The sequence below is a fragment of the Rhodanobacter sp. FW021-MT20 genome, from assembly GCF_041107475.1.
Taxonomy (GTDB): Bacteria; Pseudomonadota; Gammaproteobacteria; order Xanthomonadales; family Rhodanobacteraceae; genus Rhodanobacter_A; species Rhodanobacter_A glycinis.
In genome coordinates this window covers 115344-173014 of the sequence record NZ_JBGBPX010000002.1, presented here as the reverse complement: position 1 = coordinate 173014, position 57671 = coordinate 115344, and the positions used below count along the sequence as shown (strand labels likewise).

The following is a 57671-nucleotide window of genomic DNA, read 5'->3' as shown; positions in this document are numbered from 1 at the left end:
GTGTTCGCGGTGATCGCGTTGATCGACCTGCTGTACCAGTTCTGGGTGCACACCGAGCAGGTGGGCAAGCTGGGCTGGTTCGATCGCGTGTTCTGCTCGCCGTCGAACCATCGTGCGCATCACGCGGTGAACGAGCGTTACCTGGACCGCAACTACGGCGGCATCCTTATCGTGTGGGATCGTCTGTTCGGCACCTTCATCGAGGAAGACGACACCGATCCACCGGTGTACGGCACGCGTTCGCCGCTGCAAAGCTGGAACCCGTTATGGGCGAACGCCGAGGTGTACTGGGCGCTGGCGAAGGATGCCGCGCACGCGAAACGCTGGCGCGACAAGCTGCAGGTGTGGCTGCGTCCACCGGGCTGGCGTCCGGCCGACGTGGCTGAGCGTTTCCCCAAGCCGGCATTCGACATCGCGCATGCCGCGTTCGACCCGCCGCTGTCGCGCATGCTGCGCGCGTATTGCCTGCTCCAGTTCGCGTTGCTGCTGCTGATGGGCGTGCACTTCCTGGGGCTGGCGCCAAAACTGGCGTGGCCGATGGCGCTGGCTTATGCGTTGTGGCTGGTGTTCGGCCTGTATGTGCTGGGTGCGTTGCTGGAAGGTCGACGCAGCGCCTTGTGGCTGGAGGCGGTGCGCGTGCTGGCCGCCGCGGTGGTGCCGCTGGCCAGCGGACGCTGGTTCGGCGTGGCCCATCTGGACGAGCGCATCGGCGTGGCCATGCTGGTGGTGTTCGGCTTCAGCGCACTGGTGTTGCCATGGCTGGGCGGACGCGGCTGGCTGCATGCGCCGCCGCCTTCGTCATCGCAAGGTGCGTTGCCGGGCTGATTTCGCGTTCCCCAACCCACGCATGCAGAAGCCCGCTGGTGGCAATGCCATGCGTTGCATGCCCGAGAGGCCTGGCGCATCGCCCGCAAGCGAGCTTCCGCGGTGGCAATGAAAGCTGCTTCGGTCAGGATCCCACGCACAACTCCACGGCGTGCATGCGCAGGCGACGGTCCAGGCGCAGGCCACCCACAAATCGATGGCGACACCGAGCCCGTCGCGGCGACGATGTCGATCTTTTTTGCGCGACGCGATGCTTGTCGCGAACATCTGCATGGGTGCACCGCAGCATGGTCTTTGAGCGGCCGGTTCGGAATATCGGCGCGCATTCGTTATGCTCGGCGTTTGTTTTTGCGGGGAGAAGCCTATGACTTTCCTGAGCCGGGCGTTGCGCCACAAGTCCGTCGAGCAGTTGCAATCGGAGGCTGGCCAACGCGGTGACTTCAGGCGCGTACTGGGCTTGTGGCAGCTCACCGCCATCGGTATCGGCGCGATCATCGGCGTCGGCGTGTTCGTGCTGGCCGGCCAGCAGGCCGCGGCCAACGCCGGCCCCGCGGTGGTGCTGTCGTTCCTGATCGCCGGTGTCGGCAGTGCCTGCGCGGCGCTGTCCTATGCGGAATTTTCGGGGATGATCCCGGTCACCGGCAGCGCCTATACCTATGGGTATGCGGTGCTGGGCGAACTGGTGGCATGGATCATCGGCTGGGATCTGCTGCTGGAATACGCCTTGATCGTGGCGGTGGTGGCGATCGGCTGGTCCGGCTACGTGCAGGCCTTGCTGTTGCAGCTCACCGGACTTTCGCTGCCCGCATGGGCACAAGGTGCGCCGGGTTCGGGCGACGGCCACGTGTTCAACGTGATCGCTGCGGGCATTTCGTTGCTGATCGCGTGGATGCTGACGGTGAAAACCGAATGGGGCGCGCGTGCGAATACCGCGATCGTGGCGATCAAGGTGATCGGCGTGGTCCTGGTGATCGGCGTCGGCGCGTTCTATGTCGACACGGCCAACTGGCACCCGTTCATTCCCGCCGCGACCAGCGGTGCGGATGGCGAAACGCATTTCGGCTGGAGCGGCGTGCTGACCGCTTCCAGCGTGGTGTTCTTCGCGGTATTCGGTTACGACACGCTGACCACGGCCGCCGAGGAATCGCGCAATCCGCAGCGCGACCTGCCGCGCGCCGTGCTGCTGTCGCTGGTGGTGTCGATGGTGCTGTACCTCGCGGTGTCGATGGTGCTCACCGGCATGGTGCCATATCCCGAATTGAACAGCCCGGCCCCGGTGGATGCGGCGTTCAAGGCGCTGCACCTCAACTGGGTGCGTGGCGTGATCAATGTCGCGGCGATTGCCGGCATCACCAGCGTGCTGTTCGCTTTCATGCTGGGTGCGGCGCGCATCTGGTTCGCATTGGCACGCGATGGCCTGCTGCCGACATGGTTCGCCAAGATCCATCCGAAGTACGGCACGCCGCATCGGCCGACCATGATCCTCGGTGTGTTCATCGCGGTGGTCGCCGGCCTGCTGCCGATCGGCGAGGTGGCCGAGCTGGTCAACATCGGCACGCTGTCGGCCTTCATCGTGATCTGCACGGCAGTATTGATCCTGCGTGTGCGCAAGCCGCAGATCAAGCGCGCCTTCCGCACTCCGGCGATCTGGATCATCTCGCCGCTGGGCGTGCTGTTCTCGCTGCTGCTGATCTTCGGCGTGCCGTGGATGGGCGTTCATGGCTGGCACCGCATCGGCGGCCTGCCGGCGATCACCTTCGAGCGCTTCGTGATCTGGATGGTGCTGGGTTGCGTGATCTACTTCTGCTACGGCATACGGCACAGCAAGGTGGATGATTGATAGCGTCCAGTTCGTTTGCATGCCTGTAGCAAGCATGCGTCGAACGCACGCCAAACGCCCCGAGGTGTCCACTCACTCGGGGCGTTTGGCGTATTGAAAGCCGCTGGGCATCATATCGTTGAGCCGAAGACTCGGAGCCGGCGGTTCCGGTAATAGTCGTCCGAATCCGCGTGTCGGAGATGCGGAACGATCGTGGTTGGCATCGGGCTTCGCCGGGTCTGCCGTCTTCTGGGCCGGTTGCGCTACCCTGCCGGACAGTGCAGCACGACAAGGGCGGGGAGCATGGTGAACGGGCAAGCGCGGCGCAGCCTCGGGCTGGATGTACTGCGGGTGGCCGCCACCGCCTGTGTGCTGTTATCGCATTTCGGTCTGTTCGCCGCGGTGCACTGGCACCTTCCCCATGCGGATCTGATGTTCGTCGCCGGCCCCTTCGGGCTTGCCGGGTTCTTCGTGCTGAGCGGCTATCTGATCGGCGGCATGCTCCTGCGCATCGTCGAGGCTGGCCCAGGCTTTCGAGCCTGGCGTGGCTTCACCCTGCGCCGTCTGCTGCGCGTGCTGCCGACGTACTTGCTGTGGCTGATCGTGCTGGCGCTGGTGGATCCGCCCACGCATCCGATGGCTGCGGGCATGTTCATGCATTACTTCACGCTGACACAGAATTTCGCCTGGCCGATGTCGGGCGACAATTGGTTTGGCGTGTCCTGGTCGCTGGCGATCGAGGTGTGGTTCTACCTGGCCTTTGGCGCGCTGTCATTGGCGGCTGCAGCGCGTTGGGGCATGCGTGGCCTGTACGCGGTGCTGGTGGGGTTCCTCGTGCTGCCGTTGCTGGCGCGCGCTTGCATGCCGACAGGACTGCCATGGGATGCATGGGTGCGCAAGATCGCGCTGTTGCGGCTGGATGCGATTGCCAGCGGTGTGGTCATGGCGGTGGCCGTGCGGCGCATGCCATGGCTGGATCGTCACCGGATCGCGCTGGGTCTGGCTGGCGCGGCCGTGCTGGTGGGCGTGTTGCTCTGGTGGACGCTGATCGTGCGCGGGTTTGAGTTGCGCGGCTGGTTTGCGCGCACCTTCGTGTTCGACGCGCTGCAGTTGGGCGTGGCACTGCTGGTGCCGATGTTGCTGGGATTGCGCCATGCGTCGGCGCGGGTCTGTGCCTGCTGGGCGTGGTTGAGTGATGCAACGTATGCGATTTATCTGGTGCACCTGAGCATGCTGCTGTGGGCATTTCAGCTGGTACAGCAAGGCATCATTCCATTCCTGCCGGCACTGGCCTTGGCCCTGGTCGCCACCATGCTGTGGGCAGCGTTCTCGCTGCACGTCATCGAGCGGCCGATCCGTCGCTGGCGCCTCAAGTGGGCGACGACGGGACGTGCCGTCGCGGGTGCCCAAGCGTAGAGCCGGTCGCGGTCGCGCCGACCCGAGCGTTCCTCAATTCGACATGGATCGTTTGGAGATTGCGCGTGGACGCAAGACCCTGCGATGCGTCGACATGACCTCTGGCAGGGTGAGCGGCGTGACCTTCGATCTACCATCGTCCGGTCACTGTCGGCCGTCGCCTCGCGGTGCCCGATGCATTTCTTGCCGGTAACGCGGACGCCCGCGTGAACTGGCGTCAGTCCGGAGTCTTCGCGTGAAAATCCCTGCCTTTCGTTCCAGTCTGATCGCCGTTGCGGTGATCGGGGCCTTGTCGTTGTCTGCGGCATCGTTCGCGCAGGATGCCTCGCGCCCGGCGCCGGTGGACCAGCCGTATCCGGGCACGCTGGCGGTCAAGGTCGATCTCACCGATGCGGCGAAGCGGATCTTCCGCGTGCACGAGACGATTCCGGTGAAATCCGGCCCGTTCACGCTGCTGTATCCGGAGTGGATCCCCGGCGAGCATGCGCCATCCGGCCCGATCCAGAACGTCGCCGGCCTGATCATCACCGCCAACGGCAAGCAGTTGCCGTGGCGGCGCGACCTGCGCGACATGTTCGCGATCAACCTTGACGTACCCGCGGGCGTGAGCCAGCTCGACGTGTCGTTCCAGTTCCTGTCGCCGGCACCGGGGCAGGGCAGCCTGTTCGGCGCCAGCGCCTCGTCCACGCCGAATTTCGTGGACGTGGAATTCAACCAGGTGGCCTTCTATCCGGCCGGGCATTATTCCAGCCAGATCCACATCCAGCCGACCGTGGAATTGCCGCAAGGCTGGAAGTTCGGCACGGCGCTGCAGGTGGAAAGCCAGGCCGGCAACGCCATCACCTTCAAGCCGGTGACCTTCAACAACTTCGTCGATTCGCCGCTGATCGCCGGCACGCATTTCGACCGCGTCGACCTGGCGCCCGGCGCCAGGGTACCGGTGCATCTGAACGTGGTGGGCGACGCGGCCGACGACGTGAAGCTGACCACCAAGCAGCTTGACGAACAGCGCTCGATGGTGAAGCAGACCGGCCTGCTGTTCGGCTCGCACCATTACGACCACTACGACTTCCTGCTCACGCTGTCCGACCACACCGGCCACTTCGGTCTGGAGCATCACCAGTCCAGCGATGATCGCCTGCCGGCCGACTTCTTCACCAACGACGACATGCACACGCTGGCGGCGAGCCTGATGACGCACGAGTACGTGCATTCGTGGAACGGCAAGTTCCGCCGTCCGGCCGATTTGTGGACGCCCAATTTCAACGTGAAGGAACAGGACGATCTGCTGTGGGTGTACGAGGGCCTCACCGATTACTGGTGCAGTGTGCTCACCGCACGCTCGGGCCTGTGGACGCCGGCGCAATACCGCGATGTCATGGCCAACATGGACGCGTCGATGAGCGCGCGCACCGGTCGCGCCTGGCGTTCGCTGCAGGACACCGCCGACGCCGCGCCGCTGACCTATTACGGCGGTGGCGGCTGGGCCAACTGGCGCCGCGGCACCGATTTCTATCCGGAAGGCCAGTTGCTGTGGCTGGACGTGGATACCAAGATCCGCGAACTCAGCGGCGGCAAGCATTCGCTGGATGATTTCGCGCGTGCCTTCTACGGCATGGACAACGGCAGCTACGTCACCAAGACCTATACCTTCGACGACGTGATCCACACGCTCAACCAGGTGCAGCCGTTCGACTGGGCAACGTTCCTGCGGGCGCGACTGGATTACACCGGTCCGAACCTGCCGGAGAAGGGCATCGACCGTGGTGGCTGGAAGCTGGTCTACACCGACAAGCCGAATGCCGCGACCAAGGCGATGGAAAGCATCCGCCACGGCGCCAACATGGCCTATTCGATCGGCCTGTCCGCTTCCAGCAGCGGCAGCATCTACGACGTGCAGTGGAATGGCCCGGCGTTCAAGGCCGGCCTGGTGCCGGGGCTGACCATCGTGGCGGTGGACGGCAAGGACTTCTCGTCCGAGCGTCTGAAGGATGCGGTGAAGGCGGCCAAGACCGGCAGCGCACCGATCACCCTGCTGGTGAAGAACATCGACGTCTACAACACGGTGACGATCGACTACCACGGTGGCCTGCGCTATCCGCACCTGGTACGCGCCGGCGGCAAGGACCTGATCGGGGCCATCGTGGCGCCGCTGAAGAAATGAACTTCGGCGGCCGGTGCGCCAGCCGCCGGCTCGTCCTGTACATGACCTCTGGCAGGGGAGCCCGCGCTCAGGCGCGGGCTAGCATCGGACCCTTGTCTGCCGTCGCAATCTTTTGCGATGGGTTCGTTGTCAGGAGAGTCCCTTGAAAGCCACGCCACTTCTTGCCGCCCTGGTCGCCGCCGGGTTCGGTCTCGTTGCCCTTCCCAGCCACGCCGACGTGCCGGCACCGCAGAACACGCCGTACACCCCCGGTGCGCTGCAGATCCACGTCGACGCCACCGATCTCGCCCATCGCATCTTCCGCGTGCATGAAGTGGTGCCGGCCGTGCCCGGCCCGCTGACCCTGCTTTATCCGCAGTGGATTCCCGGGCACCACTCGCCCACCGGTCCGATCGACAAGCTGGCCGGCCTGGTGGTGAAGGCCAACGGCAAGACGCTGACCTGGAAGCGCGATCCGTACAACGTCTACGCTTTCCAGATCGACGTGCCGCAGGGCGCCAGCTCGGTTGAAGTGGACTTCCAGTTCCTGTCGCCGCAGAGCACCCGCGAAGGCCGCGTGGTGATGACGCCGGAAATGCTCAATCTGCAGTGGAACACGGTGTCGCTGTATCCGGCCGGCTACTACGCCAAGCAGGTGCAGACGCAGCCCAGCGTCACCTTCCCGGCCGGCTGGCAGGCCGGCACCGCGCTGGACGTGGCTTCGCGCGACGGCAACACCGTGCACTACAAGCCGATCAACTACGACGACCTGGTCGACTCGCCGATCTATGCCGGCAAGTACTTCAAGCGCATCGATCTGGACCCGGGCGCCAAGGCGCCGGTGCACATGGACATCGTCGCCGACGCAGCGAAGGACCTGGAAGTCACGCCCGAACAGGTCAAGCTGTTCCGCAACATGGTGCAGCAGATGTACAAGCTGTATGGCGCCCACCATTACAACCATTACGACTTCCTGGTCTCGCTCAGCGACAAGATGAGCGGCAACGGCCTGGAGCACCATCGTTCCAGCGAGGACGGTACCTCGCCCGATTTCTTCACCGCGTGGAAGAAGAACGCGCTGAGCCGCGACCTGTTCTCACACGAGTTCAACCACTCCTGGGACGGCAAGTATCGCCGCGGTGCCGACCTGGCCACGCCGAACTTCAACGTGCCGATGGGCGACACCCTGTTGTGGGTGTACGAGGGCCAGACCCAGTTCTGGGGCCACGTGATCGCGGCCCGTTCCGGCTTGTGGGACACCGAGCAGGCGCACGACATGTGGGCCTACGTGGCGGCCACCTACGACAAGGGCCGCCCGGGCCTGGCCAGCTGGCGCAACGTGCAGGACACCACCAACGATCCGACCATCGCCCAGCGCGCGCCGCTGCCGTACCGCAACTACCAGTCCAGTGAGGACTACTACTCGGCTGGCCAGATGATCTGGCTGGACGTGGACGGCAAGCTGCGCGAGCTCAGCCACGGCAAGAAGTCCATCGACGACTTCGCCAAGGCGTTCTTCGGCATGGACAACGGCTCGTGGACGGTCAACCCGTACACCTTCGACGACGTGGTCAAGACGCTCAACGGCATCGCCCCGTTCGACTGGGCGCCCTACCTGCGCAGCCGCCTGGATGGCCACGGCCCGCTGATCGGCGGCATCGAGTCGCATGGCTGGAAGCTGGTCTACACCGACAAGCCATCCGACGCGATCAAGGCCATCGAGGCGCGTCGCCACTCCGCCAACCTCACCTACTCGCTGGGCGTGTCGGTGGGCAAGGGCGGCCAGATCGGCGACGTGCTGTGGGACGGCCCCGCGTTCAAGGCCGGCCTGTCGCCGGGCATGAGCATCGTGGCGGTGAACGGCCACGACTACAGCAGCGACGACCTGCGTGATGCGGTCACCGCCGCGGCGAAGGACAAGAGCCAGCCGATCGAGCTGCTGGTGAAGAACTTCGACGAGTACAAGACCATCCGCATCGACTACCACGATGGCCTGAAGTACCCGCACCTGGTCCGCGACACCCGCAAGCCCGACACCCTGGGCCCGTTGCTCAAGGCCCTCTGATCGCCCGAGCTTGTCTCCCTCTCCCTTCGGGGAGAGGGTTGGGGTGAGGGGCCGCCTGCGACAGCGCTTCGCACGCACAAAAAATCAAACGGGATCGCCCACATGGGCGATCCCCTTCAACTTCGCTATACTGCGCCTCCGCCGTCCGTGAACCCCCCGGGTTCACCCATCGTGACGGCGGTCGCCGCACCATGCGCCCGTAGCTCAGCCGGATAGAGTAGTGGCTTCCGAAGCCATTGGTCGGGGGTTCGAATCCCTCCGGGCGCACCATCTTGGAATCCGGCAGAATCCGGATTGGACAAATCACCATAAAGTGTCACTTTTGACACTTTATGCCGTCTCGGGCTCTGACACGAATTGCCATTTTTTCGTTATGGCTCGGTCCATTAGGACTGTCCGGCTGTCTACGATGCGAATAGCTTTCCACGCCCCAGACAAGTGCCGGCCTTGTCGACGCGGCTTGAATCCCAAACAGGGCTTCAGACTAGGGAATCGTTACTCAATGTGCTGCACATCGCGGTTTCCTCCGTCGATCAGGGAGGCTGTAATGTGCTCCCGCGCCGTATCATGCCCTGCGACGGTTGGGAGCCAGCAAGGTGGATGATCCATGACGAACAGCGATTCCATGGCGGCACTGCAGACTGAAATCACCCGACTGGTCTCACTGCTAGAGGCGAACGGCATTGACTGGCGATTGCCATCCCCGCCGAAGCCTGTGCGCTCCATCCCGCCAGAAGTCGAATCGTCATCACTTGGCACCATGGAAAAAGTGGCATTGTTCCGCCGCCTGTTTCGAGGGCGCACCGATGTCTATCCCGTTCGATGGGCCAGCAAATCCACGGGGAAATCCGGGTATTCACCCGCATGCGCAAATGAATGGCGCGCAGGTGTTTGCGAAAAACCGCGTATCAAGTGCTCGGATTGCCGTCATCGACAACTGCTTCCGCTGCTGGACAACGTGCTCTATGACCATCTTGCAGGCAAGCATACGGTCGGCGTCTACCCCTTGATGCCCAACGAGACATGCCACTTCCTGGCTGCCGATTTTGACGAGGCGGAATGGAAGGACGACATCCTGGCCTTTGCACAGTCCTGCGAGGATCTGGGCGTTCCTGTTGCGCTGGAGGTTTCGCGGTCTGGCAACGGCGCACATGCCTGGGTGTTTTTCGCTGGCCCTGTACCGGCGCGCGACGCACGGCGGCTCGGGTCGGCCATCATCAGCCATGCATGTGCGCGAACCCGGCAACTGAGGCTTACCTCCTACGATCGGCTATTTCCCAACCAGGACACGATGCCCAAGGGTGGTTTCGGCAACCTGATCGCCCTGCCGCTGCAGAAAGAATCGCGAGACCGTGGCTGCAGCGTCTTCGTTGATCGCACGTTCCAGCCGTACCCCGACCAGTGGGCTTTCCTGGCTTCCATTAGCCCTATGCCCGCGCATGACATCGAGCCGATCATTCTTCGCGCGACCGGCGGCGTGCATCCACTGGATGTGACGTTTATCGACGAGGAAGACCACAAGGAGCCTTGGAGGCGATCGGCGATACCGACCGGCAAGCTGGCAGGGCCGCTGCCGGCGGCCAAGCTGACAGTCACCTTGGCCAACCTCGTCTACTTCGAGAAGGCGCAACTCCCGCAATCGCTGGCCAACCGCCTGATCCGCCTCGCAGCCTTCCAGAACCCCGAGTTCTACAAGGCGCAGGCCATGCGGTTTGCCGTGTGGGACAAGCCGCGTGTCATTGGCTGTGCGGAGAATTATCCAAATCACATTGCGTTGCCGCGTGGCTGTCTGGATGCAGCCATGGAGCTGCTCGCATTCAACGGGATCCAATGCGATCTGCAGGATGAGCGCTTTGAGGGCGAGCCGATCGAGCTGGCTTTCGCGGGTACGCTGCGTGCCGACCAGGAAGCTGCCGCCGCTGCCATGCTGCAACACGATACCGGCGTGTTGTGCGCGCCCACGGCCTTCGGCAAAACCGTCACCGCAGCTGCCATGATCGCCCAGCGAGGTGTCAACACGTTGGTGCTGGTGCATCGCACCGAGCTACTCAAGCAATGGCAGGAACGCCTGCAACTCTTTCTCGGTGTTGGCAAGGGGGTGGTCGGCACCATCGGCGGCGGAAAGCCCAAGCCCACAGGCAAGATCGATGTCGCTGTGATCCAGTCACTGGCGAGGCGCGATGAGGTCAACGCGCTGGTCGAAAACTATGGACAGGTCATCGTTGATGAATGTCACCACGTCGGCGCTTTGTCGTTCGATATGACCCTGAAACGGGTTAAGGCTAAGTACGTACTCGGACTGACCGCCACACCCGTTCGACGGGATGGTCAGCAACCGATCGTCTTCATGCAATGTGGCCCGATGCGTCACGTCGCCACCCAGCCGGCAACGGCGCCGCACGATCTGGAAGTCGTTCCATGTTTGCTCGACAAGCCCATCGACCTCCCTCAAGAGGCAGGCATACAAGATGTGTTTCGCCATCTTGCCAACGACGTTAATAGGACGGCAGCGATTGCGCAGGCTGTCCAGAATGCATTCGTTCAAGGTCGCAAAGTGCTCGTACTGACCGAGCGTACCGATCACCTCGATGCCGTTGCCACGGCCCTGCTAGGTCGGGTGCCGAAGCCTTTCATTCTGCACGGGCGGATGTCGAAGAAACAGCGCGCCACGGCGATCATGGAACTCGCTGGGTTACCAGCAGATGCGCCGCGTGTTCTGCTCGCCACTGGCAAGCTGGTGGGCGAAGGGTTCGATCATCCGCCGCTCGACACGCTGGTACTGGCCATGCCGATATCGTGGAAAGGTACGCTGCAGCAGTACGCTGGCCGGCTACACCGCGAACACGCCAGCAAGGCCGACGTGCGCGTCATCGATTTCGTGGATACGGGTCATCCGGCCTTGCTCCGCATGTGGGACAGGCGTCAGCGTGGGTACCGAGCAATGGGTTATCGGATGACCGCTTCACTCCTCTGACAGGGATGTCCCCCCCCTGGGAGGCATAACTTGCTGGGTGGCTACGTACCGATGCAAGGCAGAAGAATCCCATGCAACCCATGCCCCATATGGCTTGGAAGCTCATGGAGCTCTGGGTGAATTCGCACGCGTGACACGATATGCCTGAAAGTTTCAGGCATATCGTGTCAACGGGGCCGTCATCCAGACACTATTTGACGGTTATTTCTGCCACTTTATGGCAATTTGTCCAGGATTCGCCCAGAACCCCCGGAAAATCTTGGGTTTCTTGTTGCTTGTGATCCGTCTGTGACCGAGTCCTTCTTGGACAATCCGCTCCCGTCAGGTTCGGATGCGCCGCATGCGACTGACCCACGTCGCGAGGGGCGAGGTCCTTCTCGCCAGCGTTGCCTTGAGACTGCACATGACCGCAGCTATTTCTTCGCACGTTTCCGTGTCTTGCCGGGCAGCGGGCCGACATAGCCGACCAGGTCCTGCCGGAGTTCGTTGATCTCGCTCAGCCGTTCCATGACGGCATCGCTTTCATCGATGACCAGGGCGACGATAAGGCTGATCAGGCTCGACATCGCGCTGTAGCTGTGCCACATCTCGCTCGCCGGGATCATCAGCGAGTGGGGCGTGAGCTCACGCGCCCAGTGGCATTCGACATCGGTGATCAGCACCAGCGGAATCCCGCGCCGTGCTACATGCTCGGCCACGTCGCGGAACTGCTTGAAGTAGCGGCGCTGGTCGATCAGGACCACGCAGCTGTTTTTCGTCGAGTCCAGCAGCATGTCGACGTAGGCTCCGTCCGAGCCATCGTTGAAGGCCACGTGCGGGCGCACCTGTTGCAACAACTTCGCCAGGCCAAGGCCAAGGAAGGTGCTGTGCTGGAAACTTGCCACCGAGACCCGGTCGGCCGACACCAGCAACTGGATGATCGCTTTCCATTCCTTGCTGCGGGCCAGCTCGTGCACGCTGTCCAGCGCGCGGGTCTCCGCCAGCAGGTGCGAGGTGATCGGATCGCTGTCCCTGGGTTGCTTCGGCTGCGAGTAGAAATGCCGCCAGCTGCTGTCGACCCGGAACGCCTCTTTCAACTCGTTCAGGCCTTCGTAACCCAGGGTTCGCACAAAACGCCCGATAGTCATCGGGCTCACGCCGACACGCTTGCTCAGTGATGCGCCCGTTTCGAAAGGCAGGTCGGCGATGTTGTGAATCAGGTAGGTGGCGACCTTCTGCTCGGAGGCGGTGAAGCGCTCCCAGTGATCCATGAGTTTTTGCTTTAAATCCTTGGCCATCGAAGTCAGCTCATTGCGAAACCGTGGTGGTCAGATCTGGATTATCGCGCTTTTCCTTGCGCTTCACGCGAACACCGACGATGAACAGCAACGCCGCGGCGAAACCGGCGACGCAACCGATCACCAGGAAGAAGTCACCGTGGGACAGCACGCTCCATAACGTGCCTAGCGCGCCGGCGAGCAGGTTTCCGAAAAAGCCGGCGAAGAACCAGAGCGCGATGCACGTTGCACCGAAGCCTTCCGGCGCCATGCGACCGAACAGGCCCAGACCCACCGGTAGTATGTACAGCTCGCCCAGCGTCATCAGCACGAACCACCCCACCAGCCACGTCCAATGGGCGCGCATGCCTTGTGCCTCGCTCCACGCGGCGACGGCGGCGAGCAGCAGATAGGACAAGCCGACGATGGCCGCGCCGAATGCCATCTTGTGCAGCGATGGCGTGTCCACGCCATGCTTCGCCAAACGCGTCCAGCGTGCCACCAGCCACGGCGTGGCCGCGAAGACCACCAGCGGATCCAGTGCCTGGAACCAGGCCATCGGAATGCTCCAGCCGGCGGTGACCTGCCGGTTCACGCCCACTTCCGCCCACAGTGCAATGGTGTTGCCCACCTGCTCGTATGCACCGCGAAACACCACGACGATGGCGGCAATGCCGGCAAGAAAGACAAGTCGTCGCCGTACGGATTGATCCAGTGGCATACGCGATGTCTGGGTCTTTGCCGTGGGTGGAGACTCCTGCGGCAGATGCCGGCTTCCGGCGAGATAGATCACCAGCGACGCCAGCATGCCGATACCGGCGGCGGTGAAGCCCCAGTGCCAGCCATAGGCTTCCCCCAGGAAGCCGCACACCAGTGGTGCCAGAAACGCCCCCAGGTTCACACCTACGTAATAGACGTTGTAGGCGCTCTTGCTGCGCGGATCACCCTCGCGGTACAGCCCCTTGATCTGGCTGGCCAGGCTGGGCAGGAACAGGCCGTTGCCCAGAGCGATGGTGACCAGGGCGGGATAGAACAGCGCCTCGGAGGCCATCATGAAATGGCCCAGCGCCATGGTGGATGCGCCAATGATCACCGCTCGCCGCTTGCCCAGCCAGCGGTCCGTCGCCATGCCGCCGAACACCGGGGTGAAATAGACGAAGGCCGCGTAGGCCCCATATACCATCGAGGCGTATTCCTGGCCGAAATCCAGCCGCATGGTCATGTAGTAGACCAGCAGCGCGCGCATGCCGAAGAAGGAGAACATCTCCCACATCTCGGTCAGGAACAGCACGCTCAGGCCGAGCGGATGGCCGAGGAATTGACGCTCGCGTGCCGTGGGTCGGGTCGTGTCCGAATGCTTCATGCGGCGATGGTATGCGATCCGCCCCAGACCGCGTCCGGGCACCACACGTGCCCGTCGCGGTAGCTGACCCCGGGCTCACGGTCGGCCTGAATGAACATCGGACCGTCCAGGTCGACCACAGAACATAACGATCCCAGCACGAAGGCCGGCCCCATCGACAGCGACGAGCCGCCCATGTTGCCGACCATCAGCCGGAAGCCGAGCGCGCTGGCCTCGCGGGCTAGCGTGAGGCCAGCGGTGAGGCCGCCGCACTTGTCCAGCTTGATGTTGATCACCTGCACGCGACCTTCGAGCCCATGCAGGTCGGTGCGGTCCTGCACGCTCTCGTCGGCGGCCAGCGGGATGGGATAGTTCAGCCCGTCAAACCAGCTCTCGTTGCCGATCGGGAACGGTTGTTCGACCACAGCCACGCGGGCTTCCACAAAGGTGGGCAGCATGCGCGTCAACGACTCGCGCGTTAGGCCCTGGTTGGCGTCCACCATCAACCATGCGTCGGGGCAGGCGGCGCGTACGGCGCGCACGCGCTCGACATTGAGTGGGTCATTGGTGAGCTTGAGCTTGAGTGCGCGAGCATTGACGAAACTGCGCGCAGTGGCGCCGACCACCTCGGGCTCATCGGCGCTGAGCGTGTAGGTGGTCAGCAGTGATTCGGGTCGGCGCAGGCCGGCAAGCTGCCAGACGGAAGTATTCGCGCGGCTGGCCTCCAGTTCCCACAATGCGCAGTCCACGGCATTGCGTGCGCCACCGGCTGGTAGTAGCTCCAGCAACTGCTCGCGCGTGATGCCTTGCTCGATGGTGTCGCGCAGCTGCTCGACTTGCTGCAGCATCGTGCTTGGCGTGTCGTGACGGTAATAGACGCCAAGCCCCTCGCCGCGGCCGCTGCATTCGCCGTCGCGCAAGGTCACCACCAGCGCGTCGCAGGCGGTGAAGGTGTAGCCGGTGATATGGAATGGCTGCTTGAGCGGCAGCTTTTCGATGTGCGCGCTCAGCTTGAGCGCTGGATGACGGCGGTTTGTCATCATCATTCCTTGTCAGAAGTGCGTGTTGAAGCTCACCAGTCCGAAGACCAGGATGAACCAGCCGAGATAGAGCGCAGCGAGCGCGAGCAGTGTCTCGCCTAGCCGCACACGCAGGCTGCGTGATCCCAGGCGCCAGCTGTTGATTGCATGCAACACGACAGCAAGTGCGCCGAGCAGCGCAACCACGCCGAAGACGTACAGCGCCGTCATCCATGGCGCAGCAGTGCCTTGCAGTAGCAGCGTCGGATGCGTGCCGATGGTTGCGGCCAGCACGAGCCAGCCTGTCAGATCGACGAACAGCGCCAGCGCGCCCAGCCGCGAGAACAGGCGGCTGCGACGCAGGGCCGGTAGCAGTTCCAGCGTGGCCCGGTAATGGTGACGCTGCCAACAGCCCAGGCCCCACGTCGCCAGTGTTGTCAGCAGGATTAGCAGGGACAGCCCCGCGAGCGGCATTGCGGTGCCCTTGCTACGTGCAGCGGAAACACGCTGGAACACCATGACGGGGGCGATGTAGGTAGTGGTCCAGTAACGGATGTGGCCGTCTGCGTCCGCGACGAAGCTCAGCCGATCCCTGCCGTTCATTTCGCGGTACTTCAGCGGTGCGACTTCGCGCCAGCGCAACGGTTCACCGGCGTCGTTGCTGAGCATGGGCGACACCGTCAAGGTGCCATCCGACGATGCGGCGACATGGAACTGCGAAAGCAGATTGAACAGACGCATTGCGCTGTCGTTGCGTCGTGACGTCTGGTACCAGCCGGCTACCTTGGTCGCGTCGGCGCTTGCGCTCAGCGGTGCCGGCGCCTGCACGGGCAACGGGGTCGGGAAGTAGCGATCAAGAAAGGCGTGGAAGATCGCCCGTCGCAGCGTCAGGGTGCCGCCGGCCGTGGGATTGCCGGCACTGTTGAATGAGAGGAACAGGCCCACGTCCTTATCCAGCAGCAGGTGCAGGTCGCTGTGGAACAACATGGTGTCGCCGGCGTGACCGATGATGCGCAGGCCGTTGCGGTTTTCCTGGTAGAAACCCAGGTCGAAGCCGGGCATGCCGGGCGCGGGTGCGTATTGCTGGCTGTGCATCAGCCTGACGGTGGCAGGTTGCAGGATTTGCGCGTCGCCGTAGCGACCATCCTGCAGCTGGGCGATCATGAATTTCGCCATGTCCGTCGCCGTCGTGCTCATCGCGCCGGCCGGCGGGGGATCGATCAGTTCGAACGGTTGTGGTTTGCCGTCGGAAGCGCGCAGATAACCCTTGGACATCAGCGGCGCCAGCGCCGGCGGCAGGGGTTGCGCGAAGGTTGAATGGCTCATTCCCAGTGGCTGCAGGATGTGCTGTTCGATGTACTGCGCGAAGGGTTCGCCAGAAGCCCGCTGCACGATGTAGCCGGCCAGTCCGCAGCCATAGTTGGAATAGGCCACGATCTTGCCGGGCGGAAAGATGCGTGTCGGCAGCCGATCCTTCAGGTAGCGCTGAAGGTTCAGGTCCTTGGGTGACGCCGGCATCAGGCCACGGGTAACGTCTTCGAAGCCTGCGGTATGCGTCATCAGCTCGCGCAAGGTGATCGGCTTGCCGTGCCAGGCCGGGATGTGGAAGTCGAGATAGTCATTGACGTCGCGATCCAGGCTCAACTTGCCTTGTTCCACCAGCTGCATCACCGCCGTCCAGGTGAACAGCTTGGAGGTGGAGCCGGGCCGGAACAGCGTGGCGTCCGGCGATACCGGCGTGCGGGTGGCCAGGTCGGCATAGCCGTAACCACGGGCGAACAGCACCTTGCCGTCCTTCACCACGACCACCACGCCACCGGCGATGTCGTCGCGACGAAGTGCGTACGGCATCAGGCCATCGAAGAAGGACCCGAGATCTTGCTGCGTCATTGCCGGAGCATCTGCCGCCGGCCTATTCGTGGACGCGTTGACAGCGGGCGAGGGTGGCAATGCAGTCGACTGTGCCATCGCCACACTCAGGCCGACGCTGGCGACCAAGGCGACCAGGCCTCTCAATGCTCGGTTCATGCGTGAATTCCCTTGGTGCCTGGCAGGAGCTTGCTCGTCATTTCGTTCAATGCCTCTCAGCTTTCCGTGGCAGGAGCGACTTGTAGGAGCGGCTTCAGCCACGATGCTTTTGGCATGGCGCCCGAAAAGCCTGAAAAGCATCGCGGCTGAAGCCGCTCCTACAGGGCTGTGCGTCCGGCTTCAGCAAGCGGCGACTCAGAAATCGACGCTGACCGTCACACCGACCGTGCGCGGCGTTTGCACCGTGGCATTGAACGGGCTGCCCACGGGGTTCAGCGTCTCCGGCCATACCGAGGTGATGCCGTGCCGGTTGGCCAGGTTCTTGGCGTAGACCTTGACGCTCCAGTCGCCGAGATTCACGCCCGCATACAGATCGATATTGTTGTAGGCAGGCAGGTAGACGCGCGGTGCGGGAATCTGGTTGAACTCCCCGGCGCGCCGGCCGACGTAGCTGAAGTTGCCGCCCACGAAGCCGGACCAACTGCCCATCGGGAAGTTGTAGTCGGCACCCAGGTTGGCACTCCACTTCGGCACGTACGGCAGGGGATTGCCCTTGAGGCCGTAAACACTGCCTGTCGGATTGTCCTTGGCGAGGCTGGCGTCCGTGTAGGAGGCGTTTGACCACAGAGTGAGGCCACGCAGCGGATGAAGCCGCCAGCTTGCCTCGAAGCCTTGGTTAATGGCCTTGCCGCCGTTGCTGAGGAAGCCGATGCCGCCGACGACGGACGTCAGCTGAACCTTGGACCAGTCGATGTAGAAGGCATCAACGTCGAGGCTCATGCGCCCGTCGAGCATCATCGTCTTCAGGCCCAGCTCGTAGTTGACCAGCTTGTCCGGCTCAAAGGTCAGTGGTGCACCCAATCCGGGCGAGACACCGACGTTGGCGCCGCCGGGGCGGAAGCCGGAGGCCACGCGCACATAAGCCATGACGTTGTCGGTGAACTTGTAGCTGGGATTGACGAGATAAGTGACCGGGTGATCGCTGCTGCGCGAAGTGAAGTCCGTGTCGCCGATGAGCAGACCCGTGCTGGTTTGCGAATACGTGGTGCGGTCGTTGCTGTAACGGGCGCCGACCAGCACGCTCAGCTTGGACGTGGGGTGCCAGGTCAGGTCGCCATAGCCGGCCCATTCCGTGAACAGTGCCGGTCCCACGGAGACATGAGCGATGGTCGGCAAGGCGATCGGCGTCCCGGTAGTGGCGTCGAAGGTCGCCATGTCCTGCTGGTCCACGGTGCGTTCGTGGGTGAAGAACAGGCCGGTGCGCCATTCCCAAGTCTGGTCTTCGGGCGACTGCAGGCGGAGTTCCTGCGTGACCTTGTTCAGCGCAATCGGCTGGACCTCCGCATAACCGCCGTTTGACAGGCCAAACATCGGGTTCAGCAGCGGGCCGTAAAGAGCAGTGTTGTCGACGTTTTCATTCAGTCGCAAGGTGCCGTAACTGCTGGTGGAAACCAGCTTGGCCCAGCCGAAGTCGGCCTTGACCGACAAGTCGTAGAGGCGGTACTTCACCTTGAACAGGCCGGTGCCGGCGGCGCGCGCCTGCTTGTTCCAGCCGTAGACCGGCTGCAGCGTGGCCGGATCGAGGTCGATGCCACCATTGGCCACGCCATTGCTGCTCAGGTTCTGCGCCAGCGCTGAGAAGCGTACCGAGACCTTGTCGTTAGGAGTCCACAGCACTTGCGCGCGCCCTCCGCGAACCTCGGCCTTGTTCACTTCCGATTGGCCGGTGCTGACGTTGTCGATGTAACCCGGATCGGTGCGGGCATACGCGTTGACGCGCAAACCGAGCGTGTCGGCCACCAGCGGGATGTTCACCATCGCATGCGAGCCAAAACCGCTGCCGCCGCCGGACACGCTGTTGACGTCGACATCGGCATGCGCGCTGGCCTGAGTCGTATCCGGGGGTGTCGTGACGAACTTGATCAGGCCGCCCAGCGTGTTTGATCCATAGAGCGTGCCTTGCGGTCCGTGCAGCACTTCGATGCGCTGCACGTCGCTGGGATCGATGTCCGGCGTCAGCATGCTGCCGGCCGCGTAAATGGTGCTGGAACCGTACGGTGTGTCGTCAATGTATGTGCCCACGGTTGCGTTGGGCTGGTGGCTTCCCGAGGTGATGCCGCGAAGGACCAGCTGGGTCCAACCCTCGCCCGAGGAGATGGCGTTCAGGCCGGGAACCTGGGCCACGTAGTCGGCAAAGCTGGTGGCGCTCTGGCGGGAAAGCTGATCCTGCGTCAGCACCGACACGGCCATGGGGACGTACTGCAACGGCTCGCTGCGCTTGTCGGCCGTCACGATGATGGTGCTGAGCCGCGTCACTTCCCTTTGGGTGGCCTGGGTTTTGGCGGTAGCAGGAATATGGCCACGCGCCTGCGTGTCGGTCTTGCCAGCCATCGGTGGAACCGTTTGTTCCTGACCGCTGTCCTTGGCCATTAGTCCCAGCGGACAGGCCATGGCCACGGCAACGGCCAGGCAGATGTAACGGCGTGCATACGGCGATAGATACATGTCCATGACGCTCCCCCACGAGAAACGGATAGCCCGTAGCTGCATTGGTAGCATGCTACCAGTTAAAAGGTCAATGATTGATTGATACCAATTTGCCATCGTGCAGATCGGGAATGTTCGGGGCGGAAGTGGGTTGCGCCTGGCGCGGACGTTTTTCCTTCCTGCGGGAGACGCCTCACATGCACGGTCCGTTTGAAGCCGGTGCTTCGATACCGTGAAGCACAGACTCATCATGGCCAGTCCGTTACGATGGGCGCTGGCCATCAGAAGCCCTGCCATGAACAAGCAATCTTTTCGCGACGTCGTCGTGCCCAGTGCCATTGGCGTTTTCATGTTGCTCACGCTGGGCATGGATATCGCCGTTCCGCTTGGCTACACGGTCTGGTGTCTTTATTTCATCGCGGTGGGGGCCACGCTGTTCCAGACGCGGCCCGGCATGCCCTTTTACGTGGCGATCGCGGCGACGGTGCTGCTCTATCTGGGGTTTGAGTTGTCCCCGCACGGGATCAACGACAAGATTTCCCTGGTCAGCCGCGGCATAGGCATGGTCTCGGCATGGGCGGTGGCCTTTGTGTCGTGGCAGGCGCTGCGGAACCGGCGCGATTCGGAGCGTCTGATCTGGCTGCAGCGCTGCCGCAATGCCTTGTCCGATGTGTTGCGGGGCGACCAGAGTCCGGAGTCGCTCGCGGTGAATGCGGTGTCCTCGTTGTGCCGCAGCCTGCAGGCGCAATGCGGAGCGTTGTATCTGCTGCAGGGGGACCATCTGGTGCTGGCGGGCGGACTTGCGTTGAGCGAGCGCCAGCCGCGCAAGCTGGATCGGCATTCCGGACTGCTTGGCGCGGCGCTGCAAGCTGGTGTGACGCGCCAGGTCGGGGCGTTGCCGGCCGATCATCTCCCGGTGGTCTCGTCGCTTGGACGCAGCGCGCCGGCGGAGCTGTTGTTGATGCCAATCACCGTCGATGGCATGGTCAGCGGCGTGATCGAGCTGGGCCGACTGGCGCCCCGGGATGTGTACGGCGCCGACCAGACGTTGCTGGAACAGACCGGCGAATTGATCGGCATCGCCCTGCAGACGGCCCTGTTCCGCAGGCGCCAGAACGAGCTGCTGGAGGAGACCCAGCAGCAGAGCGAAGAGCTGCAGACCCAGCAGGAAGAATTGCGGGTGGCCAACGAAGAGCTGGAAGAGCAGAGCCGCGCATTGCAGCACTCGCAGGCTTCGCTGGAGTCGCAGCAGGCCGAGCTCGAGCAGACCAACGTGCAGCTGGAGGAGCGCACGCAGGAACTGGAGCGGCAGAAGCAGTCGCTGGTCAAGGTGCAGTCGGACCTGGTCAGGAACGCGCAGTCGCTGGAAGCGACCAGCCGCTACAAGTCCGAATTCCTGGCCAACATGTCGCACGAGTTGCGCACGCCGCTCAACAGCTCGCTGATCCTGGCCAAGCTGCTGGCCGACAACAAGTCCGGCACGCTGACCGACGAGCAGGTCAAGTACGCGCAGGCCATCCATTCCTCCAACAACGACCTGCTGGCGCTGATCAACGACATCCTCGACCTGTCCAAGATCGAGGCCGGACACGTGGAGTTGAACATCGAGCCGGTCTCGCTCGGAACGATCTTCCAGCGCGTGCACGATACGTTCGAGCCGCTGATCAGCCAGAAGCGCCTGCGCTTCGTGCTGGGCAGTCCACCGGAACTGGCCGCGCCGATGCAGGGCGATACGCAGCGTATCCTGCAAATTCTCAAGAACCTGCTGGCGAACGCGATCAAGTTCACCAACGCGGGCGAGATCTCGCTGCGGGTGGAGTCGGCCGCGCGCGATCGCGTGCGCTTCATCGTCTGCGACAGCGGCATCGGCATTCCGCGCGACCAGCAGGCGGTGATCTTCGAGGCTTTCCGCCAGGCCGATGGCGGCACCAGCCGGCGCTTCGGTGGCACCGGCCTGGGTCTTTCCATTTCGCGTGAGCTGGCCCAGCGCATGGGCGGCGACATCAGTGTCGACAGCGAGCCGGGGCGGGGCAGTTGTTTCACCCTGGAATTGCCGCTGCACGGTACGGTGGCGACGCCTGCGCCGAAAGCGGTGTCGCCGCCACTCGTGCCCGTTCCCATGCCGGCGCCGGCGGAGCCTGCGGTCAGCCCGGCGGCCCCTCATGCCACCCCGGACACGGCACCGCCTTCGTCCGGGCAGGAGGTCGAGGACGACAGCGCGTCGCGGCAGCGCCCCGGCCGCCTGATTCTTGCGGTGGAGGACGACTCGACCTTTGCGCAAGCCCTGGTCGAGCTGGCGCACGAGCTGGATTTCGATTGCGTGGTGGCCTCCACGGCGGAGGATGCGCTGCGACTGGCACCGGAGCTTTCGCCCAGCGGCATCCTGCTGGACATCGGCCTGCCGGATGCCTCGGGCCTGAGCGTGCTCGAACGCCTCAAGCGCGACCCGGCGACCCGGCACATCCCCGTGCACGTCGTCTCGGCGCTGGACCGTACGCATACCGCGCTGGAACTCGGTGCGGTCGGTTTCGTGCTCAAGCCGGCCACCCGGGACCGCTTGGCGGAGGCCATCCAGCAGCTGGAAGACCGCCAGCAGCGCGAGGTGCGCAACCTGCTGATCATCGAGGACGACGCGCAGCTGCGCAGCAATCTCAAGTTGTTGCTGGCGCAGGATCATCTCAACATCGTGGCGGTAGGAACGGTCGCCGATGCACTGGAGCAACTGTCCGCGACGACGTTCGATTGCATGATCACCGACCTCGCGCTTCCGGACGGTACCGGTTACGACCTGCTCAAGCACATGGCAACGAACGAATCGCTGTCGTTCCCGCCGGTCATCGTCTACACCGGGCGCGCGCTCACGCGGGACGAGGAGCAGCGGCTGCGGCGCTACTCGAAGACCATCATCATCAAGGGTGCGCGCTCGCCCGAACGCCTGCTCGACGAGGTGACGCTGTTCCTGCACAGCGTCGAGGCGAGCCTGCCGGCGAGCCAGCAGCGCCTGCTGCGGCAGGCACGCCAGCGTGACGCGATGCTCGACGGCCGCACGATCCTGCTGGTAGAAGACGATGTCCGGAACATCTTCGCGCTGACCGCCGTGCTCGAACCACTGGGCGTCAACCTGGAAGTGGCGCGCAATGGCCGGGAGGCGCTGGAGCATCTCCAGCAACATGACGTCGACCTGGTATTGATGGACATCATGATGCCGGAAATGGACGGCTTGACGGCCATGCGCCGCATCCGCGAACAGCCACAGCTGGCGAGCCTGCCGATCATCGCGTTGACCGCCAAGGCGATGGCGGATGACCGGGAAGAATGCCTGGCCGCTGGCGCCAACGACTACATCGCCAAGCCGATCCAGATCGACAAGCTGGTGTCGTTGTGCCGGGTGTGGTGTCCCAAATAATGCGCGACCAGGAAGCCGAGCTGCGCGATCTGGAGATCCGCCTGCTGCTGGAGGCGGTCTATCTCCGCTATCACTACGATTTTCGCGATTACGCGACGGCATCGCTGCGTCGGCGCATGACCCAGGCGATGATGAAATTCGGCTGCGCGCGGATCAGCGATTTGCAGCATCGGCTGCTGCACGAGCCGGCGTTGTTCTCGCAGATGCTGCAGTATTTCACGGTGCAGGTGTCCGAGATGTTTCGCGACCCGGGCTACTTCCTGGCCTTGCGCCAGCATGTCATCCCGGTCTTGCGCACCTATCCGTCGATCAAGCTGTGGGTGGCCGGCTGCAGCAGCGGCGAGGAGGTCTGGTCGCTCGCCATCCTGCTGCACGAGGAGGGCTTGCTGGAGCGCTCGCTGATCTACGCCACCGACATCAACACCGAGGCCCTCAAGGCGGCCGCCGGCGGCCGCTTCGACGTGGCCAACGTGGCCGGCTACAGCAAGAATTACCAGGCGTCGGGAGGCAAGGCCTCGCTGGGCGATTACTACACCAGCGCCTACGACGGCGTGATCTTTGATCGCAGCCTGAAGAAGAACATCGTCTTCGCCGACCACAGCCTGTCCACCGACAGCGTGTTCTCGGAAGTGCAGCTGGTTTCGTGCCGCAACGTGCTGATCTATTTCAACCGCGCGCTGCAGGACCGCGCCGTGGGCCTGTTCCGCGACGCGCTGGTGCGCGGCGGATTCCTCGGCCTGGGCAACAAGGAATCGCTGCAGTTCGGTACGCATGCCGATGCTTTCGAGCCGGTGGTGCGCGAGCAGCGCATCTACCGGAAGATCGCGCCGTGAAGCCGTCGCTGGATTGGCAGCACGACATCGACGCCATCGTGGTGGGCGCGTCGGCGGGCGGGGTGACCGCGCTGCGCGAACTGCTGGGCGCATTGCCGGCGGATTTCCGGCCGCCGATGCTCATCGTGCTGCACCTGCCCAGGCATCGGCCGAGCACGATTGCCGAGGTTCTGGGTGCATACTGCGCATTGCCTGTGTACGAGGCGTGCGACAAGCAGCGGATCGAACGTGGCTCGGTCATGTTTGCTCCGCCGGATTACCACATGCTGGTGGAGGACGAAGCCAGCGTGGCGTTGTCACTCGACGAGCCGGTGCTGTTTTCGCGACCGGCGATCGATCCGTTGTTCAGCTCGGCTGCCGCTGTTTTCTCGAATCGCCTGCTGGCGATCTTGCTGACCGGGGCGAGTACGGATGGCAGCAACGGCCTTGCCGCGGTGCGCCGCGCGGGAGGCACTGCGTGGGTACAGGCGCCGGAAGACGCCACTGCATCGATGATGCCGGCGGCGGCGCTGGCTTATGCTGGGGCCGAAGCGGTCCTGACTCTTGAGGAAATCTGCCAGCGGATGCGCAATCGAGCATGAATACATTCCACTCCGAGAACAACGCACCGGCTGATGCAGCGCCGGTGAACATCCTGATCGTCGACGACATCGCGCAGAACCTGATCGCGATGGAGGCGCTGCTTCGCGCCGAAGGCCGCCACGTCCTGCTCGCCTCGTCGGGTGCGGAGGCGCTGGAGATGCTGCTCACGCATGACGTGGCGCTGGCCCTGCTCGACGTGCAGATGCCGGAGATGGACGGTTTCGCGCTGGCCGAACTGATGCGCGGATCGCAGAAGACGCGCGACGTGCCGATCATCTTCCTGACCGCTTCGCCCAACGATCCGCTGCGTTCCTTCAAGGGCTACGAATCCGGCGCCGTCGATTTTCTGCACAAGCCGATCGATCCGTACGTGATCGAAGGCAAGGTCAAGGTCTTCATCGAGCTCTATCGGCAACGGCAATTGCTGAGCGAAAAGAACCAGCAGTTGGAAAAGTCGCTCAAGCTCAACGAGACCATGATCGCGATCCTCTCGCACGACCTGCGCACGCCGTTGTCGGTGATCGTGCTGTGCGCGGACGTGCTCAAGTCGGCGTTGGGCGAGGGCGAATTTGCGCGCAACATCGCGCACATGCATACCAGTGCGCATCGCATGTCACGCATGATCGGGCAGCTGCTGGAATTTTCGCGCATCCGTTCCGAAGTGCTGCAGATCGAGGCATGCGAGGCGGATTTGTCCGAGGTCGCCGACGCGGTGCTCGACGAAGTGCGCATGGCCCATCCGGACCGCGAGTTTTCGCTATCCGTTGCGGGCGGGGTGAAAGGCCACTTCGACCGCGATCGCCTGGCCCAGGTTTTCTCCAACCTGATCGGCAACGCCCTGGAGCACGGCGACCCCACCCGTCCCATCGAAGTGATGCTCGATGGCACCGACCAGGGCCAGTTGGCGCTCAAGGTGAAGAACGCGGGCACCGTCCCGGAAGACCTGCTGCCGAACCTGTTCGATCCCTTCAGGTCGGGCAAGAACTCCAAGTCCGGCCTGGGCCTCGGCCTGTACATCGTCGATCAGTTCGTGCGGGCGCATCGTGGCCGCGTGGAAGTGGCCAACGTGGACGATGGCGTGGTGTTCAAGGCGCAATTCGCGCGGCACGTGCCCGGCGTCGCCGATTTGCCCAGTGAAGCTTAGCGCTGGGCGGAGGTTGAATCCGGTCCACCGCGTTCCTATCCAGCCGGACACGCTGTTCCCGCATGCGGAGTACCGTGCAAGCGGCAAAAGGATGGCTCGGCGAATGCCGGGCAAACCGCCGGAGTCGCCGTCAGTGCCTGCCGGGTGATACGCACTTTCCTGCACCGATCTTTTCCGCCGCCTTGAACACCGCCTGGTTGGCGGCGCGTACGCGTGCGAAGTCCATTTTTTCCACGCGTCGGTCGTAGGTCAGGAAGCCGTTGACTTCGTGTTCGACGTCGGTCAGTTGTGTATACACGGCTGCACCAAGACCGTCTTTTTCGACCAGCGGCAGCAGTTCCGCCTGGAGTTTCTCATAGCGGGTTGTCAGTGCTTCGGCATCGGGCTCCATGACGTACGAATCGTGCTTGCCGGGCCACATGTGGCCCGGCACCCGTTCGCCCAGGCCGCCATATTCGCCCAGCGCCGCGGCGCGGGTGGCGCTTGGGCGTGGCGGTGTGCCGGGACCGACATAGATATGACGGTCGTTGAAGTCGCCGTTGCCGGGGTCGCCCGGCGCCTTGCGATATCCGGGCGCGTTGTTGTAGCCGGTATTGCCATCGACCAGCCGTGTCGGATCGAGCTGCTTGGTCCAGGCCGTGATCCGGGCCACGTCGTAGGCGCCCCAGTTCTCGTTGAAGGGCACCCACGTGACGATGGCCGGCGAGTTGGCGTGTTGCTTGATGATGGACTGCCATTCACGCTCGAACTCGTCGCGGACCTGGTGGGGGTGGTCATCGGGGAGCCACATGGAGGGCATGTCCTGCCAGACCAGCAGGCCGAGTTTGTCTACCCAGTAATACCAGCGCTGCGGCTCGACCTTGGCATGCTTGCGGATCATGTTGAACCCCAGCCGCTTGACCGTCTCCAGATCGTGTTTGATGGCGGCATCGCTGGGCGCGGTATAGATCCCGTCGGGCCAGTAGCCCTGGTCCAGCGGACCCATCTGGAACACGAACTTGCCGTTGAGCATCGGTCGCAGCTGGCCGTTGACCATTCCGAGACAGATGCTGCGCATGCCGAAATAGCTTTGCACTTCGTCCAGCACGCGACCGTGCCCATCAAGCAGACGTACCGCGAGACCATAGAGATAGGGGTCGTGCGGTGACCATGCGTGTGGCTGAGCCACATGAATTTGTACGGGGCCCGATCCGTTTTGGGTCGACTTGTCGATAGTCTTCCCATCGGCAATCACGGACACCTGAACCTTGCTGGCCACACCCTGCACCAGCGGTTTTACGGTCACTGTCGACTGGTCCAGGTTCGGATGGATCACCAGGCGTTTGATATACGTCTCGGGCACGGGTTCGAGCCAGACGGTTTGCCAGATGCCCGAGGTGAAGGTGTAGTCGCCGTGGTCGATGGCGCCCTTGCCGCTGGAATGCCTGCCATCGTGGGTATCCCGTGCGCCGACGATCACTTCATTCGCTCCGGGATGCAGCCATCGGGTGATATCGATGGTGAAGGCTTCCCAATCACCCCGGTGCGTGCCGGCGCGGTGCCCGTTGATATAGATCACCGACTGGTAGGAAATGGCGCCGAAGTGCAGCAACACCCTGTGTCTGGCCCAGGTTTTCGGAATCGCGAACCGGCGCCGATACCACATGTTGATTGGTTGCTTTTCCATGATGCCGGAGAGGTACGATTCCGGCGGAAAAGGCACCCGGATCTGTCGAGGCCTGGCGGGAAACTGCGGTGGGGTGGCGCTGCGCAGGGATGGATCCGCTCGATGTGGGCCGCTCATGTAGTCCCAGCGACCATTCAAGTTGAGCCAGTTGCGCCGTGTCATTTGCGGTCTGGGATAATCGGGCAGAGGAATCCGACTGTTCATGGCTGCTGCGGTCCATGGTGTCGTCAGTGGTGCGACCAGCTGCTCCTTTGCCGCCATCGCCGTTGTCGGAGCCAGCGCAACGACCAGCCATAGTGCCGCGATCGCACATCGTTTCCTGTCGCGCCGCTGTCTGATTCCCATGGTTGCCTTCCTGTCGAATTGTTGGGTCCGCTACCGACGAGGGTGGGGCGGAAAACGGGGTTTTGCGCTATCGGGTCGTGTCATTGCCCGGTCGTGGAAGGACATCCATTTCGTCGATCTTCCCGGGAGATCACGCACAACGGATGGGACTAACTTTTTGCCGGGACGCCCAGCTCAAGCAGAATTACGCCATGGGCCGGTACCTGAAATACGCGGCGCGTGTCGATATCGCCCAGGTCGCGATGCCGCCACAGATCGCGTGCAGGCACCGCGCCATGCAGCCCCAGTGCCTCGAAGTCGAGCGTGGCGCCGAGCGGATGATCGAGCGTGTTGAACAATCCCACTGCCAGTGTGCCGTTGGCCAGCGGGCGCGCCCACAACTGGATCGGTCCGCGTTGCGCGACCCGACGCCCCTGCACACCGCGCGGATCCTGGTCGATGGCCAGCACTTCCGGGTTGGTCAGCACGGCGCGTGTGTCCGCATTCATTGCCGACAGATCGTTGCCGGCAATCAGTGGCGCGGCCAGCAGCGTCCACAGGCTCATGTGGGTACGTTCCATCGCCGGGTCGTCCATGCCCGGGTTGCCGATCTCCAGCATGTCCGGATCGTTCCAGTGGCCCGGGCCGGCGTAGCGCTGCAGCCCCAGTTGCGAGGTGGCGTTGAACAGCATGCTCTGGTAGTTGGACCGGATGTCGGCGCTGCTGCGCCACAGGTTGCCACCCACGGCGGCACCCCACGTCCAGATGCGACCCCAGCCGCCATTGCACAAGGCGTAAACGATGGGTCGGCCGGTGGCATCGAGTGCATGGTGCATGCGCAGGTAGGCCGCTTTCATCATGGCCACCTGTCGCGCCGGCGGCTTGCCTTCCAGTTGTCGGGTGAAGCTGCACATGTCGTACTTGAGGTAGTCCACGCCCCAGCTGGCGAACGTCCGTGCGTCTTGCGCCTCGTGACCCGCGCTGCCGGCGTAGCCGCCACAGGTGCGTTTGCCAGGCGAGGAGTAGATGCCGAACTCCAGCCCCTTGGCGTGTACATAGGCGGCCAGTGCCTTCATGTCCGGAAACTTGGCGTTGGGGTGTAGCACGCCGCGTGCGTCGCGCTCGCCCTGCCAGCCGTCGTCGATGATGACGTAGCGGTAGCCGGCTGCGGCCATGCCGCTGGATACCAGTGCGTCGGCCGCGTGGCGGATATCCGCCGCGGTGACGGCGGTGCCGAAGTGGTTCCAGCTGTTCCAGCCCATCGGCGGTGTACGCGCCGGCGTGGCGGTGTCCACGGCGAAGGACCTTGCCGCGGCGGACCATGCCAGCAGCATGATCGCCAGCAGCAGGCAGCACAGCGAGTACATTCCGTGCCGACGGGTGAGGGCGAGGCGTTTTCCGTCGGCCGACGCAAGCGTGGAGACATTCTTCATCGAGGGCTCTCGGTCAATGCTTCGGAGGATGGGCGGAGGTTTTTCCGGAAGCCGCTCCTGCCGGCGAGGCGAACAGCTCGCGGTAGCCAGGTGCGGGCACCAGGCGAACGTGCAACGCGCTGCGGTAGTTACCCAGCGTCACCAGCGATACCTTGCCCAGTCCGCCGCGAGTACCGGTATTCCAGTCAGCGATCGCAATCGTGTTCCGGCCATGTGGATTCAACAGCCCGGCAGGCAGGTTGAACACGCGCTGCGGACCGGTCGCATTGATGTAGCGGCCGACCTGCCAGCCGTTGATGAAGATCAGCGCACGATAGTGGCGCGAGGGATCGTCACTGATCTTCAGCCCGACCGGCACGTCCTGGCCGACCGGCACATCCAGCGTGAAGGTTATGCGGTACCAGTCGACGCCGGGCGTGCTGGTGGTCCTCGGCATGGTGGCCGCAGTCCAACCCTGGTCGGGATAGCCTGGCAGCGACCAGCCCATGCGCTCGCCGTACAGGCCGCCGTTGTTCATCGGGCCGCGTACCGGGTCTGCGGGCACTTCGCCGCCGCGATCGCCCTGGATCTTCCACTTTATCGTCGGCGACGCGCCCAGCAGAGTGGCGGATTCCAGTCCGCGCGGCTGCTTGAACAGGTCGTCGCCGCTGCCGTCCTGGTTGTGCCCCATGTTGCCGACCAGCACCGACAGCACGTTGTCCTTGCCGACTTTCAGGTCGGCGGGATCGAAGCCGAAGTAGCTGGCGCCGCTGGGGTAGTCGCCCAGGTAACGGCCATTGAGCCAGACCGTGAAGCGGCCATGGTTGCCCTGGTGGGTTCCCGGCGAGGCGGCGAGGATGACGCCTTGCTCGCGACCAGTGGCGGTGAAATGACCGCGATACCACACGTTACCGTGGTGGAACCCGTAGTCGTCGCTGTTGAGGATGGGCAGGTGGCCGTTCCAGTTCGGGTTGTTCGAACTTTTCCGGTTCGCAGCCGGCCAGTGCGAGTCGTCGAAGGAGGGTTGGATTTCCGGGGCACCCGGCTGGTATTTCCAGTCGGTCAGTTGCGGCAGGGTCACCGGCTGCGGTCCGTCGAGCTGCCCGAGCAGGCTGCCGGAAGGCGTCGTCTCGGCATGGACGGGATGGCCGTTCCAGGTGAACTCGTGGACGTCGGCGGGGGCGAATACTTCCACCGTGGTGGCCTTGTCGGTATCGCCGGTCAGTTCGATCGTGCGTGGCACTGCTGGAGCGGCGGCGAGCGATGCCGTACGCACGAGATAGGGGCCGCGCACCAGCACGGCGCCGCTTTGCGTGTCGAGTTTCCAGAAGCGTTCTGCCGTCTGGTCGTCGCCGATCAGCAGCAATAGCGAATGCTGGCCGGATTGGATCAGCACGCGCGTCAGGCCTTCGTGCGTGTAATTCAGCCTCAGCTGGCCGCGGGTGGCATCCCATGCGGTGACCACCTTGCCGGAAAGCACCTGGACCGACGGCTTCGCCCGATAGGTGAATACGGTTTCGCCATCCTCGCCACGGCGGCCGTAGATGACCGCGATATCGCGCTTGCCCTGGCTGAGGTTGGTCATCCAGTCGGAGGTGGAATACAGCAGATTCTGCCCTCCGAAGTGATAGTCGGCCAGCAGGATCTTGGAGTCACGGCCATCGATTCGCAGCGCGGTGCCCGCTTGTTGCGGGATCCGCGTGTAACGGTCCGGTGCTGCCGCGCTGCTGCGATCACCGCGGCCCAGGTCGAGCCAGAGGTGGGTGCTGTCGGCGGCGGTGGAGCGCGCGTCGGCGTGGCGCAGGATGTAGAACTGCGTGTCGTCGACCGGATTGATCCGCGCATCCAGGCGCAAGGCGGGATTGTCCGGCGACTTGGCCGCCATCCGGTCGGTCTGGGTCAACGGTTGCACCGCCCGGGTGAAATAGCCGAGCAGTTTCTGCTGGTCGTACTTGGCGGTCAGTCGTCGCGCCGCATCGATGGGTGCGGCGTAGTCGTAGGAGGTGTATACGCCGGGCGAGGCCAGCCAGCCCCAGTTGATGCCGCCGTAGGTCATGTAGAAATTCTGCATGGTCGAGCCGCTGGCCATCATGGCTTCGTAGTACACGCGCTCGAAGGCCGGGCCGGTGAGTTGGCGGCACTTTGCGTAACCCGGGCCGCCCCAGGGGTCGAACGAGCCGCCCTGGTATTCGGGAAAGAACAGCGGAGCATGGGTCAGCGCACGACGCTCGCGGGTGTAATCGTAAAGTTCACTCCACTGCTGCGGACGCGAGCAGTCGAAGCCCAGCGGGTAATCGTCGTAGCCCGGGATATCGATTGCACCGACGCCGTGCTCGAAGCTTCCATTGTGGTTGCCGACAAGCGGCACCGTGATGCCATCGGCACGGGCCTTTTGCTCGATGTCGCGCATGTAGCGGCGCCCGGCTGGAGAGTTGTCGTAGAACTCGTTCTCGACCTGGTAGAGGATCACCGAACCGGTTCCGTTGGTGAGCTGGTGGCGGGCCAGGATGCGGTCGATGCGGGTGAGCCATTCCTTGTAGGCGGCGGTGTAATCCGGCGCCGGCGAGCGTGCCCGGCCCTTGACCGCGATCAACCAATCGGGGAAACCGCCGGCGTCGGTTTCCGCATTGATGTATGGGCCCGGCCGCGCGATGACGTAGAGGCCGGCCTTCTGGGCGTCGTCGAGTACGCGATCGACATCGCGGATGCCCGAGAAGTCGTAGCGCCCTTTGCGGGGCGAGTGGTAGGCCCAGTTGAAATAGATTTCCACGGTGTTGTAGCCGGCGGCCTTCATCTTCTGGAAGACATCTGTCCACAGGCTTGGGCTGGGCAATCGCCAGTAGTGGAACGAGCCCGACCATACATAGATGCGCCGACCGTCGATCTTCAGCGAGTAGCGGTCGTAGCTGATGGTGTGCCGTCGGGCCGGTTCATGGTCCTGTGCAGCCGCTGATGATGAAGCCCCCGCCAAGGCACTTGCCGACAAGCTTGCCAGCAACATGCAGACACCCCAGTGGCGCAGGCCAAGGCGACGCTTGCGTGAGGCGGGATCGACCCGGGGTGGTGTCGTCGACGTGGGTATCTGCATGTGTGTATCCGTGAATGGCCTGGACTTTTCGCGAAGCTGTAGCCGCGGCTCGTCCGTCGCAGTCGCATGGCGCGGCCAGGCGGTCGGCGTGATCAATGAGCCTGGACGAAACTTGCCCTAAGCGGCGTGTCCGCGGAGGACGGCCCTGCAAGAATCGTGTAGGTTCCTGGCAGGCGAAGCATGGTGTCCTTCGCCGTGTCGTAGACGGACAGGCACAGCGAATTCAACGGAACCGTGATGCGCTTTGATTCGCCCGGCGCGAGCTCGACCCGGTCGAAGCCGACAAGGCGCTTGTAAGTCTCTCCGGAGGCCTTCGGCAGTACCGCATAGACCTGGGCGATTTCGGCCCCGGCGCGCTGGCCGGTGTTCCTGACGGTAAGCGTGGCCGTGTGGCCATCACGGTCTACCGTCAGCCCCGAATACGCGTAGCTGGTGTAGGAGAGGCCGAAGCCGAACGGGAACAGCGGCTTGAGATGCTTCATCTCGAACCATTTGTAGCCGACCGCGGCCCCTGCCTTGTTGTAGTCCACGTCGAAAAAGACCGGCGTCTTCGACGCGGTTGTTGCGGTGATTCCGGCGATCTCGGGATGAGGCAGCTGGTTGTCGTTGCGGGGGAAGCTGACCGGCAGCTTGGCAGAGAAGTCGACATTGCCGAAGAGCAGGTCGGCAAGCGCCTGCGCACCACCGATCCCGGGATACCAGGCTTCGACGATTCCCTGCACCTTGTCGATCCAAGGCATGGCGACCGGGCCGCCGGTTTCGAGCACGACGAGGGTATGCGGATTGGCGGCGGCTACGGCGGCTACCAGCGCATCCTGGTCATGGGGCAGCGCGAGCGTGGGGCGGTCCATGCCTTCCTGCATGGGCTGGTTGACGAAAACGATGGCGACCTGGGCCGTTCGCGCCAGCGCGGCAGCGGCGGCCGGGTCAGTGCCCGGGTTGAAGTCGATTTTGGCAGCGGGTGCGTGTTCGCGGATGTATTTCAGGGGCGACGATGGGAAATAAATGCTCTCCCCTGCGTGGGCGCCGGGACCAATGGCGTTGCCGCCGGGCGCGTTCACCTGGGCCGAGCCGCCGCCCGAGGGCACGCCGACGTCGGCATGCGAGCCGATCAGGGCGATCGAGCGGATGGACGAAGCCTGCAAGGGCAGCAGGTGTGCCTCGTTTTTCAGAAGCACCATGCTTTCTTCGGCAAGCTGCTGGGCATCATCGCGGCCGCGGAAAGGGTTGATCACCGTGCGTGGCGTCGGCGGGTCATCGATGACGCCGGCGGCGAACATGCTGCGCAGGATGCGATGGTCCATGTCGTCGAGCCGCGACATGGGTACCTTGCCGGCGAGCACGGCCTGCTTCAGCGGTTCGCCAAAGTACTTGTCACTGGGCATCTCCTGGTCGAGGCCGGCGAGCGCCGCCTTGACGGTGGAGTGCGTACCGCCCCAGTCGGACAACACCCAGCCCTTGAAGCCGAAATCCTTCTTCAGCACGTCGGTAAGCAGCCAGTGGTTCTCGCAGGCGTAGACCGTGTTGACACGGTTGTACGAGCACATCACGCCAGACGGGTGCGCGATGCCAATGGCGATCTGGAAGGCGAGCAGGTCGCTTTCGCGCGCTGCGCGCTTGTTGATGTCGGCACTGTAGATCGTGCGTCCGGTTTCCTGATCGTTGAAGGCGTAGTGCTTGACGTCACCCATCAGGTGCTGGGCCTGTACGCCCTTCATCAGGTTGCCGGTCATGGTGCCGGCCAGCAACGGATCCTCGCCGGCGTATTCGAAATTGCGTCCGTTGCGCGGCTCGCGGGTGATATCGACACCGCCGCCGATGGACATGTTGAAACCCATTGCGCGCAGTTCGCGGCCAATCACGGAGCCGTACAGGAAAGCAGCTTGCGGATTCCAGCTCGAAGCGGCCCCCAGGGTCGAGGGCAACAGGGTTGCGTAGCGCCCCTGGAAGGTCGACACACGGACGCCCACGGCAGAGTCCGCCATGTTGATGCCGGGAATGCCAAGGCGATCAATGCCCGGTACAAAGCCGGCGCCGTAGTTCGAATGCGCGGGGACGTCCTGGCCGTCTCGGTGCACGATCCAGTGAGTGCCGTGGACCAGTTGGATCTTCTCGTCCAGGGTCATCTGCGCGATAACCAGATCGGCACGCCTGTCCGGCGAGAGTGCCTTGTTCATCCATGGCATCTTCGACACGTCCGGATGCATCGATGCCGGTGCCGCCATACTGGCGAAAGCCGCGAAAATCGACATGGCGATGGCCGATGGTGCGAGGATCCTGCGGAACAATGCTGTTGCGGACATGCGGACTCCTTGAGGCGGAAACGGAAAGCCGGGCATTCGGTGTTTCTGTTACTGCACGGCCTTCACGACGGGAAGGTCGATGTATGTCGCCTGTTGCGGGCTGTGATAGATACGCTGCGTCGCCTTTTGGTAGTCGCCCGGTTTGGCCAGGAAAATGTTTGGCACGAAGGCCTGCGGATTGCGGTCGTAAAGCGGAAACCAGCTCGACTGGATCTGCACCATCAGTCGATGCCCCTTCTTGAAGACATGGTTGACGGTCGGCAGGTCGAATCGGTACGGCAATGGCCGGTTCGATGGAATCGGCTCGGGATCGGCGAAGCTCTTGCGATAGCGGCCGCGGAAAATATCCATGGCGATCGGAAGCTCGTAACCACCCATCGAAGGCTGCTCCGCCATCTCATCGGGATACACATCGATCAGCTTGACCACCCAGTCGCTGTCGCTGCCACTGGTCGAGGCCACCAGATGCACGGCGGGTGAGCCGGCGATCATCAGCGGCTGCTCGAGCGGTTTGGAGACATAGGTCACCACGTCGGTGCGGGTAGCGAACTGACGCTGATCGTCGACCAGCCATTCGGGCCACGTATCGACCTGGTCGGGCATGCCGTGGCTCCACGGCTGGATCGGGCGGATGCGATAGGGCACTGGCTTGGCCGGGTCGGACACATATTCGTCGTAGCCGCTGCCACCGGCCTTTGGCGCTGTGAAACCCAGACCATCGTCGGCGTGCAGGTAGAGCGGTTTCATGGTGGGCGTGCAATGACCATCACAACCTTCGGGCCAATGCGCGAGTCGTTCCCAGCGATTGGCGCCGGTGATGAAGGCCGTGACGGGTGCGATGGATGCCTTCGGCGCGCCGTCTTTCAGGTATTGCGCCAGGAACGGTCGCAGCACGTGGTTGCGAAACCAGTCGCCGGTGTTCATGCCCAGGTCGATCTTGCCGATGTCCGGCGCCCGCTCCCAGGTCTTGGCATGACGCCAGGGTCCGATGACCAGGAACAGTTTGCCGCGCGCCGAGGGCTTGTCGGCCAGCGCGCGATAGACGGCCATGTCGCCGTAGATGTCTTCCTCGTCCCACAGGCTGTGGACCAGCATCATCGGGACGCTCAGCGGTTGCTTCGCCAGCAACTTGTCCATGGCCTGGTCTTGCCAGAACGCATCATAGGCCGGATGCGCGAGCAGCTTGCGCCAGAAACCGAGCTGGTCCATGCCACGCGACTGTGCCAGCGCGCCGGCGGAACCGGCCTTGAGGTAAAGGTTGTAGTCGTCGCGCTCGCCGGACCACCACGGATACTGGCTGGAGCGGCCGGCATCCTGGCCGTAGATATAGGGAATCATCTGCTCGCGGAAGGCGCCGTTGTGGAACCAGTCGTCGCCCATCCAGCCATCCACCATCGGATTGATCGGCACCACCACCTTCAGGGCGGGATGTGGATGGAAGGCACCTACCAGGGCCTCGAAGCCGTCGTAGGAAATGCCGATGATGCCGACCTTGCCGTTGCTCTGCGGCAGGTTCTTCACCAGCCAGTCGATGGTGTCGTAGGTGTCCGTCGCATCGTCGACCGAGGTCTTGTTCAACGGACCGCGCATCGGGCGGTTCATCACGAAGGCGCCACCGGAACCGTACTTGCCGCGCACGTCCTGCACCACGCGGATATAGCCGTCCTCGACGACGATGTCGTCGGGGGTGTCATAGCCGACGATCGTCGGGCCCAGGTGCGGGCTGTCGGCATGATGGGTCATGCTGTCCGCGCCATAGGGCGTGCGGGTGAGCAGGATGCCTGCGTGTGTCGCGCCCTTCGGGATGAGGATCACGGTGTGCAGCTTCACGCCGTCGCGCATCGGGATGTCGACGACGCGGCGGGTGAAGTCGAAACTGCCGGTCACCGGTTTGAAGTGTGCCGGTATCTCGCTGGGAAGCTGCACGTGGGCCTGGTCGGCGCCGTGGGCCGATCCGGTGGCCATGGCGGCGACCAGAAAGAAAGCGGGAAAGGCATGACGCATGAAGCGATGCATGTTCGGTCCTCTTGGGTCCGGTTGTTCCAGAATGCCGGACCCGGCCATGCGCGCCACGCGCTGGCCGGGGCAGGCATCGCCGTGTCAGAAGTCGTAGGAGATTCCGAAGCGGACGTATCGAGGCATCGTGTAGTCGATGACGCGCTCATAGCTGTCGTTGATCGATTTGCTCGAGCCGTATCCAGGGCTGATCTGCAGGGGCCGTTGCTGGTTGAGCAGGTTGTACACCATCAGGTTGAATGCCAGCTTGTGGTCGGCCCACTGCGGGCGGTATTCGACGCTGCCGGTGATGATCTCCTGCCACGGATTGCTGCCGACCTTGCCCGGAGGAGAAGGTTGGCCATCGCAGTAATGGTAGTAACTGCCATAGCCGACCGGATCGTTCTGCTGCGTCCCGAAGAATCCGAGGCACTCCTTGGGCAGGCCGGAGAGAATCGAAAGATTCGCCGACACCATCCATTCCGGTGCGATCTGGTACGAGCCGTAGATCTTCAGCGCATGGCGCCGGTCGTTGCCCTGGTCGCCATTGGCGTAGAGCATCAGCTGGTAGTAATCCCAGTCACGCGTGGCGGACACGTTCTGCTGCCCTGTGAACGAGGTGACCTGGCCCTCGGTGTTGCCGTAGCTGTGCGACCAGACGTAATCGATCTTGCCCGACCACTTGCCGTCGAACGGATGCGACAGGTAGACCTCCAGTCCATCGTAATTGCGCTTGAGTTGGGGGAAGCCGAAGTCCTTGTTGGTGACGGTCACCTTCGTGTAGCCGCCGCTGGCGTTGACCAGGTCGTAGGTATTGGCGCGCCCCGGGTTGGACAGGTAGCACGAGCCGATGGTGAGCGTGGAAAGATCCGCCCCCTGCGCCTGTGCCGCGCGGCCGATCGCGCCGTTGTCGCAGACGTCGTCCAGTGCATTCCTCAGATGGCGCACGGTCCCCTTCATGCCCCATAGCCACTTCGGATTGATCTGCTGGTCGAAGCCGAGGATGAATTCATCCTGGTATTCCGACTTGATGTTCTGCGCACTGACGGTCTTCGGGTCCGGTGGCTGGCCGTATTCGCCGTTGGGCGAGACGGCGCCGCCGGTAGACGACTTTAGGAAGGTCATGCCGGTCGGCATGCCATTGGCATCGATGCCGGTATAGGTGAAGTACTGGTTCGTGGCGATCGAGCCCGCTGCCGTGCGCAGCGCCACGCTGGCCGGCATGGCGAGGTAGTAGCGTCCGGCGTTGCCGTAGACCTTCAGCGACGAATCACCATGCACGTCCCAGGAGAAGCCCAGCCGAGGTGCCCACTGCGGACTGGTGAGGCGAAGATAGGGGGCGCCGGCGGGGTTGTAGTTGGTGAACTGGTCGTTGCGGATGCCAAGTTGCAGCATCAACCGGTCGGTAACCTGCCAGTGGTCCTCGACGTATTGCGCCCGCTGTTTCACCCGCACCGAGGCGGAATTGGAATAGTGGCGGATGTAGCCGAAGTAGCCCTCCTCGCCGCCGGGGTATTTGCCGGGCGCATCGACGAAGGGAGATTCGCTGATGTCGGTATTCGGGTCGCCCTTGCCGTACCACAGCTCGTAGCCGCTACCGATGGTGGCGCCGTCGTCGATGTCGTGCGAGTCCTGGTTGTCGATGCCCGCGGTGATCGAGTGGTCGCCGATCTTGTAGGTGAGGTCCAGCCGCAGGTTGCGATTGGTCGAGCGATGGCTGGGATTGTTGACTACGTCAATGGTCTGGCCGTTGGTGCGCGGTTGGTTCCCGACATATGCCGGGTTCTCCTGGTCAAGTCCGCGAATGCTGGGGCCATCCACGCCGGAGTCAGGCACCTGGGTGAAGTAGTCGATGCTGGACTTGCCGTACATGGCGCTCAGCGTGAGGTCGTCGGTAATGTAGCTGGTGAACTTGGCCACATAGATTTTTGCGCTGGTCTTGTTGGTTGTGTCCTTGCTGACGAAGCCGCCAGTGCTGCCGCTGTCGTAGTCGTAGGCATAGTCGGAAGCGTCGGAGCGATGGGTCTGCGACACCCCGGTCAGTTCCAGGATGTTGGAGTCGTTGATGTTCCAGTCGAGCTTCAGGTAGCTCTTCGGATCCTTGTAGGTGTAGCGGGTATTGGCGGGGGTCGATGATTTGTCGCTGATCGTGTTGCCTTGCTGCTGCTTCGCCTCGACGGCGGCGAAGACGTACAGGCGGTCCTTGATCAGCGGTCCGCCAGCGTAGGCATCCACCGTGGTTTCCCATGATTTGTTCTGGTTCTTGCGCTGGAAGATCTGGCCGGCCTTGCTGCCGCGGGCGTAGTAGATGTTCCGCTGGTCGTTCTGCGCGAAGGCCGGCTGCCACAGCACCTGTGCACCGAAATGCCATTGGTTGGTGCCGCGCTTGCCGACCTGGCTGATCACGCCGCCGTCGGAGCGGCCATAGGCTGCCGAGTAGCCGCCATTCAATATCTCTTCCTGCTCGACCGCGCCGTAGGGCAGGGTGATGCCGCCAAAGCCGCTCAGCGGGTCGGTCGTGTTGAAGCCGTTGATGTAGTAGGCGTTCTCGGTGGCCGCCGAACCGCTGAACGAGACCAGTGTGTTGCCCATGGCACCATGGAAGTAGGTGCTGGCGGGCAGTGCGCCGGGAGCCAGCAAGGCCACCGCCTCGGCCGTGCGCGCCAGCGGCAACCTGGCCATCTGTTCGGCCGTGATGATGGTGCTGGAGCCGGTGGAGGTGACATCTATAGGGGGCAGCGCATTGGCGCTCACCGAGACGGTGCTGAGTTGTTGCACGCCGGCCGGCGAGGTGTTTGCGGAGGCCGTCGCGGAGAAGGACACATTGGTGGCAATGCCGACGCGCAAGGTGACATGGTCGCGCGTGTCGAGGGTCTTGCCGTTCTGCTGCAGCGACACCGTGTAGGTGGCCAGGGGCAGCGATACCGCGCTGTAGCGGCCCCGGCTGTCGACGGGCACTTCGCGAGTGAGGCCGTTGCTGCCCTGGATCAGGACGGTTTCGCCGCTGACGACAGGGGCTTGCCCGATGATGCTGCCGGTGGTGGATTGGGCGTGCACGACGGTGCCTGACAGCACGGCTGCCAGTGCCAGCGCAATCGCCGATCGGAGTGAAACGGATTTCATTTGCCGACTCATGGTGGTGACTCCTTGAAAAGAAGATAGGTTGCTGACAAGCAATGGATACATCGATTTCAATCGATCCAAAAGCCATCCATGAAAAATCGGGTCCCGGGTATTCCGCCGAGCCCCTGGAGCTGAGGGGGTTCGATGACGGCAGGTGCCCGATGCACCGCCGTATTGAATTTTTTCGACCGACATATCGTCGGTGGCCAACGCAACATGCAGCTTCTATTCCTTGTGCTTCATTCGGAGCGGGCTCATGGGCCGTCTGCTTCAAGTGTTTCCCGGCAGGCGCGGTGTCGTGGTGGCGACTGTCCGCGATACCCGCCTCGTCGGATGACCGGTTTCATGCGTAGATCACCTTTCCGACGTGTCTGCTTATCGCCTTCATCGCCTTGATCTTCACGGCAGCCCGGTCCGTTACCAGCACATCGATGTCCTTCAGCGGGCAGTAGCCGATCCTGCTGCGCACGCCAATCTTCGAATGGTCGGCGGCGATCACCGTACGCAATGCATTCGCGTTCATGGCTCGTGCGATTTCCGACTCATCCAGCAAGAAGCTGCTCGCGCCGTACTCGGTGTCTACGCCCACTGGTGAGAGAATCGCCAGGTGCGCCTGGTAGCGCTGGATTTCGGCGATGGTGCCGGGCCCGTAGTTCGAGGACAGTTCGCCGTGGAAACGGCCGCCCAGCAGTTGCACGTGATTGTTGTTGCGGTCACCCGTGGGGCCAGCGATCTTCCTGGCCACGTCCACCGAATTGGTGACGACGGTCAGGTTGATCAGCCCTGCCAGCGCTTCGGCGACCGCCGACATGGTGCTCCCCGAATCGAGGAAAACGGTTTGCCCGCTTTCGACCAGCGCGGCAATCTTCTTTGCGATCAGCTGTTTTTCCTTGACCCGCGTGGTGGCACGGACCCCGATGGGAGGTTCGTTTCCGGCAAGTACGGCACCGCCATGCACCCGCAAGACCTCGCCCATGGCTTCGAGCTTCAGCAGGTCGCGGCGGATCGTTTCGCGCGATACGCCGAGATCGCTGGTGAATCGATCGACCGAGACCTGTCCGAACGCCTTCAGCAGGCTGCGGATGCGTTGATGGCGTTCCTCATGCCACATGCAGTTTTCCCCTTTGTTGCAGATAGATGCCGATGCGGGCCGTGCTCAGGCGCATCAGGCCGAGTGCGACGGCCACGACGGCGACGATGCACGCGGAATAGGCGGCCGCCTGCGAAATGAAGCCGTTCTCGTTCAACTGCATGACGGATACGGAAGCCAGGTTCAATTCCGGCGTGACCAGAAAGATCACCGCCGAGAGGGTGACCATCGATTGCATGAAAAGCAGGAAGAACGTCGATACCAGTGCCGGGGCGACGAACGGCAGCACCGCGTCCCGGGTGGATTGCAACGGGCCGCCTCCAAGGCAGGTGGTAGCGTCTTCCAGCGCGGCCGGCACGGTACGCAAGCCGGTCGATATCGTGAGGAAACCTTGCGTGTGGTAGTGGTAGAAATTGCACAACGCGACGATGGCCAGGCTGCCGTAGAGCCAGTGCGACAACGGACCATGGTTGAAGGCCAGCACGTAGCCGATGCCGATGATCATGCCGGGCACGGCCGCCGGCATCATGGCGAGGAACGCGACGATGCGGGCCAGGGCGGGCGACAGTCGACGCATGCCGATCGCCAGCATGAACAGTAGCAGCGTGCCGAAGATGGCTACGGCAATCGAGATCTTCAGTGAAGTAAGGATAGGCGTATAGCCGTCCGGAAGGTTCGTGTGGTAATGCGCCAGCGTCAGGCTGAAGTCGTAGGGCCACAGCTTTACGAAGCTGGCGTAGAACACGGTCGCCAGTACGACCGCCACCGGCAACAGCAAACCGATGCAGGTCATCGACAACGCCGCGTCGCGCCCGCGCCCGGGCGGTGCTTCGGAAGGCAGCGCGTGTTCCGAACCGTTGTGCTGGCGCGAGGCCACGTGCTCGATATACAGCGACAGAATCGCCGGCAGCAAAAGGACCATGCCGATGGTTGCGCCCATGCCGAAATCCATCTGGCCGGAAACCTGATTGTAGATCTCGGAGGCCAGAACCCGATACGAGCCGCCCACGACCATGGCATTGCCGAAATCGGTGATGGTGATGGTGAACACCACGAAGGCCGCTGACAGCAGGCCAAGCTTGGCCTGGGGCAAGGTGATGTCGATGAATTGCCGCCAGGCGGAGGCACCCATCGATTCCGCGGCGTCGTAGTAGCGGCGATCGGTGCGTACCAGCGCGACGGAAATGATCAGCACGGCTTGTGGAAGCGCGTACAGGACGTCCGCGGCGACCAGGCCGGCGAAGCCGTAGATGTCGGTGGGCAAGCCGGTGAGCCTGTGCACCAGGCCGTTGCGCCCGAACAAAAAGATCAATCCCAGCCCCTGCACCAGCGACGGCGCCAGCAGCGGCAGAATGAGGACGCCACGGACCAGCCACTTGCCCTTCATCCGCGACCGGTGCAGCGCCATCGCGATCGCCAGCGCCGCCACCGTGGTGAGCAGCATGGTGGTGCCGCTGACCCACAGCGTATGCAACATGACACGCGGAAGGCCGGGGTCGGTCCACAGCCGCCGGTAATGGGCCAGGCTCAGGACATCCCCCTGACCGAGGAAGCTGCGCAGGCCGATGACGATCAGCGGGTAGCCGAAGAACAGCAGCAGGCCGAGCACGGGCAGGCCGATGAAGGTCCAGGCCAGCAGGCGATCGCCCGGCACGCCAGGATGGTTTGTACGCACGGCCCGGTTCATGCGGCCACCCATGCGCAACGGTCCGGTCGCACGTCCAGGGTGACGCTGTCACCGGGCTTGAGCGTGCAGTCGCGATGCTGCTCCGCGGTGAATGAGCGGCCCCGCCAGTCGATCACCAGCCGGATCATGCTGCCGAGGAAGGTGACGGCGCGTACCGTGCCTTCGCCGTCTTCGGCGGCAGTTGCGTGCACGTCCTCCGGACGCAGGCAGGCTTCCAGATGGTGGTCGGGTGCTGCAGGTCGCCCGGACAGCAGCGTCGGCAGCGCTTCGCGCACCCAGCTTGTCGGCAACAGGTTGGACGCGCCGATGAACTGGGCCACAAAGCGCGTCGCCGGATTCATGTACAGCTGGCGTGGCGTGCCGATCTGCTCGATGCGGCCCCGGTTCATGCAAATGATCGTGTCGGCCAGGGTCAGCGCTTCCTGCTGGTCATGCGTGACCATCAGGGTGGGAATGCCGAGTTGGCGTTGCACCTGGTGAATCTCGCCGCGCATCTGTTCGCGCACGCGGGCGTCCAGGGCGGAAAGGGGCTCGTCGAGCAGCAGCAAGGCCGGATCGACGGCCAGCGCTCGTGCCAGCGCAACACGTTGCTGCTGCCCACCGGAAAGCTGCGCGGGATATTTGCCTGCTTCATCCGGAAGCTGGATCAGCCGGAGCAGTTCATCGCGGCGTGCTGCGGCGGCGCGGGGCGGCAGGCCGCGAAGCTTCATGCCGTAACCGATGTTTTCCGCCACGGTCATGTTCGGAAACAGCGAGTACGACTGGAACACGATGCCGAAATTGCGTTCGCGCGCCGGCATGCGGGTGATGTCCCTCGCACCGAGCATGATGCTGCCGCTGTCAGTCGCGAGCAGGCCCGCGACGATTCGCAGCAAGGTGGTCTTGCCGCAGCCGCTCGGCCCGAGCAGGCAGACGAAGTCGCGTTCGCCCACGGCAAAGCTCACCCGATCCAGGGCCGGGCGGCCACCGAAGGACTTGCTGACGTCGTTTACCGTGAAATGCACCAGAGAGCTCCCCGTTCTTGTGCCCGTGTATCAGTTCGCCACGTCGCTCTTCCATCTGGCGATGGTCGCCGCGCGGTTTTCCATCGATGCCTTGAAATCCATCGGATACAGTCGGTGCGCGATGTCTGCCGGCAGCCCGTCCTTGATCTGCTCGGGCGTCGGTCCGGCGCCGGGCATCGCGACGATGCTCTTGTACTTGCGGTACAGCGCGGCGGCCTGCGGTGAGGCGATCCAATCGAGGAAGCGCTTCGCATCGACCTGGTTTGCCGAGGTCTTCATCATGGCGGAGGCCTCCAGCTGATAGGCGACATCGCTCGATGGGATCACCATCCTGATCGGAAAGCCCTGTCGGATCGATTGCATGGCGGTGAAGGCGAACGACACGCCAATGGGAAATTCACCGGTGCGCGCCAGCTTGCAAGGGCTGGACCCGGACGGACTGAACTGGGCGACGTTGCCGGCGATCTGCTTCAGCAGAGCCCAGCCTTTGTCCGCGCCCATGCCTTGCAGGATCGCCGCCACAATCATGTAGCCGGTACCGGAAGATTGCGGGTCCGGCATGACGACTTGGCCCTTGTAGACCGGCTTCGCCAGGTCAGCCCACGATGTCGGCATGGGCAGATGCTGGGCCGCGAGCGCATCGGTATTCACGCAGAAGGCGGCGAGGTAGCCGGTGGCGACGAACCATTTGTCGTCCGGCGCGCGGTAGCGCGAAGGCAGCTTCGCGATGTTGGGCGATGTGACCGGTGCCAGCTCGGCCTCGATGCGCGGATCGAGCATGTCGGTGAGTGCCTCGCCCCAGATCACGTCGTTATGCGGCGCGGCGGATTCGGCGATCAGGCGTGCGGCCAAGTCTCCCGTGGAAAGGCGCAGCACGTGGACGTGCAGGTCAGGCATCGCCTGGCGCGCGGCGGCCAGGTACACCGAGACTTCGTCGTTCTCGAGCGCCGTATAGACCGTGATCGAGCCCGCCTGTGCCCAACCACAGGCAAGGGCATACACGGCAAACGCGGCGGCGAGTCTGGTGGCTATGCGCATGAGAGCAACCTGTGCGGTACGGCTGTTGGCGTCGATTCGCGAACGGGCGTCCTTGAAGCGTGGGACGTCCTGATACCCGGTCCCCAGCTTGCCCAGAGAATGTGTCATTTTGTGGACATTTGCAAATTTGAGGAAAATCCTACAAAAGTGCTCGCTGCCCTGTCATGATCCGGGCAGGCGTCGACGAGGGTCGGCTCCGTCTTCGTTTCCATTCGTGAGGTAGCCAAATGGCCTTGCCTGCGTCGTCCACCGAGGAATTCCGTCGATTCGCCGAAAGCGTTGCCGAGCGCGCGCGGGCCATGTCGTTGCCGGGCTTCCGCAGCAACTTGCATGTCAAGTTCAAGGGTGACGCTAGTCCCGTCACGGAAGTGGACCGCAATGTCGAGGCGATGGTGCGCGAGTGCATCCGGGAGGCCTACCCGGAACATGGTGTACTTGGCGAAGAGCATGGCTCGAGCCACACCGATGCGGAATACGTGTGGTCGATCGATCCCATCGACGGGACGCGAAGCTTCGTCACGGGCTGGCCACTGTGGGGGACGCTACTGGCCCTGTTGCACGAGGGCCAACCGGTGCTTGGCTTGATCGACATGCCGGTGCTCGACGAACGCTGGATAGGCATGCGCGGTGCAAGCACGACCCTCAACGGACGGCCGTGCCGCAGCAGGCAGGGCACGGCGCTGGCAGGTGCGGTGGTCTACACCACCTCGCCGGATGCGTTTTCGCAAGCCGAGTTGGCGGTGTTTGAACGGATCAGCCGGGCCGCACAGAACCGGCGTTTCGGCGGTGACTGCTACAGCTATGCGTTGCTTGCCTCCGGGCATATCGATGTGGTGATCGAGGCCGACCTGAAGCCCTATGACTATCTGGCGCTGGCGCCGGTCATCGAGGCAGCGGGCGGTGTGATCACGGATTGGGAAGGGCATTCGCTGGGCATGCACAGTGGCAGCCGGGTCATTGCCGCAGGCTCGGCGGAACTGCATCGCGAAATCATGGGTCTGATCGGGAAGCCTGCCCTGCGCGATTCCGTTTCACCCGGCAGCCACCCGCGCATGGCGTGATTCGGAGAGTTCGGTTTCATGGTGTCCATTGATCGTCGGCGTTTTCTGCAAATGTTTGGTGGTGCCGTCGGCACCGCGGCCTCGGGCCAGGTACTTCCGGCCAGTTTGCGCAAGGCACTGCAGGTACCGGCGCAGCGGAGAACGGGCACGATCCGCGATGTCGGGCACGTGGTGATCCTGATGCAGGAGAACCGTTCGTTCGATCACTACTTCGGCACGCTGCGCGGCGTGCGCGGGTTCTCCGATCCCCGGCCGCTGCTGTTCCCCGATGGCCGACCGGTCTGGTATCAGCCGAATGCGTCGATAACCACGCCGAAGTACAACGCGTGCGGTGTGCCGGCCGATGCCGACTACGTGCTGCCGTTCCGTGTCGACACCCGCGAGAACGGCGATCACCAGCACAGTACCGATCACAGTTGGAGCTCGGGCCACTTGTCCTGGAACCACGGCAAATACGACCAGTGGATTACCCAGAAACAGGATGTGCTGACGATGGGCTACCTGCGTCGCGAAGATGCAGCTTTCCATCATGCGCTGGCCGATGCCTTCACCATCTGCGACAGCTATTTCAGTTCGGTGCCTGCCGACACGGCGATCAATCGCATCTACCTGTGGTCGGGCACCTGTGATCCGAACAATGTGATGGGCCGGATTCCCAACGGCCCCGGTCTGGCCGAGCGGCCGCGAGTGAATGGCTACACCTGGACCACCTATCCGGAGCGGCTGGAATCGGCAGGGATCAGCTGGAAGCTGTATCAGGGCGGGACGGGCGAGCCCGGCTCGCCCACCGACAACTTCACCGACAATTCGCTGGAGTTCTTTGCCAACTACCAGGTGGACGAAGGCGCCGATCCGCGAGGTCCGCTGGTGCGCAAGGGCGTCTCGCAACATACGTTGAAGGAGCTGCGCGACGATGTGCTGCACGACCGTTTGCCGCAGGTCTCGTGGATCGTCGCACCCTACAAGTATTGCGAGCACCCGGCCGCCTCGGCCGCCGATGGCGCGTATTACATCAAGCGTGTGCTTGAGGCGTTGACCGCCGATGCGGAGTCGTGGAGCAAGACCGTGCTGTTTCTCTGCTACGACGAAAACGACGGCTTGTTCGATCACGTCGTGCCGCCGATGCCGCCCTCCAGTAGCGAGCGCAACAGTCGCGGCATGGTTTCGCACTCGCTGGCTGGCAGCTTTCGCGACGAATTTCTCGACCTGGATGTCAACACGTCGATGATTCATCCACTCGTGCCCGGCGCTGATCCGGGTGGACGGCAGCCGCTGGGCTTGGGCATGCGTGTGCCGATGATCGTCATCTCGCCGTGGACGACGGGCGGCTGGGTTTGCTCGCAGACTTTCGATCACACGTCGATACTGCAATTCCTGGAAACCCGCTTCGGCGTCGCCGAGCCCAATATCAGTGCGTGGCGACGTTCCGTCTGCGGCGATCTCACCAGCGCCTTCGATTTCGGCCTCAAGCCCGACCTGGGCATGCCGAATATTCCCCTGCCCGAATCGCATCCGGATCTCTTTGCGCCGATCATCGCGCCGGCGATTCCAAGCATGCCCATGCAGGAAGACGGCCTGCGCCCGGCGCGACCGATCCCGTACCAGTGGCTGCTCAATCACCGAGTGGATCACGCGGCCAGCAGACTCTGGCTGGACTTCCGCAACACCGGCGCGGCGGGGGCGGGTTTCTATGCCTACGACCAAACGGCGCCGGCCAGTGATCCGCGTCGCTACACGGTCGCCGCCGCCGAGATGGTCAGCGATTACTGGCCGCTGCACCCGCACGGTGTTGCTTACGACATCCTCGTGCATGGGCCGAATGGCTATCTCTGCCATGCGCGCGGTGAACCGCCGGCTGCGCCGACCGCGACTGTCGAAGTCCGGCTGATATACCAACCGGAGCGCTGTCAGATCCAGGCCATCCTGTCGAACACGGGCAGCCTGGCGTGCTCGGCTTTCATCCACGACGCCTATGTCGGGTATCTGGCCGAACTGCCATTGAAGCCCGGCGCCACGATGGAGTTGACCCGCGACTTGAGCGCCAACCATGGCTGGCATGACATCTCGGTCACGCTCGATACGTCGGACGTCTATCTGCGCCGCTTCGCCGGCCATCTCGAAACCGGCCGTCCAGGCACCAGCGACCCGATGCTGTCGCCTTCGTTGCGTACGCGTATCGGGTGAGCAAGACCCGGGTTCCGGGCGGTAGCTGAGCGGGGCGATGGAACCTCTGCGCCTGCGCTTCGTCGGTGACATGTGCCATCCGGCACATGGGGCGATGGGGTGCGCAGGAGTAGGTTCAGACGGTTATCCCACTGGGGCCCCGTCATGAAGCTTGCTTGTACCCCCGCGTTCGCCGTCGCCGCCTTGGCTGGCCTCGCTTTCTCATCAGCCGGTTTTGCCAAGGACTCGCCCGCGTCGCCATCGGAAACCGCGCGCATCGAGCAGATCCTCGCTGCGCACGCCAAGGTTATACAAGTCGGATCGGTAGCGCTGTCCCACGATGGCTCCCATCTCGCATGGACGCAGTCGAAAAAGGGCAAGAAGGAGCTGATGCTGGCGTCGTGGGATGGAAAAAACGCGCATGCAGTAAAGATTCCGGGAGATTGCCACGAAGAGGACATTCACTGGGCGCCTGATTCCGACAACCTGGCAATCTTGACCCGCTGCAAGGTCGATCCGAGCAACACCAAACCCATCAAGGGCGCGCTTTGGGTGGTGGACGGGGCCGGGAAGGCCGCACCGCGAAAGGTGACGGACTTGAGCGGTTTTGCCTCCGACGTGCGATGGTCGCGCGGTGGCCAGCGCATCGCGTTCATGTATGTGCCGGGCGCGACGCGGATGCCGTTCGCGACGGCGTCCGGCAACCCCCGGGTCGGCGTCATCGGCCAAGAGGCCGAGCAGGTGGAGCGGATCGCTGAAGTTCCGACTTCCGGCGGTACCCCGAACATCCTGACTCCCGCGAGTTTGTGCGTATACGAATTCGACTTTTCGCCCGATGGCCACACGATCGCGTATACCGCGGCGCCGCCTCCGGGTGACGACCACTGGTGGTCGGCCAAGTTGTATACGCAGAAGGACCAGGCTGGCGCCACACCGGAAGTGGTCGTGGATCCGGCCACCGTCACCGGTTCGCTGCACGGCATGCAGATGCAGCAACCGACGTGGTCGCCGGATGGCAAGTCCATCTATTTCGTCGGCGGTCTGATGAGCGACCGCGGCGCGGATGCCGGCGAGCTTTATCGCGTGGCCCCGCAAGCCGGGCAAGTGGTGGACATGACACCGGGTATTCCGGTCACGCTGCACCAGTTCACTTTCCTGACGCCCGATACGCTGGTGTTCACCCAGGAAAAACTGGGCCACGTGCAGATCGCCAAATACACGATTTCCGATTCGGCGGCGCAGCCGTCGCGCGTGTTGTACACGCTGCCCGGCGCCGTGCGCGGTGTATCGATCTCGTCGAGCGCGCCACATCGCATCGCCTATGCGGCCAGTTCATTCGAACACGCGCCGGAGGTGTACTCGGGCGCGCTGGGTGATCAGCCACCGTCTGCGGTGACTGCCGTCAACGCCGCGTTGAAACCGAGCTGGGGCAAGGCCCGGTCGGTGACATGGCATAGCGGCAAGCTGTTGATCCAGGGCTGGCTGCTGTATCCGGCGAACTTCGACCCGCACAAGACCTATCCCTTGATCGTGTCGGTGCACGGTGGTCCGACGTTTGCGAACCTGCCTTACTGGGGCACCAACGCCACGGCCTATTCGTCTTTCGGCTATTTCGTGCTGCTGCCCAATCCGCGTGGCAGCACGGGTGAAGGCGAAGCCTTCGTGCGAGAGAACATCGGCACGGGCAAGATGGGTTACGGCGATCTCGACGACATCCTCGCCGGGATCGATGCCGTCGAGAAGATCGCGCCGGTCGACAACAATCGCCTCGGCATGACCGGCTGGAGCTATGGCGGCTTCATGAGCATGTTTGCGCCGACCCAGACCAACCGCTTCAAGGCCGTGGTCGCCGGCGCCGGCATCTCCGACTGGAAGAGCTATTACGGCGAAAACCAGATCGACGGCTGGATGATCCCGTTCTTCGGCGCATCCGTGTACCAGAACCCGTCGGCGTACGAGAAGAGCTCCGCGATCAACTTCATCACCCGTGACCACACCCCGGCACTGATCGTCGTGGGCGAACGCGACGAGGAATGCCCGGCGCCGCAATCGTTCGAATACTGGCACGCACTGCAGACCCTGGGCGTGCCAAGCAAGCTGGTCGTCTATGCCAACCAGGGCCACGGCATTGCCAATCACGACGACCAGGTCGACATCCTGCGCCGATCGCTGGACTGGTTCGGCAAATATCTCGCAGCCGCGCCGGCAAAATAATCCGGATTTCGCCTGTTGGTACTGGGCAGCTGGAACGCAGAGCCGAGGTTCTGCGTTCCAGCTGCCCAGCGTCATTCAGTAGTTCGAGTGCCATGAATGGCGGATGTGGCAGGGTGGCGGCGGACGACCCACGCATGCGTCGCCGCCGCGAAAAATAGCAGTCAAACACCCCGAGCCGCGACGGTTGGTCGCGAATCGTTGTCTGGTTGAGCAACAAATGCAGGTCAAAGGTCGCTTTTCGACCCATTTGTGTCGGTCATGAATGGCTGCTTTGTGGCGAGCATTTGAAGCAGTCTGTACCCATCGTTGGCCGAAAGCGTACCTCAGGCTAGTGCGATTGGAGTTCGTTATTGACGGTAGGGAAGTGCTCAGTACCTATCCCTCCATAGAGACAACTTGCTTCCCACGCCCTGCGCTAGCCATGCAAGCCGCGGCTACGGCGGCGCAGCGCCCGGGGTGAGAGGCCGTAGATACGCAGGCAGGCGCGCCGCATGCGCTCCGTATCCAGTCCCACCTGTCTTGCGATCTGCTCCAGTGGCTCGCCGGTTTCCTCGATGCGCGGCAAGGCCGCTTCACAGCGCAGGCGCTCAATCGCACGCGCAGGGGTTTCGCCGGTCTCGGCGGTGAACTGCCGCGCGAACTGACGCGGGCTGATGTTTGCCACCTCGGCCAGCCGCTCGACTGAAAGCTGGTCTTTGAGGTGCAGCCGAGCGTGGGCCAGCGCGTCGCGAATCCGCCCCGGGGTCGGCTCAAGATCGAGCATGGTCGAGAACTGCGATTGTCCTCCGCTGCGGCGGTGATAGACCACCAGGTCGCGCGCGATGGCTTTGGATATTTCGGTGCCGCAGTCCTCCTCGATCATCGCCAGCGCGAGGTCGATACCGGCGGTGATGCCGGCCGAGGTCCAGATATCGTCTTCGCGGATGAAGATCCGGTCCGACTCGACCTTGATGGCGGGGTAGCGCCGCTGCAGCTCTGGTGCACAGCGCCAATGGGTGGTGGCACGACGGCCGTCCAGTAGACCGGCGGCCGCGAGCAGGAAGGCCCCGGTGCAGACACTCGCCGTGCGTCGGGCACAGGGGGAGATGGCTCGGACGAGGTTCACCGTATCGGCTTGTGCGTCGGATGAGTCTGGCGTTGGCGCACCCACCACCATCAAGGTATCGACATGCCCGCGAGGCGATGCCGCCGTGGTGTCGATCGCGATTCCGGAGCTTCCACTGACCAGCCCGCCAATGCTGGAGATGACGCGGATGTCGTAGCCTGCCTGATGAAAGTCCCTCGCCAGCGTGAAGGCGCAGAGTGGGCCGCCGAGGTCGAGCAACTCGAACCCCGGGAACACGACAAACCAGATGGCTTTCGATGTCTTTGGACGCGGCATGCCAGGTTTCCGGAATTGGCAGGATAAGTGGGAATTATGTCCTTTCTGACATTCGCTCGGGAGCCAAAATTTCTCGGTCAAACAACCCACGGCCATGGCCGACTACCGACGGAGAAAATCGATGAACACTTCCATCCCAAATGTGATTCTGGTCCATGGCGCCTGGGCCGATGGCTCGACCTGGTCGAAGGTAATCCCGCTGCTGGCCCGCAACGGGCTCACCGCAACCGCTGTGCAGCTCCCGTTGACTGGCTTCGAGGCCGACGTGGCCGCCGTGCAGCGTGCCATCGCGCTGGCAGAAGGCGACGTGGTCCTGGTCGGCCACAGCTATGCCGGCGCGGTGATCGGCGAAGCGGGCAACGACCCGAAGGTGGCCCGCATGGTCTACATCAACGCGTTCGCACCGGACGCGGGCGAGTCGGCGGGTACGTTGTTCGAGAAGTTCGAGACCGCACCGCTCAATGACGAAATCCGCCCTGATGCACAGGGCCATCTGAAGCTCACCCGGGACGGTATTTTCAAGCTGTTCGCGCAGGACCTGGACGACACCGAGAAAGCTTTGGTCTACGCCACGCAAGGTCCGCTGCATGCCTCCGCACTCGGCGGCACGCTGACCGAAGCGGCATGGCGCAGCCGGCCGACGTACTACTTCATCGGAAACCAAGATCATGCGATTCCTCGTGTGGAGCAGGAGCGCATGGCCGCTCGCATGAACGCCACCGTGGCACACGCCGACAGCAGTCACGTGCCGATGCTGTCGCAGCCGCAGGCTGTTGCTGACTTCATCGTCTCGGCCGCCGCTTGAGGCCGCCCCCAGCGCGGCCTGTTGGCAGCGTCAAAGCTATCGCGTGGCGCTCGATGCCAGATCGGCGCCACGCCGTGATTCTTCGCAGGAGTGATGTCTCATGATTATCGAAGCAAACGGCATTGATCTGCATGTCGAACAACGTGGCGCGGGAGGACCAGCGCTGGTGTTCCTGCACTACTGGGGTGGTTCTTCGCGTACTTGGCAACACGTGGTCGACGCGCTTTCGCCCGACTACCGCACCGTCGCCATCGACCAGCGCGGCTGGGGCAAGTCCGCTGCACCGGAGGCAGGCTATGCGTTGAGCGATCTGGCCGGCGACGTGCTCGCCGTGGTCGATTCCCTAGCGCTGGAAAGCTACATCCTGGTTGGCCATTCGATGGGCGGTAAGGCTGCACAGCTTGCGGCATCGCAGCGTCCGCGCGGGCTTCGGGGTCTGGTGCTAGTGGCGCCCGCACCGCCGACGCCGTTGGCGCTTCCGCTCGACGCTCGCCAGGGCATGGTGCATGCCTACAACTCGCGCGAGAGCATCGTCGCCACCTTGCAGCAAGTGCTTGCACCCGACGGCTTGTCTGACGGTGATCTGGACACGGTCATCGCGGACAGTCTGACCGGTGCCAGCTCAGCCAAAGCGGCGTGGCCACTGGCGACCAGCCAGGAAGACATTACAGCGGTGGTTCCGTTGATCGATGTGCCGGTGATCGTGATTTCCGGTGAGCACGATTTGGTCGACCCGCCTGAGGTACTGCGTCGCGAAGTGCTGCCGCGCATTCCCCAGTCCACGCTGGTCGTGCTCCCGGGTGTCGGGCACCTGTTGCCCCTGGAGGCGCCGACCGATCTGGCCAACGTGATCAAGGCCTTTGTGCTGGCACAGACCAGGGGCGGGTTCTTCGCACTGCCCGAGGCCCAGCAAGAGGTTGCTCTGACCCGCTGCGGTGATTGCGGCATGGCGCGCCTGACGGCCAGTACGACCGCACCCCGACGTCCGTAATCGCGCCGCACATCGCACAAAGAAACTGCCGCCGAAGCGGCTCATCTCAACACCCTTCATTCAACGAGGACACGTCAATGGATAACCAAGAATCATCCAGATCCGCGTCTTGCCGTTCAACATGGTCAACGCTCACCTGAGCAAAACCGACGACAGCTGCATTCTCGTCGACACCGGCATTCCAGGCCTCGAACGCAAGGACTTCGGCGTCGACGGCATCGTGCACCATACCGCCGGTCACACGCCCGGCTCGCAGACCGTGGCCCGCGAGCCGGAGCGGCTCGTCAACAGCGGTGCTAAGCGTTTCCACATGGGTCATGGCGGGACGCTGGAGGCTCCCGAGGTGCTTCGCCACGCAAAGGTGCCAGTCAAGTTGGACCCGGCTCATTGTGTGTGCGGCCAGCACGCACCGGCGGCCTCCGCTACCTGACCCGAAGCTGACCCCAAGCGACGTCCGTGACCGTCCGCCTTATGACAATCAATGTGATCAGGCGAATGGCTGGAGTTGGCCGATCGCTGCCGTCATGCACGGCAACGATCGGCAGTGATCACGAACAGCATGCGGATCACGATCTACCGGCACGGATAATCCGCGCATCGGAAAACGCTCCGCCAGCCGTAGGCATTTAGACGGCTGATCGAATGTGAGCGCCGGGTCGTTTACAGCCTCCTGATCCTGATATTGCGGAACCAGATGCGGATCGGCTTGGCGCCCTTGTCTTCGGTGCCCTGCAGTGAAATATGGCCGCTGTGGAAGACGCCGAAATCGGGCCAGGCCTTGAACTTGGTGCTGGCGACGAGCTTGTTCCAATCGGGAGTCCACAGATGGGTGTCGATCACCTTGCGTCCGTTCTGGAAGAATTGCAGGTGGCCTTGGTCGGAGATGATTTCGAACTGGTTCCACTGGCCGCCTTCGCGGACGGTTTCCACATCCGAGGAGATCAGGTCGAACAGGTCACCGGAGCGTTCGTTGAGCACCCGGCTGTCGGGTTTGGTGCACGCCAGGTCGGCGATCTGCATCTCCGGGCCGGTTTCGTAGGTTGCGCCGTATTTCGGTGATTCGTGGACATGGAACATCACGCCGCTGTCGGCGCAGGGGCTCATCTTCCATTCCAGCTTCAGGTCGAAGTTTCCGTATTCGGCATTACTGACGAGGTCGGCGAAGTCCTGCGGCGCGTCGTGGCCGGTTTTCTGCAGCCGGATCGCACCGTGGTCGACTGTCCAGTCCTTGCCGGGCGACTTTTCAAGGTAGGAATGCCAGCCGTCGAGATTCCTGCCGTTGAACAGCAGCTGCCAGCCGGCGGCCTTTTCCTGCGCGCTGAGCGTGTTGACGGCCTGTGCCGCGGCCACGCCGGGAAGCAGGCCGCCCAGGGCGATGGCAGCCATCGATTGCAGAATCCATGTCCGTTTCATCGTGATGTCGACCTATTGTGGATGGAGGTGATGGCGTCGGTGCGGACACTCAGGATTTTGGCGGGAACGACGGCGGTGCGTCGGCCATCGAACTGCCCCATGTGCGGTCAGGCGTCGCTTGCAGCGTGAAGCCAAGACGCCCGCCATGCGCGACGAAGCTGGCCGGCAGCCATGGCTTGTTCCAGGCCTTGCCATCGACCTCAAGCGCGTGGACGTACGGCGTGTCGGTAGAGGCTTTGGGCGCATCGATGGTCACGTCGCCGCCGGAGCCATGCACGACGGCATGGGTGAACAGCGGACTGCCGAGCACCAGTTCGGCTCGCCCCGGAATTTCCGGGTACAGCCCCAAGGCCGACCACACGTACCACGAAGACATCTCGCCCAGATCGTCATTGCCGGGAATGCCGCCGGGCGCGTTCTTCCACAGCGAGTTGACCACAGCGCGAACGGTGGCCTGGGTCTTGTACGGCTGCCCGGCGAAGTCGTACAGCCACGGCGTTTCGACGGAGGGTTCGTTGTTGAGTTCGGCGTGCAGCGGACCGGCGTTGGTGAACGCCCACTTCCCATCGGCGGTGTGGAAGAAGCGGTCCAGCCGGGCGATCGCGGTGGCGTCGCCGCCGAGCTGCTGGAACAGGCCGTGCACATCGAACGGCACCATCCACAGATAGACGGCTGCGCTCGCCTCGACGAAACCGTCGTCGGTACCTGGCGTGAAGGCGGGCCAGCTGCCATCGGCGTTGCGATTCTGGATATAGCCGCCATCGGGCGCGGCTTTCGGGTTGTACAGATTGCGCCAGTAACCGGCGCGCGCGAGGAATTTGCGTTCGCCCGCTTTGTCGCCGACCTCGGTCGCGAGTTGCGACAAGGCGAAGTCCGCGGTGACGTCTTCCAGCGTTTCGGCCGCACCGCCCCACGCATGTGATTTGGTGGCGATGTAGTGCAGCTTCAGCCACTGGTCGAGCGACGGACGTTCACCCACGCATTCCACGTTGCAACCGGCATTGGACTCGTCGTGCGCGGTGGGCACCGTGGCGGCACGCGCCAGCGAGGCGTAGGCGCCGCGCAGGTCGAAGTCATGACCACCGAAGGCGTGGATATCTGCCAGCGCCGGCACCGCAGGGTCGCCACTCATCACATGGGTGCCGCCGCTGTTGTGGGTCCAGCGATCCCATTCGCCGTGGTTCTGGCGCGCCTGGTTGTACAGCGACTGGGCGATGTCACTGCCCACCTTCGGCATCAGCCAGGTCAGCAGCTGCAGTTGCGAGCGGTAGATGTCCCAGCCCGAGAAGTTGGCGTACTGCGCGTGTTGCGGGGTTTTCACATGGTGAATGTGCTGATCGAAACCACGGTATTCACCATTGACGTCGCTGAACACGTTCGGGTGCAGCAGCACGTGGTACAGCGCGGTGTAGAACGTGGTGCGCTGATCCGCCGTGCCGCCGTCGATCGCAATGTGTCCCAGCGCCTTGTTCCATGCGTCGCGCGCCTGCGACGTCACGTGGGCGAGCGTGCTGTCGGCCGGAATTTCGGCACGAAGATTGGCGCGCGCATTGGCCAAACTCACGTAGGAAATGCCCACCCGCACCTGTACCGGGCCCTTGGCCGGATCGAAACCGACCCACGCGCCCGAGCCCTTGCCCGGCACCGGGAAACCCTTGTCGGCGTAGCTGGTGCCGCCGTGTCCGGAGGTTGCGCCGAGCGTCACCGTGCCGTTGTGCCAGCTGCCCACGCGGGTGAACGGACGATCGAAATGGGCGACGAAATACAGCGTGTAGTAACTGTGCTGGTCGGCCTTCGCCAGGTAGCCGCAGAAGTTGCCGCTGGTCACCGAACCGGTGATGGTTTGCGTGGCCGCATCGACATGCACCGCCGCGTCACTGCTGCCCACTTCGGAGTCGGAGACGCGCACCAGCAGGTTCGCCGGTCGTCCGGCGGGAAAGCTGAAACGCGCCATGCCGCTGTGCATCGCTGCGCCCAGTTCGACGTTCACACCATTGGCCAGCCGCACGCGATAGTCGCCGACTTTCGCCTGCTCGTCGGCGTGCGAGAAATCACTGGCGTAGATGTGGTCGGTGGTATCGGACGATGGCGAGCTGGTGACGGGAATGGTGATCGGCATCAGCGGGATATCGCCGCTGGCGCCGGCACAACCCGCTCCGGAAAGATGCGTGAGGCTGAAGCCGCGGATGCGCGTGGTGTCGTACTGATAGCCGCTGGGCGAGGCCGTGCGCGTGTGTTTGCCGCGGGTGTTTTCGGGGCTCCACTGCAGCATGCCGAAAGGAACCACCGCGCCCGGGTAGGTGTTGCCACCATTGCGACTGCCGATCAACGGATTGACGGCATCGGCCGGTGACGAAACGGCTTGCGCCATGACCGCGCCCGTGGACGTGGCCAGCACGCAGGCCAGGGCGGATGTCTTCAGCAACTTGGACGGTAGGTACATGGTATCGGCTCGTCTCGTGGAGATAAGGAAAACGTCGGAACACGCGTCTTCGTCGTCCTGACCGGATGGGCCGCCCAAGCGGGCGTCACCCTCAATTTGAATCGATCTAAATTCCGCCCCAAAAAAACAGGCCTCAAGAGCCCTGTGTGGTTTGACGCTCCATGCAAATGCCACAGCCACGCCGACGGCGGGCATCTGCCACGCGCAGCATCCGCGCGTTGATCGCAGTCCCCGACTCTACACCGGCAGTTTTACGGAATCTTGCGGCAATGCAATACAGGCATGCACGCATGCCAGTGATCAGAGCATGTCCCGGCCCGTTGAACAGGAGAGCAGGGCTTGATCGGTGCGTGCGTATCCGCACCCCGCCAGCCAACGATTCCAATCAGGGGGCGCATGTTTGTCGGGAGTGCGCGATGTCAGATCAGCGGGTTGCCCGCGATGGCGTGATAGCGGAAATCGCTCAGTCGCAACGTTCCGCTGCCGGCGCTGTAGATGCCCAGCTTGAGGCACAGGAAATCGCCGAACACGTTGTGGTGGATGCCGGATACCTCCATGCGGATGGTATGCAGTTGCCAGCTGCGGCCGTCGTCGTGCGAGTACGCATAGGTCACCACGTTATGGTCGTTGGTGACCCGCACGCGCACATGCCGGCTTTTCTTCGCGATGCGAGCCCAGTCCAGTTCCTGCGCGTATTCGAAGGTCTTGATCGTGTCCGGCGTGAAGCCGACACCCACGAAAGCCTTGTGGTTGTAGAAAAGCAGCAGGCCACCTTCCGCATCGCCGGACAGTTCGAAGGTGATTTCCGCCACGTAGGCGCGGTCGCCCACGCTGCATACCAGCGGCGCACTGTCCGCTGGTGAGCTGCCGAACCCGCGGAACTCCAGTGCCTTGCCCGTATATCTGGCCCGCTGCATTTCATATGGTCGCGGACGGTGGAAGGACCACAGGGTGCCGAACCGGTTGCTGGAAAAATCGTCCGAAAGCGCCATGCCATCCGCACTTGCCGAGCCGCCCGCGGGCTTGCGAAGCGGGCGGGACAAATCGCTTCCGGTGGCGCGTGGCCAACCATCTGCAGTCCACGCCATCGGTTCCAGCAAGGTTTGGCGGCCCAGTGTCCTGAAGCCGTTC

The 57671-nt window shown here is 63.4% G+C and carries 35 protein-coding genes and 1 tRNA gene (2 of these 36 cut by a window edge); 17 read left to right on the top strand and 19 right to left on the bottom strand.

From position 1 onward, the window contains the following. The 7 genes from AB7849_RS03680 to AB7849_RS03650 form a co-directional block, all read left to right on the top strand. A protein-coding gene (locus tag AB7849_RS03680) for a sterol desaturase family protein (protein ID WP_369500599.1) crosses the window boundary here: on the top strand, positions 1-825 show its 3' portion. 459 nt of this gene lie to the left of the window's left edge; only the last 825 of its 1284 coding nucleotides appear in the window; its start codon lies off the left edge, out of view; it ends in the stop codon at positions 823-825. A 364-nt stretch (positions 826-1189) separates the two neighbouring features. After that, on the top strand, positions 1190-2665 hold the full coding sequence (locus AB7849_RS03675; protein WP_092701631.1) for an amino acid permease: 1476 nt from the start codon (positions 1190-1192) through the stop codon (positions 2663-2665). 282 nt (positions 2666-2947) lie between these two features. Then, a complete protein-coding gene (locus AB7849_RS03670; protein WP_369500598.1) occupies positions 2948-4060 on the top strand; it encodes an acyltransferase family protein in 1113 nt (370 codons plus the stop codon). Positions 4061-4295: 235 nt separating this feature from the next. Next, the gene (locus AB7849_RS03665; protein ID WP_369500597.1) at positions 4296-6224 is read left to right on the top strand and encodes a M61 family metallopeptidase; all 1929 of its coding nucleotides are present in this window, start codon (positions 4296-4298) and stop codon (positions 6222-6224) included. 142 nt (positions 6225-6366) lie between these two features. Further along, complete coding sequence (locus AB7849_RS03660) at positions 6367-8268, top strand: M61 family metallopeptidase (RefSeq protein WP_092701625.1); 1902 nt, start codon at positions 6367-6369, stop codon at positions 8266-8268. A gap of 193 nt (positions 8269-8461) precedes the next feature. Beyond that, positions 8462-8538: transfer RNA gene (locus tag AB7849_RS03655), tRNA-Arg, on the top strand. 337 nt (positions 8539-8875) lie between these two features. Then, the gene (locus tag AB7849_RS03650; RefSeq protein ID WP_092701622.1) at positions 8876-11242 is read left to right on the top strand and encodes a TOTE conflict system archaeo-eukaryotic primase domain-containing protein; all 2367 of its coding nucleotides are present in this window, start codon (positions 8876-8878) and stop codon (positions 11240-11242) included. 413 nt (positions 11243-11655) lie between these two features. Here the strand turns inward: AB7849_RS03650 and AB7849_RS03645 are convergent, their stop codons facing one another. The 5 genes from AB7849_RS03645 to AB7849_RS03625 form a co-directional block, all read right to left on the bottom strand. Next, entirely contained in the window at positions 11656-12519 is an 864-nt protein-coding gene (locus AB7849_RS03645) for a MurR/RpiR family transcriptional regulator (protein ID WP_369500596.1), read from the bottom strand. 10 nt (positions 12520-12529) lie between these two features. Beyond that, positions 12530-13861, bottom strand: a complete 1332-nt coding sequence (locus tag AB7849_RS03640) for a peptide MFS transporter (protein ID WP_369500595.1) — start codon at positions 13859-13861, stop codon at positions 12530-12532. Continuing rightward, positions 13858-14880 (bottom strand): dipeptide epimerase, encoded by a 1023-nt coding sequence (locus AB7849_RS03635; protein WP_369500594.1) that lies wholly within the window; start codon positions 14878-14880, stop codon positions 13858-13860. Before AB7849_RS03635 ends, AB7849_RS03640 begins: the two co-directional genes overlap by 4 nt. A gap of 12 nt (positions 14881-14892) precedes the next feature. Next, positions 14893-16710, bottom strand: a complete 1818-nt coding sequence (locus AB7849_RS03630) for a serine hydrolase domain-containing protein (RefSeq protein ID WP_369500593.1) — start codon at positions 16708-16710, stop codon at positions 14893-14895. Positions 16711-17082: 372 nt separating this feature from the next. Beyond that, complete coding sequence (locus AB7849_RS03625; protein ID WP_369500592.1) at positions 17083-19398, bottom strand: TonB-dependent receptor; 2316 nt, start codon at positions 19396-19398, stop codon at positions 17083-17085. A gap of 271 nt (positions 19399-19669) precedes the next feature. On the opposite strand from AB7849_RS03625, the gene AB7849_RS03620 reads away from it, so the two are divergent. The 4 genes from AB7849_RS03620 to AB7849_RS03605 are packed head-to-tail and all read left to right on the top strand — an operon-like array spanning position 19670 to position 25339. Further along, on the top strand, positions 19670-22780 hold the full coding sequence (locus AB7849_RS03620) for a response regulator (protein WP_439822699.1): 3111 nt from the start codon (positions 19670-19672) through the stop codon (positions 22778-22780). Continuing rightward, positions 22756-23613 carry a CheR family methyltransferase gene (locus AB7849_RS03615; protein WP_425438642.1) on the top strand — a complete coding sequence of 286 codons (858 nt, stop codon included), beginning with the start codon at positions 22756-22758 and terminating at the stop codon, positions 23611-23613. Before AB7849_RS03620 ends, AB7849_RS03615 begins: the two co-directional genes overlap by 25 nt. Then, positions 23610-24194 (top strand): chemotaxis protein CheB, encoded by a 585-nt coding sequence (locus AB7849_RS03610; RefSeq protein ID WP_092701599.1) that lies wholly within the window; start codon positions 23610-23612, stop codon positions 24192-24194. The genes AB7849_RS03615 and AB7849_RS03610 overlap by 4 nt, the downstream gene beginning before the upstream one ends. Next, positions 24191-25339, top strand: a complete 1149-nt coding sequence (locus tag AB7849_RS03605) for a hybrid sensor histidine kinase/response regulator (protein ID WP_092701596.1) — start codon at positions 24191-24193, stop codon at positions 25337-25339. Before AB7849_RS03610 ends, AB7849_RS03605 begins: the two co-directional genes overlap by 4 nt. A gap of 130 nt (positions 25340-25469) precedes the next feature. Here AB7849_RS03605 and AB7849_RS03600 read toward each other — a convergent pair whose 3' ends face one another. From AB7849_RS03600 to AB7849_RS03555, 10 genes are all read right to left on the bottom strand, one after another. Continuing rightward, a complete protein-coding gene (locus AB7849_RS03600; RefSeq protein WP_092701593.1) occupies positions 25470-27350 on the bottom strand; it encodes a glycoside hydrolase family 2 protein in 1881 nt (626 codons plus the stop codon). Positions 27351-27499: 149 nt separating this feature from the next. Beyond that, complete coding sequence (locus AB7849_RS03595; protein WP_245734854.1) at positions 27500-28762, bottom strand: glycoside hydrolase family 27 protein; 1263 nt, start codon at positions 28760-28762, stop codon at positions 27500-27502. 13 nt (positions 28763-28775) lie between these two features. Then, entirely contained in the window at positions 28776-31829 is a 3054-nt protein-coding gene (locus AB7849_RS03590) for a glycoside hydrolase family 35 protein (protein ID WP_369500591.1), read from the bottom strand. Between the two features lie 92 nt (positions 31830-31921). Then, positions 31922-34132: a beta-glucosidase family protein gene (locus AB7849_RS03585; protein WP_092701587.1), complete on the bottom strand. Its 2211-nt coding sequence runs from the start codon at positions 34130-34132 to the stop codon at positions 31922-31924. A gap of 48 nt (positions 34133-34180) precedes the next feature. Further along, the gene (locus AB7849_RS03580; RefSeq protein WP_245734850.1) at positions 34181-36148 is read right to left on the bottom strand and encodes a CocE/NonD family hydrolase; all 1968 of its coding nucleotides are present in this window, start codon (positions 36146-36148) and stop codon (positions 34181-34183) included. Positions 36149-36232: 84 nt separating this feature from the next. Further along, on the bottom strand, positions 36233-39262 hold the full coding sequence (locus tag AB7849_RS03575) for a TonB-dependent receptor (RefSeq protein WP_245734848.1): 3030 nt from the start codon (positions 39260-39262) through the stop codon (positions 36233-36235). 331 nt (positions 39263-39593) lie between these two features. Then, positions 39594-40361 carry a DeoR/GlpR family DNA-binding transcription regulator gene (locus AB7849_RS03570; RefSeq protein ID WP_092701581.1) on the bottom strand — a complete coding sequence of 256 codons (768 nt, stop codon included), beginning with the start codon at positions 40359-40361 and terminating at the stop codon, positions 39594-39596. Next, a complete protein-coding gene (locus AB7849_RS03565) occupies positions 40351-42015 on the bottom strand; it encodes an ABC transporter permease subunit (RefSeq protein WP_369500590.1) in 1665 nt (554 codons plus the stop codon). The genes AB7849_RS03570 and AB7849_RS03565 overlap by 11 nt, the downstream gene beginning before the upstream one ends. A gap of 8 nt (positions 42016-42023) precedes the next feature. Next, positions 42024-43031 (bottom strand): ABC transporter ATP-binding protein, encoded by a 1008-nt coding sequence (locus AB7849_RS03560; RefSeq protein ID WP_369500589.1) that lies wholly within the window; start codon positions 43029-43031, stop codon positions 42024-42026. A gap of 30 nt (positions 43032-43061) precedes the next feature. After that, entirely contained in the window at positions 43062-44069 is a 1008-nt protein-coding gene (locus AB7849_RS03555; protein WP_092701823.1) for an ABC transporter substrate-binding protein, read from the bottom strand. A gap of 227 nt (positions 44070-44296) precedes the next feature. On the opposite strand from AB7849_RS03555, the gene hisN reads away from it, so the two are divergent. The 3 genes from hisN to AB7849_RS03540 all read left to right on the top strand — a co-directional run bounded on the left by hisN (position 44297) and on the right by AB7849_RS03540 (position 49507). Next, entirely contained in the window at positions 44297-45130 is an 834-nt protein-coding gene (gene hisN, locus AB7849_RS03550; RefSeq protein WP_092701575.1) for a histidinol-phosphatase, read from the top strand. 18 nt (positions 45131-45148) lie between these two features. After that, on the top strand, positions 45149-47314 hold the full coding sequence (locus AB7849_RS03545; RefSeq protein ID WP_369500588.1) for a phosphocholine-specific phospholipase C: 2166 nt from the start codon (positions 45149-45151) through the stop codon (positions 47312-47314). Between the two features lie 144 nt (positions 47315-47458). Beyond that, complete coding sequence (locus tag AB7849_RS03540; protein ID WP_369500587.1) at positions 47459-49507, top strand: S9 family peptidase; 2049 nt, start codon at positions 47459-47461, stop codon at positions 49505-49507. 415 nt (positions 49508-49922) lie between these two features. Here the strand turns inward: AB7849_RS03540 and AB7849_RS03535 are convergent, their stop codons facing one another. Beyond that, the gene (locus AB7849_RS03535) at positions 49923-50888 is read right to left on the bottom strand and encodes a GlxA family transcriptional regulator (RefSeq protein WP_369500586.1); all 966 of its coding nucleotides are present in this window, start codon (positions 50886-50888) and stop codon (positions 49923-49925) included. 121 nt (positions 50889-51009) lie between these two features. On the opposite strand from AB7849_RS03535, the gene AB7849_RS03530 reads away from it, so the two are divergent. The 3 genes from AB7849_RS03530 (at position 51010) to AB7849_RS03520 (ending at position 53114) form a co-directional block, all read left to right on the top strand. After that, complete coding sequence (locus tag AB7849_RS03530) at positions 51010-51693, top strand: alpha/beta hydrolase (RefSeq protein ID WP_175481487.1); 684 nt, start codon at positions 51010-51012, stop codon at positions 51691-51693. 100 nt (positions 51694-51793) lie between these two features. After that, entirely contained in the window at positions 51794-52684 is an 891-nt protein-coding gene (locus AB7849_RS03525) for an alpha/beta fold hydrolase (RefSeq protein ID WP_369500584.1), read from the top strand. A gap of 109 nt (positions 52685-52793) precedes the next feature. Beyond that, a complete protein-coding gene (locus tag AB7849_RS03520) occupies positions 52794-53114 on the top strand; it encodes a hypothetical protein (RefSeq protein WP_217638545.1) in 321 nt (106 codons plus the stop codon). A 230-nt stretch (positions 53115-53344) separates the two neighbouring features. Here AB7849_RS03520 and AB7849_RS03515 read toward each other — a convergent pair whose 3' ends face one another. From AB7849_RS03515 to AB7849_RS03505, 3 genes are all read right to left on the bottom strand, one after another. Further along, a complete protein-coding gene (locus AB7849_RS03515) occupies positions 53345-54070 on the bottom strand; it encodes a 3-keto-disaccharide hydrolase (protein ID WP_369500583.1) in 726 nt (241 codons plus the stop codon). A 76-nt stretch (positions 54071-54146) separates the two neighbouring features. Next, complete coding sequence (locus AB7849_RS03510; RefSeq protein ID WP_369500582.1) at positions 54147-56540, bottom strand: GH92 family glycosyl hydrolase; 2394 nt, start codon at positions 56538-56540, stop codon at positions 54147-54149. Between the two features lie 419 nt (positions 56541-56959). After that, a protein-coding gene (locus AB7849_RS03505) for a family 43 glycosylhydrolase (protein WP_092701551.1) crosses the window boundary here: on the bottom strand, positions 56960-57671 show its 3' portion. The gene runs 920 nt beyond the window's last position; only the last 712 of its 1632 coding nucleotides appear in the window; the start codon falls outside the window, past its right edge — the gene reads right to left on this strand; its stop codon occupies positions 56960-56962.

What these genes read in the sequence shown, in the direction of transcription:
- AB7849_RS03675 (WP_092701631.1), top strand. Translation starts at nt 1,190, where the DNA reads ATGACTTTCCTGAGCCGGGCGTTGCGCCACAAGTCCGTCGAGCAGTTG.
- AB7849_RS03670 (WP_369500598.1), top strand. Translation starts at nt 2,948, where the DNA reads ATGGTGAACGGGCAAGCGCGGCGCAGCCTCGGGCTGGATGTACTGCGG.
- AB7849_RS03650 (WP_092701622.1), top strand. Translation starts at nt 8,876, where the DNA reads ATGACGAACAGCGATTCCATGGCGGCACTGCAGACTGAAATCACCCGA.
- AB7849_RS03645 (WP_369500596.1), bottom strand. Translation starts at nt 12,519, where the DNA reads ATGGCCAAGGATTTAAAGCAAAAACTCATGGATCACTGGGAGCGCTTC.
- AB7849_RS03640 (WP_369500595.1), bottom strand. Translation starts at nt 13,861, where the DNA reads ATGAAGCATTCGGACACGACCCGACCCACGGCACGCGAGCGTCAATTC.
- AB7849_RS03635 (WP_369500594.1), bottom strand. Translation starts at nt 14,880, where the DNA reads ATGACAAACCGCCGTCATCCAGCGCTCAAGCTGAGCGCGCACATCGAA.
- AB7849_RS03630 (WP_369500593.1), bottom strand. Translation starts at nt 16,710, where the DNA reads ATGCCGTACGCACTTCGTCGCGACGACATCGCCGGTGGCGTGGTGGTC.
- AB7849_RS03625 (WP_369500592.1), bottom strand. Translation starts at nt 19,398, where the DNA reads ATGGACATGTATCTATCGCCGTATGCACGCCGTTACATCTGCCTGGCC.
- AB7849_RS03620 (WP_439822699.1), top strand. Translation starts at nt 19,670, where the DNA reads ATGAACAAGCAATCTTTTCGCGACGTCGTCGTGCCCAGTGCCATTGGC.
- AB7849_RS03605 (WP_092701596.1), top strand. Translation starts at nt 24,191, where the DNA reads ATGAATACATTCCACTCCGAGAACAACGCACCGGCTGATGCAGCGCCG.
- AB7849_RS03600 (WP_092701593.1), bottom strand. Translation starts at nt 27,350, where the DNA reads ATGGGAATCAGACAGCGGCGCGACAGGAAACGATGTGCGATCGCGGCA.
- AB7849_RS03595 (WP_245734854.1), bottom strand. Translation starts at nt 28,762, where the DNA reads ATGAAGAATGTCTCCACGCTTGCGTCGGCCGACGGAAAACGCCTCGCC.
- AB7849_RS03590 (WP_369500591.1), bottom strand. Translation starts at nt 31,829, where the DNA reads ATGCAGATACCCACGTCGACGACACCACCCCGGGTCGATCCCGCCTCA.
- AB7849_RS03585 (WP_092701587.1), bottom strand. Translation starts at nt 34,132, where the DNA reads ATGTCCGCAACAGCATTGTTCCGCAGGATCCTCGCACCATCGGCCATC.
- AB7849_RS03580 (WP_245734850.1), bottom strand. Translation starts at nt 36,148, where the DNA reads ATGCATCGCTTCATGCGTCATGCCTTTCCCGCTTTCTTTCTGGTCGCC.
- AB7849_RS03575 (WP_245734848.1), bottom strand. Translation starts at nt 39,262, where the DNA reads ATGAGTCGGCAAATGAAATCCGTTTCACTCCGATCGGCGATTGCGCTG.
- AB7849_RS03570 (WP_092701581.1), bottom strand. Translation starts at nt 40,361, where the DNA reads ATGTGGCATGAGGAACGCCATCAACGCATCCGCAGCCTGCTGAAGGCG.
- AB7849_RS03555 (WP_092701823.1), bottom strand. Translation starts at nt 44,069, where the DNA reads ATGCGCATAGCCACCAGACTCGCCGCCGCGTTTGCCGTGTATGCCCTT.
- hisN (WP_092701575.1), top strand. Translation starts at nt 44,297, where the DNA reads ATGGCCTTGCCTGCGTCGTCCACCGAGGAATTCCGTCGATTCGCCGAA.
- AB7849_RS03545 (WP_369500588.1), top strand. Translation starts at nt 45,149, where the DNA reads ATGGTGTCCATTGATCGTCGGCGTTTTCTGCAAATGTTTGGTGGTGCC.
- AB7849_RS03540 (WP_369500587.1), top strand. Translation starts at nt 47,459, where the DNA reads ATGAAGCTTGCTTGTACCCCCGCGTTCGCCGTCGCCGCCTTGGCTGGC.
- AB7849_RS03535 (WP_369500586.1), bottom strand. Translation starts at nt 50,888, where the DNA reads ATGCCGCGTCCAAAGACATCGAAAGCCATCTGGTTTGTCGTGTTCCCG.
- AB7849_RS03530 (WP_175481487.1), top strand. Translation starts at nt 51,010, where the DNA reads ATGAACACTTCCATCCCAAATGTGATTCTGGTCCATGGCGCCTGGGCC.
- AB7849_RS03525 (WP_369500584.1), top strand. Translation starts at nt 51,794, where the DNA reads ATGATTATCGAAGCAAACGGCATTGATCTGCATGTCGAACAACGTGGC.
- AB7849_RS03515 (WP_369500583.1), bottom strand. Translation starts at nt 54,070, where the DNA reads ATGGCTGCCATCGCCCTGGGCGGCCTGCTTCCCGGCGTGGCCGCGGCA.
- AB7849_RS03510 (WP_369500582.1), bottom strand. Translation starts at nt 56,540, where the DNA reads ATGTACCTACCGTCCAAGTTGCTGAAGACATCCGCCCTGGCCTGCGTG.